Genomic DNA, 54,520 nt, shown 5'->3' with positions numbered 1-54,520 from the left:
AATCCGGTGACCATCGACCAGCTGCTCGCCCGGCTCGAAGGGCTGGAGCCCGCCCTGCGCGCCTCGCCCGAAGAGCCCAGCCTGCAACGCTTGCGGCGCGAGCTGTCCAACCTGTTCGTCATCCGCCGCCAGACCGCGCCTTCGCCCCAGCCGAAACGCAGGCTCGAACGCGCGCGCATGTTCCTCGAGACCGGGCGCTACGAAAACGCGATTCAGGAAGTGCAGAACACGCCGGGCGCCGACGCGGCCGGGCAATGGGTGGCCGACGTGCGCCGCTATGCCGCCGCCCAGCGCGCGCTCGACCTGATCGAGACCGCGGCGATCCTCGAGCCGCGTCGGCTGCGCGATGGTTCCGGAGAGCGGGTGGAGCAGCCGAGCCCGGTCGTCTCGCCCACGCCCGAAGGCTAGGGCAGGCGTTCGGGCGCCACCGGCTTGCCCGGGTGACGGGGCCTAAGGTCAGACTTTTCTCAGCCCTGCATCAGCTTCGGCACGTCTCCGCTCACGCCGCGCGCCTCGTCCATGAACCAGCGCTTCAACGGCTCGATCCGCTGGACGCCGGCCATGCCGAAGCGGCGCAGCGCGGAGGCGCCGGGGCCGGAGACGCCGAACAGCCGGGTCAGCCCGTCGGTCGCGAGCGAGACCATGAAGGCATCGAGCCCGCGCCAGCTTTCGTAACGCTTGAGAAGCTCCGCATCGCCGGGATCGAGTCCGAGCCGCTTGCCTTCCGCGATCACCTCCACCAGCGCGCCCGCATCGCGCAGGCCGAGGTTGAGGCCCTGCCCCGCGATCGGGTGGATTCCGTGCGCCGCATCGCCGACCAGCGCCAGCCGATGCTCGACGATCTTGGCGGTGTGGTGGAAGCCCAGCGGGTAGGAACTGCGCGGGCCGTTGGCTTCGAGGTCGCCGAACATGCGGCCCATCCGCTTTTCCACCTCGGCGATGAAGGCGCGGTCGCCCAGCGCCTGCACCGCATCGCCATCCCGCTCGTCCACCGTCCACACCAGCGCGCTGCGGCGGCGGCCCTGCTCGTCGTCGAGCATGGGCAGCAGCGCGAAGGGGCCTTCGGGGTAGAAGATTTCCCACGCGACATTGTCGTGCGGCTTGGAGTGGATCAGCCCCGCGATGATTGCGCGGTGATCGTACTGCCAGTTGGCGATCTTGACCCCTGCCTCCTCGCGCGTGGGCGAGCGGCGGCCCTCGGCGGCGACCATCAACCGCCCTTCGAGCACGGTGCCATCGGCGAGCGTGGCGGACACCGAATGATTGCCGCGCTCCCGCTTCACCACATCGACGCCCGCGTGCCATGCGATCAGCGGTTCGGCCTTGGCGGCTTCGAACAGGGCGAGACGCAGGCGGCGGTTGGCGAACATGCGGCCGAGCGACCCGTCGCCCCCGGTAGTTTCGGTGTCGGGCTGGAAGTCGATCCGGCCCGGCTTCAACTGGTCGGTCACCGCGATCTTGGCAATGGGGCAGCCATGCTCCTCCAGCGCGCCCGCCAGCCCGATATTGGTGAACAGGTTCCAGCTGGCGGTGGAGATGGCGGAGGCGCGTCCGTCGAAGCCTTCGGCCGTCAGGCTTGCGGGATCGGCGCGGTCCACCACATGGCTGGCAATGCCTTTCCTTGCGGCGGCCAGCGCGAGCGTCATGCCCACAAGCCCGCCCCCCAGGATCAGGAGATCGCGCGTGTCGGACGGTTTGGGCTTGGTGGGCATGGAAGAGGGCGCTCGCTCGCTTGTTTCGGCTTGCCGACAGCACTAGGCCGCTGGCGATGATGCGCGCAACCCTCCCTTCGGTCCGGCAGGTCCTGTCGCTACTGCTCGCGCTGCTGGTGGCGGCCTTGCTGCCGGGGGTGGCGGCGGCGCAGGACGCCAACATGCCCGCGCGGCTGCTGGTCGAAGGGCCGGTGAAGCCGGGCGGCGAGACGCGCATCGCGATCCGCTTCAGCCCGGTGTCGGAGGAATGGCACGGCTACTGGTCCAACCCCGGCGATGCGGGGCTGGGCATGGAGGTGGCGTGGGATCTGCCCCAAGGAGTGTCGATCGGGGAATTTCGCTACCCCGCGCCGCAACGGCTGCTGATCGGCGATCTGATGAACCACATCTTCGAAGGCGAATATGCGGTCGTCGCGCCGCTGCGTGTGGCCGAAGATACGGCGGTGGACGGGCCCTTCGAATTGCGCGGCACCGCGAACTACCTCGCCTGTACCGACACGATCTGCGTCCCCCAGCGTGCAGAGTTGCGCGCCGTGGTGAGCGTGGGCGAAGCCGGAAACGGGGGTGGCACCGATCCGCGCTTCGCGCAGTACCAGAGCGCGCTCGCCGCCCCGCTCGACAGTCCGGCGCGTGTCGCGTTCGGTGGCGACCGGCTACGGCTCGCGATCCCGCTGCCTGCCAGCCTCGAAGTGGGCAGCCCGCACGTCTTCATCGAGAACCGCGAGCTGGTCGACTACGCGGCCCCGCAAGCCTTCTTCCGCAACGGCGACACGCTGGTGGCCGAGGTGCCGCTGCAGGGCGAGGGCGCGCGGCCCGGGGAGATCACCGGCATCGTGCGGCTGGGCGATGGCACCGGCCTCTCCTTCACCGCCCGCGCAGGGGATGTGCCGACCGGCGGCGAGGCGCTGCGGACCGGGGGCAGCCTGCCGCCATGGTGGGCGCTGCTCGGCGCAGCGCTGCTCGGCGGGCTGATCCTCAACATCATGCCCTGCGTCTTCCCGATCCTCTCGCTCAAGGCGCTGTCGCTCGCCAGGGTGGGTGGGGCGGAACGCGCGGCCCGCAAGGATGCGCTCGCCTATACCGCAGGCGTGGTGCTCGCCTGCCTCGCGCTCGGCGGGCTGTTGCTGATACTGCGTGCGAGCGGCGAGGCGGTCGGCTGGGCGTTCCAGCTACAGGAGCCGGGCGTAGTGGTCGCGCTGTTCCTGTTGGCCGTGGCGCTGACCGCCAACTTCCTCGGCGCGTTCGAGATTCCGGGCATGGCGATTACCGGCGGCGGGGCGAGCGGGCGCGGCACGTTCGCCACCGGTCTGCTCGCGGCCTTCGTCGCCACGCCGTGCACGGGACCGTTCATGGCGGCGGCGATGGGCGCGGCGCTCGTGCTGCCGTGGCCGCTGGCGCTCGGCCTGTTCGGCGCACTGGGCCTCGGCATTGCATTGCCGTTCCTGCTCGTCGGCTTCGTGCCCGCGCTCCGCCGCCGCCTGCCAAGGCCGGGCAGGTGGATGGAGACCTTCCGCCGCTGGATGGCGCTCCCGATGGGGCTGACCGCGCTGGCGCTGGCGTGGCTGGTGTGGCGCATTGGTGGAGACGTTTTTGCCGCAGGCGTGCTTTCCCTCGCCGTGCTGGTGATCCTTGCGCTGCTCTATACTGGGCGACAGCAAGCGAGCGGAAACGGCACCCACTTCCTCTGGCCGGTGCTCGCCCCCCTCGTGCTCGTGATGGTCTTCTTCGTCTTGCCGGGCCACGTGTCGCAAGATGGCGGCGGCCCGGCGGCCGACATGCTCGACAGCCAGCCCTTCAGCGAGGCTGCGCTCGCCGAGGCGCGGGCCGAAAACCGCCCGATATTCCTCTACTTCACCGCCGACTGGTGCCTGACCTGCAAGGTCAACGAGAGCGTGGCGCTGGAGCGCGAGGCAACCGCCGACGCGCTCGAAGCTGCCGATGCGCTCGTCCTGCGCGGCGACTGGACCCGCCGTGATCCCGAGATCACCGCCTTCCTGACGGAGGAGGGCGTGGCGGGTGTGCCGCTCTACCTGTGGTATGCGCCGGGCGCCGCGCAGCCGGAGCGGCTGCCGCAGGTGCTCAGCCCGGGGTCGGTCGAACGGTTGGCGTCTGCTTCCGGACCGCAAGGCGACACGTCTCGATAAGGTCGCGCGGCGCATCGCTCGCGTTGAGGGCCAGCGTTCCTGCGCCGGGGATCGTCAGCTGCACGCCGCGCCTGCCGGTCAGCACGTCGAGCTTCTCCGAATCGAGCGGGATCGTCCCCTCCCACAGGAAGGCGCGGCCATTATCGGTCGCATCGACCGGGAAGCGTTCCTTGTGCCCGTTGCCGATGATCGCCATCAGCGCCTGCGCGCCCTCGTCCGCGCGGGCGAAACGGGTGACGCGCACCTGCGGCTGGAGTTCGCTGTCCTCGTCGGGCAATTCGCACGCGAGCGCGGCGAAGGGCTGCTGGCCGGGAATGCCGTAGAGCAGGCGCAGCGGCGTGGTGCTGGGCGCCCAGACCGCGCCCTCCGCATCGGGCGAAGGCTGCGGTTCGCTCGCGTAGCTCGCGGTATCGGGCGGGTCGGTGCGCCCTTCGTAGCGATCGGCGGCGGGCGGCTGGCAGGCGGTCGCCGCGAGGGCCAGCGGTGCGGCAAGCAGGGCGAGGCGCGTCATGGGCTCAGCGATTGCGGATGAAGGCGCGGATGTCGGCGGAGAGCTTCGCCCGGTCCTCGTCGCGAATATACATCATGTGGCCCGCGTCGTAGTAATGGAACTCGACCCGGTGCTGCGGGATGCCCACGCGGTTGAGCGAATATTCCGCACCAAAAAAGGGCGTGGCGAAATCGTACCAGCCCTGGCCCACGAAGGTGCGCAGCTGCGAGTTCTGGCGCATCGCATCGCCGATGAAGGGCGCGACGTTGAGGTACGCACCGCGGCCCCTGCCCGAGAGGCTCCAATCCCAGCTGCGCCCCGGATCGCTGCCGATCGCCTGGTACTCGCGATCCGTCTCGAAGCCCAGCGTGCCGCGCGCCCAGCTGTTGATCGCGGCGGTATAGCCCGCGTCGATGCCGTAGAAGCTGGGGTCGTTGTCCGGGTATTCGCCCGCATTGTCGTAATCCGTGCCGGTATAGCGGCTGTCGAGCCGACCGATCGTCAACCCCCGGTCGCGCAGCAGCTCCTTGTAGAAGCGCTGGTCGGTCACCCGAAGCTCGGCCTGGTCGAGGAAGGTTTCGGACAGGCCGGTGAGGCGCGAAAGCTCGGCGCGCACGCTCGCACGCTCGGCGGCGGGCAGGTTCTGCCCCTTCATCAGCGCGGTGGCATAAGGGCCGATGGCGAACTGGCGGGCTTCCTCGGCGATCGCCGCGACCGAAGGAGCCTCGGCCTTGCCGTGGTAATACGCAGCGGTCGCCATGTTGGGTAGCGCCATGACATAGGCCATTTCGTTGCCCGGCGTCGGCTCGCGTGCGGCGAAATCGAGGATGGTCGAGATCAGGATCAGCCCGTTGAGGCCGACATCGTTGTAGGTCGCCCCCTCCAGCTCGCGCACGACCATCGCGGTGCGGGTGGTGCCGTAGCTTTCGCCGCCGAGATATTTGGGGCTGTTCCAGCGGTCATTATCGTTGATCCAGCGTCGGATCACCGTGGCGACCGCGCGCGCGTCCTGCTCGAGCCCGTAATATTTCTTCGGGTCGGTGCCTTGCGTCAAATAGCTGAAGCCCGTGCCCGGCGGGTCGATGAAGACCAGGTCGGCGACGTCGAGCAGCGAGTCCGGATTGTCGAGGATCGGGTAGGGCGGCGCGCCGTCGTCGCGCGCGTCGCTGGGGATCGCGACCCGCTTCGGCCCGAAGGCCCCCATCTGCAACCAGACCGATCCCGAGCCCGGCCCGCCATTGTAGATGAAGAACACGGGGCGCGAGGTATCGCGCGGGCTCTTCACATAGCTGGTGGTGACGATCACCGCCTCGGGCGTACCATCGTCATTCGACAGCACGTGTTCCGCGATGGTCGCGGTGTAGGGCACGCGCTGCCCGCCGAAGGTACCGCCGAGGTCGCGGGTGCGGACCTGCGGATCGATGCTTTGCGTTTCGGACTTGGCGGCGTCCGCCTTGTCTTGCGCGATGGCGATGGTGGGAAGTGCGGCTGCCAGCGCGACTGCGGCGGCAAGATTGCTGAACGTGCGAAGGATCATGGCGGCGCTATGCCAGCCCTTCACGCACGCGTAAATCCACCTGCGGCCGGCGTATGGCCGCTATGCGCAGGCTTCGATCCGGTGCAGCCGCATCGCGAAATCGCCATCGATCCCGTCGGCAATGATCAGGCCGACGCTGTGCGCTTCCTGCGTGGCGAAAGCGGGCGCATCGACCTGCTGCCCGAACAGCGATGTTTCCAGCCGCGCTAGGTCGATCACCGCGACGGACCATTCGCCCTCACTTGCCTCGGGCGTCAAACTCGCGCGGTAAGCAACACGCCGCCCTCGCTCCCTCGCATCTGAGCGAAGCGTCACCTCATAGCTGCGCGCATCGCCCGAATAGATGATCCGCAGCGTCCGCGCACCCGCCATCGCGCCTTCGGCCAGCTCGCGCCGCAGAGAGGTAAACCCGCCGCCATCGGTGTTGATGGTACCGGTAAAGGAAAGCGCGTCACCGACCTGCTCGATATGGCCCTTGGAAAGCCCACCCATCACGCCGTCATTGACGACCTCCCACCGCGCGAACTCGTCCGGGTCGCGGAAGTCGACCAGCGTGCGGCAGGTGCCGGGGGTGATGGCGGAAAGGCTCATGGTGAGGGCGGCGGAGAGTATCAGGCTGCGCGCGGCGTGATGCGGTCGAGCGCTTCGCCATTCGTGCGCCGCTCTTCCTCCAGATCGTAGTCGATCTGCAGACCGAGGAAGAAGCCTTCGCTGACACCGAAATATCGCGCGAGCCGCAGATCGGCCTCCGCGTCGACCGGCTCGCTCTCGCCAAGCAATGCCTCGATCCGCTCTTTCGACAGCCCGGTGCCAAGCGCGGCTTCGCCTACGGAAATCTCGCTGTCGATCAGGAAATCCTCGCGCAGGATCGCGCCCGGATGGACATTGTCCAACAGGTCGTCATCCCTTGTGGTAGTCCTCGATGCGGACATCGTGCGCGTCTCCTTCGGACCAGCGGAAGGTCACCCGCCACTGGTCGTTGATCCGCACACTATATCGCGAAGGTGTGAAGCCTTTCAACTTCTCGAAGCGATTGCCGCCCGGAATCCGCATGTCGTCGAGCTTCGCCGCGCGATTGAGCTGGCGCAGCTTGCGGCGGGCGGTGTTCTGAATGTCGGGCGGCAGCTTGCGGCTTCGCGATCCGCGAAAGACGCTTTCGGTTTCTGGATCGGCGAAGGACTGGATCATGGCTGCACGCTCCGAATGGCAGCCATTCAGTTGAATCACAGTTTTTCCGAAAGCAATAGTTATTTCGCGGTGGACCGTGAATCACGGAAAAGGCCAAATTAACCTGTCTGCATCGTCTGCGTGTAAAGAGTGATTTGTACGGTACACCGAACCCGTCACCCCGGACTTGATCCGGGGTCCAGCATTCTCTTGGGAAGATGGGATCGGTGGAGGGCCTGATGCTGAAACGAGTTCAGCATGACGGGGAAGGGGGGGGTGGTTACTTCTTCCCGCCGATCTGGATGCCCGCATAGGCAAATCCGCCAGCCAACGCGACGATGGCAATAATCAGTGATACGATTTCGAAGGGCGTCATGGCTGCCTCGTTTTGAATGCAGCCAATCATCAATATCCAGCATCTTGCCAAAGCAAGAAACACTATTCTGTGGCAACTAATTTGCGGTTGCTAATCAATGGCTTGAGAAAAGCGAGTGCAGTGACTTTCCACAGTTATCACTTCCCCCACTTCTTCTGCGTCCGCCCATACCGCGTCTTCCGTGTCCCCGGCTTGCCCTCGTTACTCCGCCCAACCCTCGGCGCCTTCTGCTCACCCTCGGGCAACCCAAGCTCGTCGGCTTCGAGCGCGCGTATCTCGTCACGCAAACGCCCGGCTTCTTCGAACTCCAGGTTCGCGGCGGCTTCGCGCATCTTCTTTTCGAGGTCTTCAATATAGGCGCGCAGGTTGTGGCCGACCAGGGGCGTGCCCTCGTCTTCGGCGGGGCCGTCTTCTTCCTTGGTCGCGTGGGCGGTGATGTCGGCGATGGCGCGGCGGATGGTTTGCGGGGTGATCCCGTGTTCTTCGTTATATTCGCGCTGCTTCTCGCGCCGACGGTCGGTCTCGGCCATGGCGCGTTCCATCGATCCGGTGATCCGGTCGGCATACAAAATCACGCGGCCATCGACGTTGCGCGCCGCGCGGCCGATGGTCTGGATCAGCGAGGTTTCGGAGCGCAGGAAGCCTTCCTTGTCCGCGTCCAGAATGCACACCAGCCCGCATTCGGGAATATCGAGCCCTTCGCGCAGCAGGTTGATGCCCACCAGCACGTCGTACACGCCCAGCCGCAGGTCGCGGATCAGCTCGATACGTTCGAGCGTCTCGACATCGGAGTGCATGTAGCGGACTTTGACTCCCGCCTCGTGCATGAACTCGGTCAGGTCTTCGGCCATCCGCTTGGTCAGCGTGGTGACGAGCGTGCGGTATCCCTTGGCGGCGGTCGCCTTGCACTCCTCGATACAGTCCTGGACCTGATCCTCGACCGGGCGGATTTCCACCGGCGGATCGATGAGCCCGGTGGGGCGGATGACCTGTTCGGCGAAGACGCCGCCGGTCTGCTCCAGCTCCCACCCGCCGGGCGTGGCGGACACGGCGAAGGTCTGCGGGCGCATCGCGTCCCATTCGTTGAAGCGAAGCGGGCGGTTATCGATGCAGCTGGGCAGGCGGAAGCCGTATTCGGCCAGCGTGATCTTGCGGCGATGGTCCCCGCGCGCCATCGCGCCGATCTGCGGCACGGTCTGGTGGCTTTCATCGACGAACAGCAATGCGTTTTCGGGCAGGTATTCGAACAAAGTCGGCGGTGGCTCGCCCGGCAGGCGACCGGTGAGGAAGCGCGAATAGTTCTCGATCCCGTTGCAGCTGCCTGTCGCGGCGATCATTTCGAGGTCGAAATTGGTGCGTTGCTCCAGCCGCTGGTGTTCGAGCAGCTTGCCTTCCGCCTCCAGCTCCTTGAGCCGTTCGGCCAGCTCGAACTTGATCGCCTCGGCGGCCTGTTTCATCGTCGGCCCGGGCGTGACGTAGTGCGAATTGGCGTAGACGCGCACCTTGTCCAGCTTGGTGCCGGGCTTGCCGGTCAGCGGATCGAACTCGACGATCTCCTCGATATCGTCGCCGAAAAACGAAATCCGCCAGGCGGTGTCTTCGAGGTGGCTGGGGAAGAGTTCGAGGTTGTCGCCGCGCACGCGGAAATTGCCGCGCGCGAAGGCGACATCATTGCGCTTGTACTGCAGCGCGACCAGCTTGCGGATCAACTCGCGCTGATCGACGCTCTCGCCCTGCTTGATGTCGAAGATCATGGCCGAATAGGTCTCGACCGAGCCGATGCCGTAGAGGCACGAAACCGAGGCGACGATGATGACATCGTCGCGCTCAAGCAGAGCGCGCGTGGCCGAGTGGCGCATCCGGTCGATCGCCTCGTTCACGCTCGACTCTTTCTCGATATAGGTGTCGGAGCGCGGCACGTAGGCTTCGGGCTGGTAGTAGTCGTAATAGCTGACGAAATACTCGACCGCGTTGTTGGGGAAGAAGCTCTTGAACTCGCCATAGAGCTGCGCGGCGAGGATCTTGTTCGGCGCAAGGATCAGCGCGGGTCGCTGCAATTCCTCGATCACCTTGGCCATGGTGAAGGTCTTGCCCGAGCCGGTCACGCCGAGGAGCACCTGCGTTTTCTCGCCGCCCTCCGCCTCGCGCACCAGTTCCTCGATCGCGGTCGGCTGGTCGCCTGCCGGTTCGTATTCGGACACGAGTTCGAACCGCTTGCCCGGCATGCTCTTCTCGGGGCGTGCGGGCTTGTGGGGTACGAATTCGCCGGTGGTGTCCGGCTCGTCGAGCCCGCGTCTGATGATGAGTTCGGCCATGTCGTCCATATTGGCGTGGGGGCCGCTCGCCGCAATGGCGGTTGTGGGGTCGGGGTGCGAGAGTTAGGCTTCGTCCCGATCCCGTGCCTCCTATGCGAAAGGACCTTCCATGCGCACCATCATCGCCGCCTCGGCCTGTCTCGCCCTGCTCTCCGCATGTTCCGACGGGGGAGCCGATAGCAATGGCGACGGCGAGATCACCGGCGAGGAAACGGCCGCCGAAGCCGCCTCGGGCGGCGAGATGAAGATGCGCGCGGGCCAGTGGGAAAACACCATCGAATTCACCGAGCTCGACATGCCCGGGGTTCCCGCCAGTGTGAAGGAGATGATCGCCGGCCAGATGGGCCAGTCGATTACCACCACCTCGTGTATCACGCAGGAGGAAGCGGACCAGCCCGACGCCGGCTTCTTCGGCGGCGACAAGAAGGACAACTGCACCTACGACGAGTTCGACCGCTCGGGCGACAGCCTGACCCTGCGGATGACCTGCGCCGGCGACAATGGCGGCACGGCGAAGATCGCGATGGACGGCGCGTTCGATGAGGACAATTTCACGCTGACCATGGACAGCACGATCACCGGAACCGAGACGGGCGAGGTGACGATGAAGGGCAAGGTTACCGGCACGCGCATCGGCGATTGCCCGGGCTGACGACAGTCGCTAGCCCGCGTACCCTGCGGCCCACTTCCAAGGCGAGACAACTCCATAATGCGACTTCTTGTGCTGGGCGGCTTCGCCCTTCTCCTGTCGGCCTGCGACGGATCGCCCTTCGCCACGCAAGAGGATCGCGCGCCCGTGCCGGAAGGAGACGTGCGGCTCGAGGCCGGGCTCTACCGCACGCAGGTCTCGCTCGCCGGGGGGGCGGACGGCGCGTCCTCATCCCAGTTCGCCGACGACAACCAGTGCCTGACCGAAGAAGACGTGCAGGGCGGCTATCGCGAGATGCTGCTCGCGATGCAGGGCGCCGGGGCGTGCCGCTTCGACAGCTACCAGCTGGACGGAGAGCGGCTCGAGGCGGTGATGGTGTGCGAAGGCGACCGGTTCCAGCCCGAGACCGAGGCCCGGATTTCGGGCACGGTTACCACGACCTCCACCGACCTCGAAATGACTGTCGCCGGGTTCGACGGGGGCCAAGGCGGGGTCGCCATGCGGGTCGTCAGCGAGAAGATCGGCGCGTGCGAGGGCGGGACCGAATAGGTCGGGTCGCGTCGATCACGGTCGACGCACGGCACGCCACCGGGAAACTTCGGGCTCTCTCCCGCATTGGAGAGATGTGCGAGCCATTACCAGGACATTCGGCCAGACAGCCCCCCAACCCGCCCTGCCGCTGGGCGTGCCCGGCTTCACTGCGCTGGCAGACAGCGAGTGGGCGCGGCGGTTGGAGCTTGCGCGCGAGCCCGATCCCGATGGCTCGGGCGGCCCGCGCCTGTGGTATCTGATTGCCGAGCTTGGCTACTTGCTGGAGCCCGTCCGCCGGCTTTATCGCTCTCTCTTTAAGCCGTTCAAGCTTGCCAAGGCGCGCCATCCGCGGATGGTCATGGTGCTTCCCGGCTTCGGGACCAATCCGATCAAGATGCGCTATTTCGCGCGGCGACTGGAAGATGCGGGCCACACCGTCAAGCGCTGGGGCTGCGGCTATAACTGGGGTTTCAGCGACGATCTGTTCGGCCAGCTGGAAGAGCGCCTGCTGGACCTGCACAAGCGTGCGGGAGAGCCTGTGGTGCTGGTCGGCTGGAGCCTCGGCGGCCTGTATGCACGCGAGCTCGCCAAGCGTCAGCCCGATGCGGTGGCCAAGGTCATTTCGATGGGCTCGCCGTTTTCGGGCTCGCTTCGTGCCAACAACGTCTGGCGCATTTACCAGGCGATCGCCGGCCACCGGATTGCCGATGTGAAGATTGCGGGCCAGCTTTCGCGCAAGCCCCCGGTCGAGACGGTGGCGCTGTGGAGCCCGCGCGATGGTGCGATCAGCCCGCGTTCCGCCGCAGGCTATCCTGAAGAGCGGGACCGGGCGGTGGCGCTTCGGTGCAGCCACATGGGTTTCTCCTTCGCGCCCGAAGCGATCCGCACAGTGGCGCAGGAACTCGACCGCCCCGCCAGCGCCTGATCGCGAAAGATCATCGGCAGAAGCTGCCATCGCCCACTTCGAGGTGGAAGTGATCTGCATGCGCTGCGTTGTAATCGGGGCTCAGCACGGTGCCGAACCGCTTGCATGCGCTCTTGCGCACGACGCGCAGAAATTCGCGTTCGGCCGCGCTTCCCCCGTTCCAGTCCCCTTGCACTGAAACACGCCGTCCGTCTTCCAGCACGAACGCCGCGATATCGATCGCTTCCGCCCGGGCGTGCGCGGAGCGCTTCCTGCTGCCCGCGACATTGCGGCACGAGTAGCTGCCCATGGTCTCGATCCGGGCCAGCGGGCTGCCGAGATAGGCACGCGCAGCCCGGTCCACGCCGAAGCGGACCCATCCGGCGAAGGCTTCGGCGGTCGCGCATGTCACCGGGCCAAGATTGGCAATCGCGAAACGGCTCGCATCGCCTTGGAGATCGGTGAGTGAAACGGTGTCGATCCGCGTGCATCCGGGGGCGTCGAAGACATTCGGCAGCGGAGAGAAGCTGGCCCCCGTCGCGCCAAGCTGCGCGAGACATTGCCGGCCCGCCCGGCTGGGGGAGGGCCCGCCGCTGCGGTCGATCGGCGGCGGCGTGCGCGACGCGGGCGCGCGTCCGTCGCGATCCGGCAGCAGCTGGCAGGCGGACAATGTCGCCAGCGCCAGCCCTGCGCAAAGAAACTGTGAAACCTTCATCTCGAAGATCCTTATCGCGCCGGGCTCCTGAACGCTTCCCTAAAGGCGGTGCCACGCGCCGGAAACATCGCCGCCCCGGCTGGTTGGTTCGGCATAGTCAAGTCACACCGACACCCGAAAGACCCGCCATGCAACGTTTCACAAATCGCACCGTCATCGTCACCGGCTCCTCCTCCGGCATCGGAGAGGCGATCGCTCGCCGGTTCGCCGACGAAGGGGCCAATCTGGTCCTCAACAGCCGCAGCCGCGACGACCTTGAGAAGGTCGCCGCCGATCTGGATGAGCAACGCACGCTGATCGTCGAGGGCGACGTGTCGAGCGCCGATTTCGCGAAGGAGATCGTCTTGAAGACGGTCGACCGGTTCGGCGGGCTGGACTGCCTCGTCAACAATGCCGGCACCGCGGCGGCGGGCCCGCTGGCCGAGGCGAGCGACGAGGATATCGACAAGGTGATCGATATCAACGTGAAAGGCGTGCTGTACCTGTGCCGCGCCGCGATCCCACACCTCGCCAAGAGCGACGCGCCCGGTGGCGGCAGCATCGTCAACACCTCCAGCGTCTCGGGCACCGGGGGCGACTGGACCATGCCGATCTACAACGCCAGCAAGGGCGCGGTGACCAACCTGACGCGCGGCCTCGCGCTGCAGCTGGGCGAACAGGGCATTCGCGTGAATGCGGTGTGCCCGTCGCTCACGCGAACCGAGATGAGTGACGGGATTCGCAATGACGACCAGCTGCTCGACGCTTTCCTGCGGCGCATCCCGCTCGGCCGACCGGGTGAGCCGGAGGATGTCGCGGCCGTGGTCGCCTTCCTTGCTTCGCAGGACGCACGTTTCGTCACTGGCGCGAACCTGCCCGTCGATGGCGGGGTGAGCGCGTCCAACGGCCAGCCCAATTTCCAGGCCTATAAATAAGGCCACGCCGGATGGGGGAGGGGATCGCGGTCTGGCCGACCTTCGCCATGGCGCTCGCCTTCTGCGCCGTGCACCTGCTGGTCGGCCGCCTGCGCTTTCTCGAGGTCACGCCGCGCAGCCGCTGGCTCAGCTTCGCGGGCGGGGTCGCGGTCGGTTACGTCTTCTTGCACGTCCTGCCCGAACTCGCCGCGCATGCTGCCACCTTCGAACGTGCGACCGGGCTCGGCGCGGCGGCGGCGGAGGGGGCGATCTACGCGCTCTCGCTTCTCGGGCTGGCCCTGTACTACGGGGTCGAGCGCACGATCATCGGTAGCCGCAACGCACGCCGTACCCACGATAGGCCGGGTAGCGGCGTTTTCTGGCTGCATATCGGTGCCACTTCGGTGCTTGTCGCGATCATCGCCTACCTGCTCAACCACCGCGAGGATGCCTCGGCAATCGGCTTGGCGCTCTATTTCGGGGCGATGGTGCTGCATTTTGTCACCGCCGATTTCGGCATGCGCAGCCACCATCCCGAAATCTACGACGCGCGCGGACGATGGGTGCTCTCCGGCGCGACCCTGATCGGATGGGCGACGGGCCTGCTGGTCGCGGTGTCCGAACTCGTCATCGGCGGCCTGTTCGCCTTCGTCGGCGGTGGCGTTATCCTGCTGGTCCTGAAGGAAGAGCTGCCGGAAGAGCGGCGGAGCCGGTTCGTGCCCTTCGCGGCGGGTGCGGGCGTTTATGCCCTGCTGGTGCTGGCAGAGCGGATTCTCGTCTGACGCGTGCCGGGGCGCGCACGCGCTCCGTCCGAAGTGCGAGGATTTGCACTGCTTGACATCATCCATTTCGGATTTTAGCTAAATAGCTATGAACAAGGTTTTCGATGCCCTGTCGCATCCGATACGTCGCGAAGTGCTCGAACTGCTGAAGGGGGGCGGGATGACTGCGGGCGACCTTGCCGATCGCTTCCCCGTGTCCAAGCCGACCATGTCCGGCCATTTCGCCAAGCTGAAGGAAGCCGGACTGATCCACGGCGAGAACCGCAGGGGATCGGTCATCTACACGATCAACATGTCGACGCTGGAAGAGGCGCTGCACGGTTTCATGGACCGGGTCGGTATCGGCGCCGGCACACAAACCGCGCACGCAGACGGAAGCGATCCGCTGCAAGGAAAGGAAAGCTCATGAAGGTGAAGTCGCTTCTGCTGGGAAACCTGCTGGTCGTCTTGCTGATGGTCGCGTTCGCGTTCTGGGCTGCAGGGATTGCGCCTGAGGGGATGGAGTTGCCGACCCACTGGAACGCTGCCGGAGAGGTCGACCAGACCATGCCCGCGTTGCGCGCGCTGCTGATGCCTGCCGGGGTCTCCCTGTTCGTGGCGCTGGTGTTCGCGGTCACCCCGATGCTCGAGCCGATGCAGGACAAGCTGACCAAGTCCGCCCCGCTGCTGCGCGCGGTCTGGATCGGCATGATGGCGCTGTTCGTCGCCCTTCAGGGCATCGTGGCAGGTCCGATCTTCGGCTATTCCCCCGGTACAGGGGCGATCATGGTGCTGGTCGGCCTGCTGTTCGTGGTGATCGGCAACATGCTGCCCAAGTCGCGCCCCGGCTTCTTCGTCGGCATCCGCACGCCGTGGACCATTACCGATGAAGACAATTGGGTCGCGACCCACCGGTTGGGCGGCAAGCTGTTCATGCTGGCGGGCGCCGCGCTCGTGCTGGTGGGGCTCCTCGACGTAGCGCCTGCATTGCGGGTGACAGCGATGATCGGCGGGACGCTTCTCGCCGCGCTGGTCCCGGCCGTTTACAGCTGGTGGTTCTGGCGCACCCGCGGCCATGCCGGGAAGGAGGCGTAGCATGCGCAAGCTCGTCACCCTCGCGAGTGCCCTGGCGCTCTCGGCAACTGCCGCTCCGCTGGCCGCGCAGGAGCCGATCACCGCCACCCATCCCGGCCTGCAGGGCGATCTCGCCGGAACGGTGGAAGGCAGGCTGGCCAAGGGCACGCCCTCGGTCCTGATCGTGCCCGGCTCCGGCCCGACCGACCGCGATGGGAACAGTCCTCTGGGCATCGCGGCGCAGACCTACAAACTGCTCGCCGAGGCGCTGGCGCAGCGTGGTATCGCCTCGGTCCGGATCGACAAGCGCGGCATGTTTGCCAGCGCGGGCGCGGTGCCCGATCCCAATGATGTGACTGTGGCCGACTATGTCGCGGATATCGAAAGCTGGGTCGACACGATCTCGCAGGCGAGCGACGGGCAATGCGTCTGGCTGCTCGGCCACAGCGAGGGCGGGCTGATGACGATGGCGGCGGCGGCGAAGGACCCGTCGCGCTATTGCGGGATGCTGCTGGTGGCGAGCGTTGGCGTGAACGCAGCCGACGTTATCCGCACACAGCTGGCCGCCAACCCTGCCAACGCGCCGATCCTGCCGCAGGTCGACACGATCATCGCGAAGCTGAAGGCGGGCGAGAGCGTGCCGCTCGACGAAATGCACCCCGGCCTCATCCCGCTGTTCGGCCCGGAAGTGCAGGGCTTCGTCGGGAGCATGTTCCGGCAGGAGCCGACCGAGCTGATCGCCGCGCACGACCTGCCGGTGCTGATCCTCAACGGCCGCGCCGATCTCCAGACGCCCGCTTCCGATGCGCAGGCGCTGGCCTCCGCGCGGCCCGATGCGAGGCTGGTCCTGCTCGATGGCGTGAACCACGTGCTCAAGCCGGTGCCCGGCGACAGCCGGGCGGCCAATATTGCGGCTTATTCAGACCCTGACCTGCCGCTCGCGCCCGGAGTGGTGGACGCGATCGCGCAGTTCGTGATCGAGAGCGAGGCGCGCTAGGCGGCTTCGCCCTCGACCGCGTAATGGCCCAGATCCTCGCCCTTGGTGGCGAGGCTGACGAGCACGATCGCGATCGTTGCGGCGATGAAGCCGGGGATGATCTCGTACACGCCGGGGCCGCCCATGAACTCGGCGTTCCAGCCCTGTGCGATCCAGAAGCCGACCGTACCCGCACCCACAACCAGCCCGGCGAGCGCGCCGGTGCCCGTCATTCGCGGCCAGGTCAGCGCCAGCAGGATCAGCGGGCCGAAGGCGGCGCCGAAGCCCGCCCAGGCGTTCGCGACGAGACCCAGCACTTCGCTTTCCGGATCGCTCGCGACCCAGATCGCGGCGAGCGCCACCAGCAGGACCGAGACGCGGCCCACGTTCACCGCCTCACGCTCGCTTGCGTTGCGGCGCAGGAACAGGCGGTAGAAATCCTCGGTCAGCGAGCTGGAGCTGACCAGCAGCTGCGAGGAGATCGTGCTCATGATCGCGGCCAGCAATGCCGCCAGCAGGAAGCCGGTCACCAGCGGGTGGAACAGCAGGTCGGCCAGCACCACGAAGATCGTCTCCGGATCGTCGACCACGATCCCGTTGCGGTCCGCATAGGCGCGGCCCGCCAGCCCGATGCCGAGCGAGCCGAGCAGGCAGATGAACATCCACGCCAGACCGATATTGCGCGCGGTCGCCACTTCGGGGACCGAGCGGATCGCCATGAAGCGCACGATGATGTGCGGCTGGCCGAAATAGCCCAGGCCCCATGTCACCGCACTCAGGAAGCCGATCGTCGTCAGCCCCTCTGTCAGGCTGAGGAAGCCGGGCTGGATGTCGGTCAGGCTATCGCCCGCGCTTCCGCCGGGGCCGAACATCACGACTAGAGGCATGACGACCAGCGCCAGCAGCATGATCACACCCTGCACGAAGTCGGTCAGGCTGACCGCGAGGAACCCGCCCACCATCGTATAGGCCAGCACCACGCCCGCGGTGATCCAGATGCCGAGCATGTAGTCGGTCATCCCGATATCGGGCAGCAGCGCGGGGAAGGCGGTCTCGAACAGCTTGCCGCCGCCGACCAGCCCGGCGGCCGAGTACACCATGAAGAACACCACGATCACGATCGCGGAGACCACGCGCAGCGCGGTCGCCTGGCTGGGGAAGCGGTTGGCCATGAACTCGGGGATGGTCAGCGCATTGCCCATCCGCTCGGTCTGTTCGCGCAGGCGGGGCGCGACGATGGTCCAGTTGGCCACCGCACCCACGAACAGGCCGATCCCGATCCACGCCTCGACCAGCCCTGCGGCATACAGCGCGCCCGGCAGGCCCAGTAGCAGCCAGCCCGACATGTCCGACGCGCCCGCAGAGAGCGCCGCCACCCCGGGCGACAATCCGCGCCCGGCCAGCAGATACCCTTCCGAGGTATCGGTCGATTTCTTCCAAGCAAAGAGCCCGATCGCCAACATGAGGACGAAGTAGGCCGCGAGTGAGATGAGTACGCCTGTCTGCATGGCGGCGCTGGTTAACGGAAGCTGGCCGCTTTGACCACAGTGAGCCGGGAAGTGTCCCGCAAGGGGCGGGCGGAGGGCGGGCGCGACGGCCTGACACACCTGACACACAGTACAAGGGTTCAAATCGGATCGATCAGTGGGGCGGGTTTGATCGATCAAGTCGATTGGCGGTGCGGACGATTTGAAAGAGCGGCCCTGACTATACCGCTGCGCAGCCGCGTAGGAAAATCGGCCGGCCAGATCGGCCTCTCGCGCGACGTGCCCTGCCAGCGCGTGCCGGCCGAATGAGCGTCTAGAGTGCGGGATCGCTATTTATTCGATCCCGCGAGATTTTCGGGAACCATGCACCAAACCAACAAATGTGTTGTTTTGTGGCAACAATTCGGACGGAAGGCGCAAATAGCGGTTTTGGGAACATCGCGACAGGGAACGGAGGCGGGGTGCGCGCGATTTGCCGCATCACCCCCAACCTGAAAAACGAGAGTTTCCGGAATATGCGTAGCACCCCCCTCATCGCCCTCGCGGCCGCGACAATGCTCGCCACGCCTGCCTTCGCGCAGGACGCGTCGCCCGAGTACTTCGACGGCTTATACGTCGGCGGCACCTTCGGCCTCGACGCGCCCGAGGACAGCACCACCGACGGCATCATCTTCGATACCAATGGCGACGGCGTCTATGGCGATACCGTTGCGACCACCGCCGGCGCGGACGCGTTCTCGCCCGGTTTCTGCAATGGCGCTGCGCGTGGCCGGACCCCGGCCGAGGGCTGCATCGATGACGATGCCGACTTCGGCTATTCGGTGCGTGCGGGTTACGACAAGCGGATCAACGGCGGCCCGATCGTGGTCGGCGTCCTGCTCGAAGGCGCGCGTTCGGAAGCGAGCGAGTACTCCAACGGCTTCAGCACCACCCCCGCCAGCTACACGGTCGCCCGCCAGATGGACTGGTCCGTCGCCGCGCGCGGCCGGGTCGGCGTTTCGCCCGGAGATGGCCGCGGCCTGTTCTACGTGACCGGCGGTGTCGGCTACGCGAAGATCGACCACGATTTCATCACCACCAACGGTGCCAACGCCTTCACCCAGCAGAACGACGACGACTGGCAGTTCGGCGGCCAGGTCGGTGGCGGTGCCGAGCTGATGCTCAGCCGCAATGTCGGGATCGGTTTCGAATACCTGTATCAGGAATTCAACGACGACGACTACAGCGTCCTCGTCACGCAGGGCACCGCGCCCGCGACCAACCCGTTCCTGATCGACAGCGGCCAGACCAACATCGCGCCGACCGACCGCAACCTTAACCTGCACTCGTTCCGCACGACGCTGAGCTTCCACTTCTGATCGAAGCGTCGCAGGCAAAAGAAAAGGGCCGCTCCGGTATCCGGGGCGGCCCTTTTTTTCGTACGCGTCGCGGCGGCGTGTCAGCTATCCATCTTGCGCTTGTGGCGCTTGCGCTCGTGCGGGTCGAGGTGGCGCTTGCGCAGGCGGATATTCTGGGGGGTGACTTCGACCATTTCGTCGTCGTCGATATAGGCGATCGCCTGTTCCAGCGTCATCACGCGCGGGGGCGTGAGGCGGATCGAATCGTCCTTGCCGGTCGACCGGAAGTTGGTCAGCTGCTTGGACTTCATCGGGTTGACTTCGAGATCGTCGGGCTTGGCGTTCTCGCCGATGATCATGCCTTCGTAGATCTTCGCGCCGCCGCCGATGAACAGCTCGCCGCGGTCCTCCAGCGCGTTCAGCGCATAGGGCACGGCCTCGCCCGGCACCATCGAGATCAGCACGCCGTTCTGGCGGCCTTCGATCGGGCCCTTGTAGACATCGTACTTCTCGAACAGCCGGTTCATGATCCCCGTGCCGCGCGTGTCGGACAGGAACTCGCCGTGGTAGCCGATCAGGCCGCGGCTGGGGGCGGAGAAGGTCACGCGGGTCTTGCCCTGGCCCGACGGGCGCATCTCGGTCAGCTCGGCCTTGCGGCGCTGCATCTTCTCCACGACCGTGCCGGAGAATTCGTCGTCCACGTCGATCACGACGGTTTCGTACGGCTCCATGCGCTGGCCGTTCTCTTCCTTGAACAGCACGCGCGGGCGCGAAATGCCGAGTTCGAAGCCTTCGCGGCGCATCGTCTCGATCAGCACGCCCAGCTGCAGTTCGCCGCGGCCCGCGACTTCGAAGCTGTCCTTGTCCTCGGCCTCGGTCACGCGGATGGCGACGTTGGTTTCCGCTTCGCGCATCAGGCGATCGCGGATCATGCGGCTGGTGACCTTGTCGCCCTCGCGGCCCGCGAGCGGGCTGTCGTTGACGGCAAAGCGCATCGCGAGCGTGGGCGGGTCGATCGGCTGCGAGGCGATCGGTTCCTTCACCGCCGGATCGGCGATGGTGTTGGCGACGGTCGCCTTTTCGAGGCCGGCCATCGCGATGATGTCACCCGCCTGCGCGCTTTCGACCGGCACGCGGTCGAGCCCGTCGAAGCTCATCAGCTTGGTCGCGCGGCCGACTTCGATCACGTTGCCGTCACGGTCGAGCGCGTGGATCGGGTCGTTGACCTTGATCTTGCCCTGCTGGACGCGGCCGGTGAGCACGCGCCCCATGAAGTTGTCACGGTCGAGCAGCGTGGCGAGGAAGGCGAAGGGGCCTTCGGTGTCGAGGCCGGGGGCGGGTACGTGATCGACGATCAGCTTGAACAGCGGCTGGAGATCGCCCGAGCGCGCGGTTTCGTCGTCGCTGGCATAGCCGTCGCGGCCCGAGGCCCACAGGCTGGGGAATTCGAGCTGCTCGTCATTCGCATCGAGATTGGCGAACAGGTCGAACACTTCGTCGAGCACTTCCTGCGGGCGCGCATCGGGACGGTCGATCTTGTTGACCACCACGATCGGGCGCAGGCCCAGCGCGAGCGCCTTGCCGAGCACGAACTTGGTCTGCGGCATCGGGCCCTCGGCCGAATCGACCAGCAGGATGACGCCGTCGACCATCGAGAGGATGCGTTCCACCTCGCCGCCGAAGTCGGCGTGGCCGGGGGTGTCGACAATGTTGATCCGGGTGGTCTCGCCATCATGCTCCCATTCCACGCTGGTGCACTTGGCGAGGATGGTAATCCCGCGTTCCTTTTCCAGATCGCCCGAATCCATCGCGCGTTCGTCGACGCGCTGGTTCTCGCGGAAGGTGCCGGACTGGCGGAAGAGCTGGTCGACGAGGGTGGTCTTGCCGTGGTCGACGTGGGCGATGATCGCGATATTGCGTAAGGACACGGTGGAGTATTCGCTTTCGGGGAGAGGATTGGGTGCCCGACAAACCTAAAGTCGAGAACCTTGCGCGTGTCCCCTTAGCCGCGCACCTGCTGCACCGCAACACATCAGGACAAGACAGGCGGGCTGTTTCATTACGCTACGGCATCCATGGAAATGTGCCGTTTGGGTCACAGTCGGCCCGGACTCCTGCGATTTTCGCTGTTTTCGCAGTTGAGCGGGTGGGGCCTGCCGTTTAATGAACGACTGTTAAGCCTGAACAACAGCGCTACAAAAATACTTGAGAGGAAAACCTGATGGCCCGTTCGATTCCCGGCAATGCCGGTTTCTCACGCTACGCCCTGTTCGCAGGTGTCGCGACGCTCGCCCTCCCAGCCGCCGCCTACGCGCAGGACAATACGCCGGGCACATCGGTGGATGGCGAACAGGTCGAGACCGAGGAAGATCTGGAACGCGCGCTCGGCGGCAACAACACCATCGTCGTCACCGCGACCAAGCGCGAACAGACGCTGCAGGAAACGCCGGTATCGGTCAGCGTCACCACCGGCGACACGCTCGAACGCGCCGAAATCCGCGACCTGATCGACGTGCAGACGGTTACCCCGTCGCTCCGGGTCAGCCAGCTGCAGAACTCTGCCAGCACCACCTTCATCATCCGCGGCTTCGGCAACGGCGACAACAATTTCGGGATCGAACCTTCGGTCGGCGTCTTCATCGACGGCGTGTTCCGGTCGCGCTCGGCCGGTGCGATCGGCGACCTTGCCAACGTCAATCGGATCGAGGTGCTGCGCGGGCCGCAGTCGACGCTGTTCGGCAAGAATGCGTCCGCGGGCGTGATCTCGGTCCTGACGCGCGAGCCGCAGTTCGACTTCGGCGGTTCGGTCAGCGCGACCTACGGCAACTTCAACCAGGTTGTCCTCAAAGGCGACATTACCGGCCCGATCACCGAGAGCATCGCCTTCGCGATCGACGGCGGCTACAACAGCCGCGACGGTTACGCGACCGAACTCAACACCGGCGAAGACATCAACAACCGCAACCGCTGGAACGCGCGCGGCCAGCTCCTGTTCGACAATGGCGGCCCGCTGCGGATCCGCGCGATCGGCGACTATTCGGAAATCGACGAGCTGTGCTGCCAGGTGAACAACCTCGTCGCCGGGCCGACCACCCCGCTGGTGATCGCCGCGGGCGGCGACATCGTGACCGGCGATTTCTTCGGCGACACGACCTACCTGAACTTCCTGCCCGTCAACAAGGTGAAGAGCTACGGCGGTTCGGTCCAGGCGGACTTCGACTTCGGCCCGATCGGCCTGACCTCGATCACCGCCTACCGCGAACTGCAGAACTTCCAGGACCAGGACGTCGACTTCACCGGGCTCGACTTCATCCGTGAGGTCCGCGACCAGGACGTCCAGACCTTCACCCAGGAATTCCGCCTCTCGTCCGATTTCGACGGGCCGCTGAACTTCCTGCTCGGCGGGTTCTACTTCAACGAAGACATCACGCAGAACAGCGGCATCTTCAACGGCCAGAACTCGCGCGCCTTCTTCGATCTGCTGGCGGGCGGCGGCACGCCGGGCACGCTGTCGGGCGTCGAGGCGCAGCTGGGCCTGCCCGACGGATCGATCTTCGCGCCCGGCCAGAGCACGATCGAGAACTTCGCGCTCAGCAATGAAAGCTGGTCGATCTTCGGCACCGTCGACTTCACGCTGTTCGACGATCGCCTGACGCTGACCGGCGGGTTCAACTATACCGACGACAAGAAGGACTTCGCGCTTTCTCAGCAGTCGACCGACCCGCTCGCCAACATCAACCTCGCCGACGCGTTCATCGTCGGCGCGCTGGCGAACCCGGCCTTCGGCGGCATCGACGCGACCGATCCGGCGCAGTTCAACGCCTTCATCGGCACGCCGCAGGGCCAGGCCGTGTTCGGCCAGGTCGCGCAGCTGGCAGTGACGCCGTGCCCCACGGGCGTAAGCAACCCCGCGGTCTGCAACCCGCTGCTGGGCCTTGCCGCGCTGCAGTTCCTGCCGCCCTTCCTCGATATCCCCAACGCGGTGGAAGACGGCAAGACGCGCGACGACGATTTCAGCTACACGCTGCGTGCCGCGTTCGAGGTCACGCCCGAGCTGAACACGTATTTCACCTACGCGACCGGCTTCAAGGCCAGCTCGGTCAACCTCTCGCGCGACAGCCGCCCGCTGTTCGGTGACTTCGTGCCCGCGACGCTTCCCGCAGGCGTTCCGGCAGTGGTCGGTGGCAGCCAGTTCCTCGCCCCGTCCTCGCCGATCCGCGATGCGGGCCTGCCGATCACCAACCTGACCACGGGTTCGCGCTTCGCCGGCCCCGAGGATGCGGAGGTCTACGAGATCGGCCTGAAGGGCAACTACCCCGGCTTCTCGTTCAACCTCGCGCTGTTCGATCAGACGATCCAGGGCTTCCAGTCGTTCCTGTTCACCGGCACCGGCTTTGCGCTGGCGAACGCGGGCGAGCAGTCGACCCGGGGCTTCGAGCTCGACACCGTGATCACTCCGGCAGACCCGCTGGCGATCACCTTCGCGCTGACCTACCTCGATTCGACCTATGACGACTTCCCGAATTCGCAGATCGGCGATCTGACCGGCGCCCGCCCCGGCGGCATCCCGGAATTCTCGATCGCGACGTCCGCCACCTACACGCATGATTTCGGCGCGTCGGGCAACCAGCTGATCGGCCGGATCGACTACAACCACGAGAGCAACGTTTTCATCAATAACGGCCTGCAGACGATCCGGGACAACAACTTCCGGCGCGAGGTCAACCTGGTGAACGGCTCGCTCACACTGGCGCTGGCCAACGGGATCGAGGTCGCTGGCTACGTCCGCAACCTGCTCAACGAACGCTATATTCTCACCGTTTTCCCCGGTGTGGCGCAGCAGGGCACCATTTCCGGTTATCCCAGCGCGCCGCGCACCTATGGCGGCACGGTGCGCTTCAAGTTCTGATCTTTCCAGATCATCGCACACCAGGAGAAGGGGGCCCGCCGGGCCCCCTTTTTTTGTCCCGCTACGGCGTTTTTGTGTTGCGGCAGCCGGCCGGTTTCTGCTCAGGCCGCGCATTCAGGAAGGGGCCAATCCACACCGGATGCCGCAGGATGATGGGACACGACATGCAGTGGATGATTTTGCCGTTTAAGCGGTACTTCGACTTTCAGGGCCGCTCGCGCCGTCTCGAATACTGGATGTTCGCGCTGCTGAATGCGATCGTCCTGATCGTGCTGTTTGGTATTGCGTTTGCGTCACGCGGCGATCCGGCTGCTTTCGCAGGAGCGGATGCGGCTGACCCCTTCGCGGGATATCGCTTCCTCACAGGGGGGGTGGTCATCGCGGCTGTAATCTGGGGGCTGGCCGCCTTCATTCCCAGCATCGCGGTGACGGTGCGTCGCCTGCACGACCGTGACATGAGCGGTTGGTGGTATCTGGGCTTTGCCCTGCTGGGCGTTATTCCGGTCGTCGGGTTCCTCGCCAGCGTCGCCTTCTTCGTTCTGCTGGTGCTTCCCGGCACGCCGGGGCCGAACAGGTTCGGGCCGAGCCCCAAGAACGAGGTGACCGCCGAAACCTTCGAGTAGACGCCGCGCGGCCCTAGATCTGGCTGAGCGTCCCGCCCGATACGTCCCACACCGCCGCCTGAGGCAGGATGGGATCGAAGGGCGTACGCTCGGTCCCGGTCATCCACACCTGCTCGCCATTGGCGGCGAGCCGCGCGAACAGCGCCGCGCGCCGGTCCGGGTCGAGATGGGCGGCGACCTCGTCCAGCAGCAGCACGCCCGCGCGCCCGCGTGCGGCAATGGTCCCATGAGCAAGGACGATGGCGATCAGCATCGCCTTCTGCTCGCCAGTCGACGCGCTGGCCGCAGGCACGCCCTTGTCGGCCAGCGTCACTGCCAGCTCCACGCGATGCGGGCCGATCAGCGTGCGGCCCGCCCGCCGCTCCGCCCGGCGATTGTCGCGCAGCGCCCGGGCCAACGCCTCGCGCTCCTCCGGCCCCACGGGCTCCAGGGCGAGGGCGGGGCGCGGGAAGGGCGTGTCGGTCTCCGCCCGCAGCGCGTCCTCCAGCTGCGCGACCAGCTCCCGGCGATTGGCGGCGATCGCGGCGCCGTGCTCGGCCAGCTGCGCCTCCAGCGCATCGAGCCATCGCGGATCGGGCACCGCTTCGTCCGACAGCAGCCGGTTGCGGTTGCGCAGCGCGGTCTCGTAGCGGTTGGAAAGCGTGGCATGGCCGGGCGCGATCGCCAGCACCATCCGGTCGAGGAAGCGCCGCCGTGCGCCTGCGCTGTCGGTAAACAGGCCGTCCATCGCCGGGACCAGCCAGCGGACCGAGAGCCATTCGGCGAGACGCAGCGCGCTCGCCTCCGCACCGTTCACGCGCACGCGGCGGCGCGTAGGGGCGGCGGGATCGACCGACGTACCGATCCGGACCGGCTCTTCGCCATCGGTCGGCTGGACGCGCGCGCCGATGGCGAAGCCGCCCGAGCCTGCGTGCCGCGCCATCTCGGGTAGCTTCGCGCGGCGCAGGCCCCTGCCGGGGGCGAGCAGCGAGAGCGCTTCGAGGACGTTGGTCTTGCCCGCCCCGTTCGCGCCCACGAGCAGGTTGAAGCGCGCCGTCCCCTCCAGTGTGGTCTCGGCGTGGTTGCGAAAATCGAGGAGGGAAATGCGGTCGAGCGCCATGCGGGTAGGGGCCTTTGTCAGAGCCCTAGCGCGGCGCGCGGAGGCAAGCCAGCCCGGCACGCGTGCGCGATGCCGAAGGGGCGTTTCCAACACTTGGGAAAAATTACCAAGCTTTCGGATGGCTGAACAATTGCTTCACCAGTGATGGATACGGAAACCCCGGAAATCTCCCATTTCTGCAAACTGGCACACCTCCTGCAATGTAGTTGGCATCCGGAGGGATCGTCCCCCGGACCCAATAAGGAGACTACAAAATGACCAATGCTTCCGATCTTCGCACCCGCCTGTTCGCCGCCATCTTCGCGGTCGGCGTCTCGGCCGTGTTCTTCGCCACCGCGATCGTTCCTGCCAGCCCCAACGGCCTGATGCTCGCCTGATCGCGTAGCCGCACACCTTCCACCGCAATCACATCAACAGGGATCAAATCACCATGTCTTCACTCGTCCGCAACCTGATCGCCGGTACCGGAGCGCTCGCTTTCACCGGTCTCGCCTTCGCTTTCGCCATCGCCCCCGTCATGGCCGACACCGCCGGGATGGTCGCATGAGCCAGTTCGAAACCGATCGCCACGCCCCCCACTCCGGAAACGCGCGTCGCTTCCATCTCGACAAGCAGCGCGGCTCGATCGCAGGGGTTTGCTCGGGGCTCGCCAATTACCTGGACTGCGATGTCACCATGGTCCGCCTGGCCTTCGTGCTGACGACCATCTTCCTGACGGGGGCCGCACTGATCGCCTATCTCGTCCTGTGGGCCATCGCAGACTGACCCGGCCGGAGGCCCCCTCCGGCCACACACCCCCGGTCGGGGGCGACAGGATCGCCCCCGCACCAAATTACCTACACTCAGACCTGATTACATCGCCGAGATACCGCCATCGAGCTTCAGCTCCGCCGCAGTCATAAAGCTGCTCTCGTCACTGGCGAGGAACAGCACGCCATTGGCGATTTCCTGCGGCTTGCCCACCCGCCCGAGCGGGATCTGGCGTGCCAGCTTGCCCATCACGACCTCCTTGTCCATCCCCGCATTCTTCCCGATCCCGTCGAGGATCGGCGTGTCGACGAACGTCGGGTGGACCGAGTTGCAGCGGATGTTCCAGCCCATCTTCGAACAGTGCAGCGCGACCGACTTGGTCAGCATCCACACCGCCGCCTTGCTGGCATTGTAACCGGGCATCGTATCGCTCGCGATTAACCCCGCGATCGAGCTGATGTTCACGATCGAGCCGGGCTGGTTGTCCTTGAGCAGGCGCAGCGCCTTCTGGCAGCCGAGGAACGGGCCATCGACATTGATCGCGAAGCCCGCGCGCCAGTCTTCCAGCGTGCAGGTCTCGATATTGCCGCGCACGCCGACGCCGGCATTGTTGACCAGCACGCTCAGCCCGCCAAGCTTTTCTTCCGCCATGTCGATGGCAGCGTCCCACTGATCCGGCTGCGTCACATCATGCGCCATGCCGTAGGCGGTGCCGGCGCCGCATTCCTCATTGATCGACGCCGCGGTCGCCTGCGCGCCCTCGCCGTTGATGTCGGTACACAGCACCCGCGCGCCCTCGCGCGCCAGCGTGATCGCTGCCTGGGCCCCAAGACCCTGCGCCGCGCCCGTAATGAGTGCGAGTTTGCCCGCTACCCGTCCAGCCATCCGTTCTCTCCAATCTTTTGTGTCATCAGCAGCATGGCGAGGCGCACGTCTACTGCAACCCCTGCCGCGCGCTTACCCTCCACGAAGGTGCCCAGTTCGCTCAGCTTCACGCGGTGGACGGTGATGTCCTCGCTTTCGGTGCCACCGCCTTCGCCGACTTTCGTCAGGCCTTCGGCGCGCAGCAGCGAGAAGCCTTCGGAGACCATGCCGGGGCTGGAGAAGAACTCGCCCAGATCGGCGATCTTTGCAGCCCTGTAGCCGGTTTCTTCCTCAAGCTCGCGGTGGGCCGCGGTGATCGCGCTCTCGTCGCTCGCGCCATCGTCGTCACCGACCAGTCCGGCCGGGATTTCGAGGCAGCGGCGGCTCAGCGGCACGCGGTACTGCTCTACCAGCAGGACATGCGCGCCATCGTCGGCCGCGTCGATGGCGATGATCGCGGCGGCCCGCATGCCGCGCGCGCGGCCCGCATATTCCCACCGGCCACGCTGCTTGGCGAGGATCCAGTCGCCTTGCCAACGGATTTCTTCGGGCGCGTCGTGGTCGGGCGGTTTTCTTTCGGTCATGGACCCGCGCTTACAGCGCGATGAGCCGATCGGGCAACTCGTTCTGGTCATCGTCGGCACGCGGGAAATGGGGGGCGAGGATTTCGCCCACGTCGCGCACGCCCGCGGCAATGCCCGCGCCCAGCTGGCCCGCCTTGATCTCGCGCAGCATGTCGACCATCGCTTCGCCCCAGACCTCCGGATCGACCTTCTCGGCGATGGCGGAATCGGCGACGATCTGCGCGCGGTGTTCCGCCAGCGAGACGAAGATCAGCACACCGGTGCGGCCGTGGGTTCGGCGTTCCGCGCCGACTTTGAAATGTCTGATCGCGGCGTCTTCCACCCGCAGGGTCTTCACCCGGCCGGGCAGGATGGCGAAGCGCACCGCCGGGATCAGCGTGAGCGCGAAAGTGGCGAGGAACAGCGCGATGCCGATGCCGCTGGCGAGGCCCAGCAGGCCCGAGGGCGTCCACTCGGTGTTCCACCCGCCTGCAAGCGAGTCGAACAGGCTCAGCACCGGATCGGGAAAGAAGGCGAGCAGCACCAGCCCGGTGAAGGCGACGAAGGCCGACAGGGCAAGCGCGACATCGGTATAGCCGTCGGACTCGCGCGCGACGACCGTGACGATCTCGCCCGAGGTGGTGAGCTCGGCCGCTGCGACCGCTTCGGTCACCGCCGTGTGATCTGCTTGGGTTATCTGCATCACCAGCCTCCACTCGCCCCGCCGCCGCCGGACATGCCGCCACCGAAGCCGCCGAAACCACCGCCGCCTCCGCCACCGCCGAAGCCGCCGCCACCACCGTGGTCGCCCGAGTTGAGAGCGGAGTTGATCGCGGTCCACAGCAGGACATCGCCCACCGCGCTACCCGCGCCGTAGCGCCGCCGCCGCCGGCCCTTTTTTCCGCGGCCGAAGATGGCGATGAAGGCGAAGATCAGGATCAGCCACACGAACGCGCCGCCGATGGTCGCTCCGGTCACCTCGTCGCCCTCCTGCGCCCGCGCGGCGGCCTCCGCTTCCTCGATCGCCTTGGCGGTCGCCGGGTCCATGTCGAGCGCCTCGATCATCTGGCCGACACCCGCCACGATCCCGCCGGTGAAATCGCCCTGCTTGAAGGCAGGGGTTATGGTGTTGCGGATGATCCGCCCGGACATTGCGTCGGTCAGCGTGGGCGTGGAGCCGTAGCCGACCTCGATCCGCATCTTGCGATCGTCGCGAGCGACCAGCAACAGCGCGCCCTCGTCGGTCTCTTCACCGCCGATGCCCCACGTTTCATAAAGATCGACCGCATATCCCTCGACCGTTTCGCCATCGAGACTGGGCACGGTCGCGACGATCACCGCGCGGCCCGTCTGCTCGTTATAGGCGCGCAGCTGCGCGTCGAGCTGGGCTTCGGCGGCATCGTCGATCATGTTCGCGCCGTCGTATACCGGCCCGTCGGGGCGCGGCGGCAGATCCTGCGCGGCTGCCGGCAGTGCCAGCAGCACGAAGGCGAACAGGAACAAGGTTCGAAGCATCGTCACGACGGGGCACCTTTACGGCATTGCGGGGGGTGGGGGGCGGCACGCTTCAGCTCGTCGATCCCGGCGCGGGTTCCCCCGGCAAGGTCGCCGGCCCGATAGAGAGGGATCATCGCATTCTCGATAATGCGCTTGGCCAGAACGTCGGTGACATCGTTTTCGAGCCCCGGACCGACTTCGATCCGCACGCTCTGCTCTTCGGGTGCGACGAGGACGAGGAGGCTGCACTCGGTATCCCGGTCGCCGATGCCCCATGCCTCGAACGTCTCATACGCAACGTGTTCGATGGACTCCCCGTCGAGCGAGGCATCGGTAACGACGAGCAGCGCGACTCCCGATTCGCGCCCGTATTCGGTCAGCTCGCGTTCGAGCGCCTTTCGGGCATCGGGCGCGAAAATATCGGCCTCGTCGATTACCACCCCATCGAGGCGCTGTGCCACGTGTGCAGGTGCGTCTGGAAGCGAGCAGGCGGCCAGCAGCAGTGGCAGGAAAGGAGCGAAACGGTGCAGCATGATCGGCCCTTGGCGTCCGATCAGTTCTCGTCCCCGCCCATATCGTCGAAGTTCACTTCGGGGGCGTTCTCGCTACCTGCCTGCGCCTGGAAGCCTTCCATCGGTTCCGCCCCGTAGATCACGTTGGCGGCGATCGTCGCGGGGAAGGTGCGGATCGTGGTGTTATAGTTCTGCACCGCCTCGTTGTAGCGGTTGCGCGCCACTTCGATCCGGTTTTCCGATCCTTCGAGCTGGGTCATCAGGTCCGCGAAGCGCGCCTGGCTCTGCAGTTCGGGATATTTCTCTACCGTGACGAGCAGGCGCGAAAGTGCACCGCCGACCTGGCTCTGTGCGGCATCGAAGCGCTGGATCGCGGCCGGATCGTTCAGGTCATCGGTCGACAGCTGCACTTCGCTGGCGCTGGCGCGGGCCTCGATCACCTGCGTCAGGATATCTTCTTCGGACGATGCTGCGGCGCGTACCGTGCTGACAAGGTTGGGGATCAGGTCCGCGCGGCGCTGATACGCGCTCTGCACGTCGGCCCAGCGGGCATTGGCCTCTTCCTCTGCCGTGGGGACCGAGTTGATGCCGCAACCGCTCAGGGCGACAAGGCCGAGCGCAAGCAGGATCGAGCGAACGAAAGTGCGGAACGCCATCGAATTATCTCTCCGGAAAAATGGTGTATTGCCAGTATACGACACATGCGCACGCGCGCAAGGCCAGGTGCAACGTTCGTGCGACAGATTGTCTGGTCCGCGGCGCTATGCCAATGGTTTTGCGATAACCGGCAGAAAAGGGGGCGCCTCGCGCATGTTCAAGGAGTTCAAGAAGTTCATCGCGCGCGGCAACGTGATCGATCTGGCGGTGGGCGTGGTGATCGGCGCGGCGTTCAGCGGGATCGTGAAGCAGCTGACCGACGCGGTGCTGATGCCGATCATCGGCTGGCTGTTCGGCGATATCGACTTTTCCAACTGGTTCCTGATGCTGGGCGAGGTGCCGGAGGGCTATGAAGGCTCGCTGGAAAACTATGAGCAGCTGAAAGAGGCGGGCGTGGCGATGATCGGTTACGGCGCGCTGCTCACCGCGATCATCAACTTCCTGATCGTCGCCTTCGCGTTGTTCCTGCTGGTGCGTGGGGTGAACCGCGTGACCGAGGAAATGCAGCGCAAACAGGCCGAGGTGGAGGACAGCTCCAAGAGCGACGACGTGCCGACCGACCCGCAACTGGACGTGCTGAAGAAGATTTTGGCGGAGCTGAAGGCGGAGCGGGGATAGACCACCCCTTCGTCATTTCCGCGCAGGCGGGAACCCATCACCCTAGGCATGTGCGATTAAGGCGGCAGGAGCTGGGCCCCCGCGTGCGCGGGGGGCGACGAGGTTGGGAAAATCCCGGTCCCCATCCACTTCACATTAAGCTGCAAACGCCTATATAGGTCCGTGCCGGTTTCGGCCGGCTATGGTGATAAACTGCGGTGTATAATAGACGCAATGGACCCGGGGGCAGTACCCGGCGGCTCCACCAAAAGGCCCGGCCTCACGCGAGAGGGGCGGGCTTCCTGATGGGGCCGAACCAGGATCGACATGCGTTGAAAGGCATCGTTTTTGCCCGGAATGAGCACTCCGTAAAAAGCTTATTTCACAAGTGCCAACGATAACGAAGCACTCGCTCTCGCTGCGTAATTTGATGGCCTAACGGCCTGAATTTACAAAGCTAAAGCGCGGTTGGACCGACCGGGCAACAGAACGGATACCGGGGGCTCGGGGCGGGCCTAGCAACAGAACCGCCCCACTTTCGCTAGCTTGAGAGAACCGTGCCATCCGATGGCGCATCGGTCCTCGCCCCGACCACAAAGTCTCGGGAGCCTAGCAACAGAACCGCCCCACCTTCGCCAGCCTCCGATTTTCGCGGCCCGCCGCCGCAACCGCGAGTGGCAGCGCTATCGCGCGAGCGGAAGCGGCTAGTCTTCTGGGCCGCCCACCTTCTGCGCCCGTTCGTGTTTCAGACAGTCGAGTATCTTCGCGCCCGCCATGAACACCGCGCCGGTGGTGGCGAGGAACAACAGCTTGCCGCCCCAGCCGGGATAGTGCTGCAGATAGCTTGCGCCGCGCGCGGTGGAGCCCAGCGCCAGCGCGTAGATGATCAGGAAGGCCTCGAACCGGGTCTTGATCACGAACAGGCGGGCAATCTTGCGGAGCATCCATCATCCTTAACGCTTGCGAGCCGATAGCCTCGCAAGCCGCGTGCCAGATCAGGATCTTTGCGGCTTGCGCTGGTTAATGAAAATCCCAGTGTAAGCCTGTCCGACAGCGCTGCCAGCGCGTTAAAGTACCTGTGCCAGATCGAGCGCGTCGAGCAGTTCGGCCCGCGCGGCCTGGACCCGATCCGCCAGCGTATCGGTTCCCAGCTCCTCGGGCGCGATGTTTTCGGGCCATGCCCGGGCGATGACCGCTTCGATCCGGTCGGCCTTGGCCTCGTCCAGCAGGAAGCGCGGATCGACCGTGGCCGGGTCAGCCACTACGCGCAGGCGCAGACAGGCGGGCCCGCCGCCATTGGCCATCGACTGGCGCACGTCGACCGGAATGACCTGCCGAATCGGACCGTTGCCCGACGTCATTTTCTCGCAGAAGCGCCACACGCTCTCGCTCTCGCGGCACTCGCTCGGCACGATCAGCGCCATCGTCGAATCGGGCAGGGTGACGAGCTGCGCGTTGAACAGGTAGGTGCGGATCGCCTCTTCCAGACTCACTGCGCTCTCGGGCACCTCGACCAGTTCCAGTGCGGGGAAGGCCTCGCGGATCGCGCCATAGGCCGCCTGCGGATCGGCGAAGGCGCGGGCATGGGTGAACAGCACGCGCTCGTTCGCCACCGCGACGACGTCGTTGTGGAATGCCCCCGCCTCGATCGCCTCGGGATTCTGTTCGATGAAGACTGTGCGCGAGGGATCGAGCCCGTGCATCCGCGCGACCACGCGGCTCGCCTGCTCGTGCTGGCGCGCGGGGAATTTGCCGCCGGGGCGGCCATAGACGAACACCTCGACGCCTGCCTCGCCGTGGCTGTCGCACAGGCGCATGTGGTTCGCCGCGCCCTCGTCGCCAAAGGTCGGTGGCACCGCATCGTGGACCGCGAAGTGCTTTGCGTCACCGAAGGCAATGTCGAGCTGGGCCTTCGTGTCCTGCCATTCCTGCGTGCGGTGGAGCATGGTGATGAGGTTGGCGGGCGTCAGGTGGCAGCGTCCGTCGCGCGTGTCGGGTGCAGGCGAGACCGTGGCCGCATTCGCGGTCCACATGGCCGAGGCCGACCATGGCGCGGCGCGCAGGGCAGGATCTTCGCTGCCGTCGAGCGCGAGCGAGGCGGTCAGAGCGGGATTGGGCCGCGGCAGCGGCAGGAGGAAGCCCTGCGGCAGGCCGCGTTGCATGTTGCCGCGCATCTTGGCGAGACCCTGCAACGCCGCCTCGCGCGGGTGGCTGGTCTGCCCGCGATGGCTTGCGCTGGCGATATTGCCGAGGCTCAGCCCCGCATAATTGTGCGAGGGGCCGATGATCCCGTCGAAATTGATCTCTTTGAGAGGCATTCCAGACTCCGCTCGCCCCGAGCTTCTCGAAGGGCTGTTTTTGACATTTGGACCCGCGCTCGAAGAAAGAGCAGGGCTTCGAAAGGCTCAGCCCGAACGGGTATGGTTGGGGCGCGCTACTTCGCCACGCTCCACACCGTATCGCCTTCGCCGACCTGCAGGACATTCGCACCCGCGGCGTCGATTGCCATGCTGTCGTCAGCGAGCTGTCGCGATCCGTAGCAACAGCGGAAATCGGTCAGCTTGCCGGTTGCGAGCAGCGCGCGCTCGCCGCCATCCAGCCCGGTCTTGCCGAGCGTGCGCGGCGCGGCATCCGCCACGCTCACCACATCGTCGGTACGCGCGAGCATCGTGGGCCCACCATCGAAAATGTCGACATAGCCTTCGAAGCGAAGGCCTTCCTTCTCCAGCATCCGCATCGCCGCGCGGCCCGTGGGGTGGGGCAGGCCGATCACCTCCCGCGCATCGTCGTCCAGCATCGCGACATAAACGGGGTACTTGGGCATCAGGTCGGCGATGAACTGGTTGCCGTTGATCGCGTTGAAATAGTCGGCTTCCTGGAAGGTCATCCCGAAGAAACGCCCGGCGACCCCGTCCCAGAAGGGCGAGCCGCCGCGATCGTCGATGATCCCGCGCAGCTCCGCCAGCACGCGTTCGGCGAAGCGCTGGCGGTGCATCGCGATGAACAGGTAGCGGCTGCGCGCGAGCAGCAGGCCGAGCCCGCCCGCACGCTCGTTCGGGTGGAGGAACAGCCCGCCCACTTCGCTGCACCCTTCCAGATCGGTAACGAGATGCAGCATCTCGGCGCGCACCGTGCGGTCGAGTTCCTGGCTGTACTGGGTCAGCGTGTTGAGACGGTAGGAATAGAAGGGCCACTGCTGGCCGACCTTCGTCATCAGCTGGCAGGTGCCGCGCACCGCGCCGGTTTCGGTATTTTCGAGCACCAGCAGGAAGGTCTCGTCCGTGAGCTCATCGCCGGTGTTTTCGAAGGCCTGAGCCGACCTTTCGAGCTTGCCGGTCAGCGCATCGCGGTCGGCGGGCAGATTGGTGAACCCGCCGCCGGTCAGCTTGGCCATTTCGTAGAGGTGTTCGAGGTCGCTCGTGCGCGACGGGCGGATAACAAAGCTCACAAGACGTTCTCCGTCGCCAGTTCGTGCAGGACCATCGCCGCCAGCGCCGCGCGTTCCTTGAGCGACGGCGCGATCATGAATTCGTCCGGCGAGTGGATCTTGCCACCGCGCACGCCCATCGTATCGACCACCGGCACGCCGGTCGCGGCGATATTATTGCCGTCGCACACGCCGCCGGTCGATTTCCAGTCGATATCCTGCCCCAGCTCCGCGCCGCATTCGCGCACGAGGTCGAACAATGCCTGCGCCTTCCGGTCGACCGGCTTGGGTGGGCGCGAGATGCCGCCGTGGATCGCGATATCGACTTCCTGCGCTTGCTTAACCTCGCCGATCAGCGCGTGCATTTCCGCCTCGAAGCGCTCCGCTGCCGCGGGCTCCTTGGGGCGGATGTTGAAGCGCAGCACGGCATGGTCGGGGACGACATTGTTCGCCGCGCCGCCATCGATCTTGGCCGGGTTCACGCTGATATCCTCGCGCTGCAACTCTTTCAGCCGCACCGCGAGCGTGGAGGCCGCGACGATCGCATTGCGGCCGTCCTGCGGGTTGCGCCCCGCGTGGGCGGACTTGCCGGTGACGGTCAGGCTGTAATTGCCGCTGCCGCCGCGCGCATGGGCGAGCGTGCCCTCGGGCGTCGCTGCAGGTTCGAAAGTCAGCGCGGCGTATTTGCCCTCAGCCAACCGCTCGATCAGCGGCGACGACGAGAGCGATCCGGTTTCCTCGTCGGCATTGATAATCACGTCGTAGCCGACGGCCTGCCATGCCTCGACGCCTTCGAGCGCGCTCAGGCTGGCGAGAATGATCGCAAGGCCGCCCTTCATGTCGGCAGTGCCGGGGCCGTTGAGCACCTCGTCGTCGAGCCAGGTCAGTTCCTGGAACGGGTGATCGGCGGGAAAGACGGTGTCCATGTGCCCGGTCAGGATGAAGCGGCGTTCGGCTTCGGGCCTGACCCGCAGCACGAAATGCTTGCCGTTCTGGACTGCGGTTTCCTTGCCGCTCGCGTCGACCGCAGTGACGGGCGCAGGCTCTTCGAGCGTGATCGTGCCCGGCAGGGCGGAGAACGCTTCGCTCAGTTCTTCCGCCATCCGGGCGAGGCCATCCAGATTGGCGGTGCCCGAATTGATGCGTGCCCAGCGTTCGACATTCGCCAGCATGGTCGCGCCGTCGATGGTGTCGATCGCCTGCTGGAGGGGTCCGGTAAGTCTGCTCATGGCGGGGGCCTAGCCTGCGCGGCGCGGCTGGCCAAGCCCGGTCAGGCGGAGAGGGCGCGCGCGAGGGCCACGAATTCCCCGACGTCTAGCGTTTCGGCACGCCGCTGCGGGTCGATGCCCAGCGTCTCCAGCGAATTGAGCGCGCCGGGCACGCCCTTCAGGCTCTGGCGCAGCATCTTGCGCCGCTGGCCGAACGCGGCGGCGGTGATCGCCTCCAGCTTCGCGGCCGCGACGCCTTGGGGCATTGCGGCAGGTTCAACATGGACGATGGCGCTCATCACCTTGGGCGGCGGGGTGAAGGCGCTGCGGTGGACCTTCATCGCCAGCTTCGCGCTGCCGCGCCACTGGGCGAGGACCGCGAGGCGTCCGTAGGCGCTGCCCCCCGCCTGGGCGACGATCCTTTGCGCGACCTCCTGCTGGAACATCAGCGTCAGGCTGGTCCAGTTGGGCGGCCAGGCCTCGCCCCCCATCCAGCGCGTGAACAGCGCGGTGCCGACATTGTAGGGCAGGTTGGAGAGGATCGCGTAGGGTGCCCCGTCGAACAGCGCGTCATGATCGATCTTGAGCGCGTCGCCCTGGATCACGGTCAGCTGGCCGGGGAACGCCTCGCCCAGTTCGATCAGCGCGGGCAGGCAGCGGCGGTCCATCTCGATTGCGGTGACCTTCGCGCCCGCGCGCAGGAGCGCACGCGTGAGCCCGCCGGGGCCGGGGCCGACTTCGAGCACGTTCCTGCCCGACAGGTCGCCGGGCACCGCCGCGATGCGCGCCAGCAATTGCTCGTCGAACAGGAAGTTCTGGCCCAGCGATTTTGATGCGCTGAGCCCGTGCTGTGCGATCACTTCGCGAAGAGGGGGGAGGTCGGTCATTGGCCCACCCCCAACCCCTCCCGCAAGCGGGAGGGGAGCGAGACTTGCTGCGCCGCAGGCGCGGCTAGTCGCAGCGGGGTGGGCTGTCGGGTCACGACAAGCCCCGCCGCGCGGCAATCTCGCCCGCCATGCGGATCGCGGCGATCATCGCGTCGGGGCGGGCGATCCCTTGCCCCGCGATATCGAAGGCAGTGCCATGATCGGGCGAGGTGCGCACGATCGGCAGGCCGAGCGTGACATTGACGCCGTCGTCGAAATCGAGCGCCTTGATCGGGACCAGCGCCTGATCGTGATACATCGCGATCGCGACGTCGTAGCTGGCGCGTTTGTGGGGGGCGAACAGCGTGTCGGCGGGGTGCGGGCCGGTCGCGTCGATGCCGTCGGCGCGCAGCGTGGCGATGGCGGGGGCGATGATGTCGATCTCTTCGCGCCCCATCCGCCCGTCCTCGCCGGCGTGGGGGTTGAGCCCCGCGATGGCGATGCGCGGCCGATCGACGCCGTAATCGCTGCGCAGCGCGTCGGCCACGATCCGGCTGCGCTGCACGATCAGGTCATGCGAGAGGCGGCCGGGCACATCGGCCAGCGCGCAATGCACGGTCATCGGCACGGTCTTGAGCGATGGCCCGGCGAGCATCATGACCGCATCCTCGCGCACCATGCCGCAGGCATCGGCGAGGAATTCGGTCTGCCCGACGAAAGATGGCTCGATCTGCGCGATCTGCGACTTGGCCACAGGTCCCGTCACCAGCCCGCTGCACTCGCCCGCACGTACCATTGCGACCGCCTGCTCTAGGGCATCGAGCGCACAGGTGGCGGAGTTGCGATCCGGTTTTCCGGCGCGCGAAGAGCTCTCGATTTCTCCCACCACGACGAAGCGGGGCAGGCCCAGCTCGCTTGCGCGGCTGACAATCTGCGCGATGATCTCCGGCCCGACCCCCGCCGGATCGCCTATCGTTACGGCCAGCGGGAGCGGCTGGGTCACCGGATCAGTTATATTCGATGATCGCGTCGTTGCGCAGGTCGCGCAGGTAGCGCTGGGCGCGCTTGCTGATCCGCTCCTGCTCGATCCCGTCCATGATCTGGTCGAAATCGGGCTCGTTCACGCTTTCGGGATCGTCGCGGCCGCACAGCAGCAGGACGCGCACGCCGTCTTCCATCGATCCGAAGGGCGCGGTCGCCTGCCCGACCTGCAATTGCAGGAGCGAGGACTGCAGCTGCTCGGGCAGGTCGCGCACGGTGATCGAGTTGTTGTCGACCACGCTTGCATTGACCGACTGCGCCACCCGCGCGGCATCGCCGCAGCCGCGGATCGTGCCGATCGCATCGGAGAATTCCTGCACGCGCGCGGTCGCGGCCTGCTGGCTCATGCCTTCGGGGAAGCTGATCGCGATCTGCTTGAGGCTGAGCTTGGCGTCGCGCGGATCGGCGGTCAGCACCTGCCGTTTGTCGAGCAGGAGCATGATGACATAGCCGCCGGGGATGGTGACCGGGCCGACGACCTGGCCGGGCTGCAGTTCGCGCGCGACCTCCGACATCTCGTCCGGAAGCGTGGCGAGGCTGACGTAGCCGAGGTCGCCGCCGACCGCAGCGGTGGTCGATTCGGAAAACTGGCGGGCATAGGCCTGGAAGCTGCCGCCTTCGCGGATCTGCTGGAGGATGCGCGCGGCATTCTGCTCCACCGCAGCGGCGGTTTCGGGCGTGGCCGAAAGGTAGATTTCGGCGAGCCGGTATTCATCCTGCCCGCGCGACATCTTCAACCGCTCCATCGTGTCGTTCACCTCTTCGGAGGAGACGTTGATGAAGGGCGCGATATTGCGGCGCAGCAGGTTGTTCCAGGCGATTTCGCCCTGGATCTGGCGCTTGAGGGTCGCAGGCGAGGAGCCATTGGCGATCAGCCATTCATCCATCTTGCCCGGATCCTGCGGAAAGTTCTGCCCGGCGAGCGACGTGTAGCGTTCGTCCACCTCGGCGCCGCTGATGACCATTTCCTGCGCGGCCGCGGCCTGGATCTGCAGTGTTTCGTCGATCAGGTTGCGCAGCACCTGCATGCGCAGCGCCTGCATTTCTTCGGCCGACAGTTCCGAGCGCTCCGATGCGGCGAGCACGAGGGCGACGCGGTGATCGATATCGGTCCCGGTAATGACCGCGCCATTGACCCGCGCCGTCGCGGTGCGCACGTTCGGGTCCTGCTGTTCGAACATGACTACTTCTTCGGGAATGCCGAAGGGGTTGGCGGCGGTCGGGCCCTGCTGCTGCTCGGCCTCTTGCGCTTCCGCCTGCTGCGCCTCTTGCGCCTGCGCGGCGACCGGCAGGGTGGCCATGGCAATTGCCGCCACGGTGCCCAGGGCACTGCCTGCAACGGAAGAGAACTTGCTGAAAATGCTGTCGGTCACGAAGTAAACCTGCTGTTGGCTAATGGTCAGGGGCGGGGTCAGGCGCCACCCTGCCCCCATCGGGCCGGGATGCTGAACCTTGGCTGAGTCCGCTGGGCCGCCTCTAGCGCGTCCGCCCTCGCGTGCCAATGCGGCTGGCGCACTATCCGCCGAAGCCGATATTGAGGAGGCGGAAGGTCAGCTCGATCGTGTTGCCGCGCAGCGCATCGCCCTGGCTCACGAAATCGCGCCGCCAGGTGAGCCCGAGGTCGATGCATTCGTCCTGGTAGGCGATCCCCAGACGGGTGCGGATCGGCTCGAAACCGTCGGCCTGCAGCGTCGGGTCTTCGTCGCGATTGGTCATGTTGACCACCGCCGATCCGAAGACCGACCAGTAATCGGCGAAGGCGATGCGGCCCGCCGCGCGCAGCTCTTCGCGGTCGCCGAGTTCCTCGTTGGTCAGCGGAATGTCCCGGTCGAGCCGCAGGTATCCGATTTCGGCATAGGTCCGGCGGCTGCCGATGGCTGCGTCGATCTCGGTGCGGCGGGGGGTGAGATCGTCCTTGTCGAGCCGGAAGCGGTACGTGAAGGAGACGAAATCCTTGTAGCGTACCCGCGTGCGCCCCACGATGTCGGAGAACTGGTCGGACAGGCCGGTCCCGTCCGGGAAAATGGTCTGCTTGTCGTCGAGGCGGTAGGACTGGCCGATATTGGCGGATACGCGCCAGTTGGCCCGGGTCAGTTCCCAGTCGACGCCATAGGTGATGCGCGCGCCATCCTCGAACCGGTCGTCGCCGGGAAAGCGGTTGAGCGAGAACAGGTTCACATCCTCGAGGTCGATCGCGCGCGAATCCTCGTTGGGCACGGCGGCGTTGCGCACCGGCGGCGTGGCGACCACCTGCACGCGCGGGGTCAGCACCTGCGTGCCGCCGAAGACCGGCCCCGCCAGCGGCCACGACACATCGAGCGCCGCCAGCGCGATCGTGCGGCCCTGCCAGCCTTCCTCGCCCCGGTAGCTGGCGATTGCGGTGCTCGCGGTATTGCCGGTGTGATACACATCGCCGCGCGCCAGCGCGGTCAGTTCGACCACCTGGCCCATGCCGGTGACCCGGCGCAGGTCCCACTTGGCAGAGGCCAGCGCGCGCTGCGTATCCTGCCCGTCCTCGCGCGTGATGGCGAGCGTGTTGCCGCGCAGGGTAAAGGTCCCGCCCAGCACCGGATCGTCGATCCGGCGGCGGTAATCGATCATCGGCAGCGCGACCGGCACTTCGCCCTGGCGCTGGTCGAGCCGGAGCGTCTGGGTGGCGAACCCGGCGACCACGAAGTAGCTGTCGGCGTCGATCCGCTCCAGTTCGGCTACCGTGCGCAGGCGGTCGTCGCGGCTGATGTCGTAACGGCGCAGGAAGGTGCGGTCGCTCGCGATCCGGGTCGAGCCGGTGAACTGCCAGTTCTCGTCCAGCTGGAAGCGGCCGTTGGCCGCGATATAACCGCGAAAGTCCTGTTCGCCCGCCGCGGTGCCGGTGAACCGGTTGATCTTGCGGCTGCGGGTGACGTAGCCGGTCGCCTGGAAGGCCCCGTTGTCGGACAGTTCGCGATAGGTCGCGCGCGCCATCGGCAGCGCGTCGGTGAACACGTGCGCACCCAGCTGCAGGTCGCGGTTCTCGCCCAGCCGCCAGTAATAGCTGCCGCTGACCTCGCCCCCGTTGGAGCCCGAAATGCGCAGCGAAGGCACGAGGAAGCCCGAACTGGCCCCGCCATCGGTGCGCAGCTCCAGCGTCGGCAGCGGCACGATGCGCTGGCCGAAGAGCGAGAAGAAGCCGTTTTCGAACCGCACGCGGTTGGCATCCGGGTCGTAGACCACCCGCTCTGCGGTGATCTTCCAGCTCGGGTCCTTGGGGCAGCCTTCGGAGGTGGCTACCGGGCAGGCCGAATAGGCGCCGCGGACCAGCGAGATGCGCCCGTCGTCCGCACGCTCGCCGCGCTCTGCGGCCAGCCGTCCACCCTCGCGCAGGACCAGCAGCAGGTCTTCGAGCGCGCCGGTTTCGAACGTGTCGGTCAGCTCGAGCGTGCTGGCGTAGAGCTGGTTGCCGTCGGCATCGACGTAGCGCACGTTGCCGCTGGCATCGATCCGACCGGCCGCGCGATCCCAGCGGACCTCGTCGGCCCGCACGGAGCGGTCGCCTTCACGCAGCAGCACGTTGCCGCGCGCGAGCACCACATCATTGCCCGATTCGTATTCCAGCGCATCCGCCTCGAAGGCGATCTGCCGCTCCACCCCGGGGGGCGGGGCTTCGCCCTCGATATAGTCGTTGACCGCCTCTTCGACGCCGTCCTCTTCGGCCGCGGGTTGCTCGACAGGGGGCGTGTCCTGCGCAGCCGCCGGAGCCGGCAAGGCGAAGGCGAAGCCCGCCAGGGCCGCGCCGCCCAGCAGGTTCGCACGAGTCGCAGCTGATGGAGAGGGGGAACGGTTCGGCCGGTGCATCGCTTGCCTATTGCACCGAGGCTCCTTAATCGCAATCGCGCTTGCGGAGCCTCGCGAACGCGGCCGCTCGTGTGACGCCCGCGCCACGCAGCGCAGGCGGCCACGGTGGCTGCGCTTCCCCGCTTATGACATCTTCTTTCCGGTAAGGATTACCCCATCATGCAATTCACCTTCGCCGACAGCCTTCCCGCCGACGCCACCCTGATCGCGAGCATCGCCAACAAGGGCAGCCTGCCCGACCGGCTGGAACCGGCTCTTGCCGAAGGCGCGAAGCGCGGGCGCTTCAAGGGCACGCCCGGGCAGGTCCTCGAAGGCTTCGTAGAGCGTGATGGAAAGGTCGTGCGCGTCGCGCTGGCCGGGGCGGGCGAAGCGGGCGCGAAGGATCGCCGCGCCAACCTCGAAAAGGCGGGTGGCGCGCTCGCCGCGAAGTTCCTGACCTCGGGCGAGAGCACGCTAACGCTCGACCTGACGGGCAGCGACCTCTCGGCGGACCAGGCGGCGGCAGTGCTGCTCGGCCTGCGGCTGCGCGCATGGCGCTGGGATATCTATCGCACTACGCAAAAGGATGCGGACAAGGTTTCGCTCAAGAGCGTGACCGTCGTCGGCGCGCCCGACGGAACCGATGCCGCGTGGGAACGCGAGGGCGCCCTGGCTGAAGGCGTCGAGTTCACCAAGGAACTGATCACGCAGCCCGCCAATGTGCTCTATCCCGAGAGTTTCGTGGAACGGTGCCGCGAGGCGCTGGAAGGCACCGGGATCGAGATCACCGTGCTGGGCGACGAGGAAATGGAGAAGCTCGGCATGGGCGCGCTGCTCGGCGTCGGGCAGGGCTCCACGCGCCCCTCGCGCATTCTCGCGATGCGCTGGAACGGCGGCAATGCGGGAGACAAGCCGACGCTGTTCGTCGGCAAGGGCGTCACCTTCGACAGCGGCGGCATCTCGATCAAGCCGGGTGCCGGCATGGAAGACATGAAGTGGGACATGGGCGGCGCGGGGGCCGTCGCGGGAGCGATGGTGGCGCTTGCCAAGCGTAAGGCCAAGGCCAACGTGATCGGCGTGTGCGGTCTGGTGGAGAACATGCCCGACGGCAATGCGCAGCGTCCCGGCGACGTGGTCACCACGATGAGCGGGCAGACGGTCGAGGTCATTAACACCGATGCCGAAGGGCGGCTGGTGCTCGCCGATGCGCTGCACTGGGCGCAGGAGGAATACGATCCGGCCGCAGTGGTCGATCTCGCCACGCTGACCGGCGCGATGCTGATCGCGCTCGGCCACGAACAGGCGGGCTTGTTCTCCAACGACGATACGCTGGCCGAACGGCTGACGGCTGCTGGCAAGACCAGCGGCGACAAGCTGTGGCGCATGCCGATCGGCCCGGCCTACGACAAGCTGATCGATTCGCCGATCGCGGACATGAAGAACGTCGGTCCGCGCGAGGCGGGGTCGATCACCGCCGCGCAGTTCCTCCAGCGCTTCATCAAGAAGGGCACACCGTGGGCGCACCTCGACATCGCCGGGATGGCATGGTCGAACAAGCCGGGCGCGACGTGGGACAAGGGCGCGACCGGATACGGCGTGCGCCTGCTCGACCAGTATGTCCGCGACGTAATCGAGGGCTGATCGCGATCCTGGTCCCATGAACAAGATGCGCAAGAAGTGGGCGCGGGACTGGGATGAAGTGAAGTACTGCTCCGAACGCTGCCGCCGGTCTGCCAAGGGGGCCGGCAAGGCAGCCTCGGGCAGCGAAGAGGCAGGCGGGCAGAACGCATGAAGGTCGACTTCTGGCTCCTCTCTCGCGACCCGGCCGAGCGCGTGGTGGCGATGATCGCCGAGCGCGTGCTGGCCGAAGATGGGCGCGTGCTGGTCGTGTGCGAGAACGCAGGCCAGCGCGAGACCGTCGGCAAGACGCTGTGGGACGCGAAGGCCGAGGCCTTTCTCGCCAATGGCGAGGCGGGCGGCACGCATGATGCGCAGCAGCCGATCCTGCTCTCCGCCGCCTGCGAGCCCGCCAACGGGGCGGGTGCCTGCATCCTCGCCGACGGGCGCTGGCGACCCGAAACGCTCGACGGTGAGCGGTTCGACCGCGTCTTCCTGCTGTTCGACGACGAAGGGCGCGATGCGGCGCGCAGCGCTTGGCGCGAAGTTTCGGCGCGCGCAGGGCTCGAACGCAGCTTTTACGAACAGCGCGACGGGCGTTGGGCCAAGGTCGCGTAACACCCTTCGCATCTTGCCGTCTTCGCTCAAGCTGCTAGGGGCGCGCGCGAAGAAATTCTCCCCCTACAATTCGCAAGGAACACTATCATGGCGGCTACCCGCACCTTTTCGATCATCAAGCCCGACGCCACCCGCCGCAACCTGACCGGCGCGGTCACCAAGATGCTGGAAGAAGCCGGCCTGCGCGTCGTTGCTTCCAAGCGCATCCAGATGACCGAAGACCAGGCGAAGAAGTTCTACGAAGTCCACGCAGAACGTCCCTTCTACGGTGAACTGGTCGACTTCATGACGAGCGGCCCGGTGGTCGTGCAGGTTCTCGAAGGCGAAGACGCCGTGAAGCGCAACCGCGACGTGATGGGCGCGACCAACCCGGCCGACGCCGCCGAGGGCACGATCCGCAAGGCCTATGCCGAATCGATCGAAGCGAACTCGGTGCACGGTTCGGACAGCGACGAAAACGCCGCGACCGAAATCGCGTTCTTCTTCAACGACGATGAGATCGTCGGCTAAGCTTTCGCTCAGCAATTAATCAGAGAGGGCTCCGGAGCGATCCGGGGCCCTTTTTGATGGTGATTGGCGCCCGTTTCGCTTTGGTGGGGGCGATCACGCTCAGGAGCGGTCGGGGGCGAAATCGGGTCGAATGATACCGGCGAGCAGCGCGAGGGCGCCGAAGGCGATGATCGCAGCTGGAACGCCAGAGCCGCCCATCATCAGGCCAAAGACGGGCGCGCCGGCGGTTTGCCCGATGGCAAGCGTCAGGAAACCGATCGTCAGGCCGGTAGCGGGCCGGTCCGGCAGGGCGCGGACGCCCCAGACGAGATAGACGCCGGTCAGCATCAGGTAAGCGGCGCCGAAAAGCACTCCGCCCGCCAGAATGCCCACCGCGTTCGCCACGCCGGTTCCGACCACGCCGATGGTGGCGGCAAGGATGCTGCAGAACAGCAGATGGACGCGCCTCAGGCCAAAGCGCGAGACGAGGGTGCCTGCCCAGGCCCCGGCAATTCCGCCTGCGCCGATGCACGTCCACAGAATCGCGGTTCCTTCGGGGCCCCAACCCAGGCTTCGCGACACGAGCTGCCCGCCGAACGACCATATCGCGGTGCTCGCCATGCCGGCAAGGAAGGTGGCGGCGATCAGGCGCCCGAGCGGCCGCGTGATCTGCGGGAGGCCAGCCGGTGAATGGCTGCCGCGCGACGGTGGCAAGGCCAGCGCGGCGCAGATCGCGAGAACGACGGCCATTGCCGCAAAGACCGCGAATGTGGTTCGCCATTGACCGCTTACGACCAAGGCGATCGGGCCGGACAGGGCGACACCTGCGCTCGTCCCGGCATTGATAATCGTGTTCGTGGAATCCTGACGGTCGGCGCGCACAGCGGCGGCCACCGCCGCTGCCATCGGCGGCGAGGCTAGTCCTGTACTTGATCCGGCAACGATAACGGCGGCGGCCAGAAGCGCGGGTGAGGGTGCCAGCGCGATCCCCGCCATGCCGATCGCCGCCACGCCCGCCGCCGCCACCGCGAGGGCGCGTGCGCCGAACCGCTCGGTCAGGGCGGCCGCAGCGATGATCGCAAAACAATAGCCTGCGAAAGAGCCTCCCGAGATGACACCGCTGAGGGACGGGCCGAGCTGCAGTTCGGCATCGATCTGCGGCAGGAACAGGCCGAAGGCGAATCGCGCAAAGCCGTAGCACAGCGCAATCAGGCCGAAGCCGGTCGCCCCGATCCGGAGCGCCGGGCTCATCGTCGTGCTGCGCCCAGCAAAACGCCTGCGGCAGAGCGGGCCGCCGATACGGCGGCGACCCCGCGATACACCGCCGCGTGCGTCGCGCCCTCGGCCAGGACCAGGATCTGTTCGGCGAGAAGCGGATCCTCGTGACCAAGGTCCGCGGCGACGACCTCATGGATGCGTTGGCGGAAGGTCTCTTTGTGGGTGGTGACGGCGGCGGCGATCTCCGGCGTCTCGCCGCCCGTCTCGGCGAGCGAGCGCAGGAACAGGCAGCCCCGCGCGCCCTCCGTCTCGACCCATGCCTCGAGTGCGCAGAACAGTGCATCGACGCTTTGCCGGTCCATGCTCTTCATGAAACGTCGGTCGCGCGCTGCGAGGACCTGGCCCATGAGCGCCGCCTTGCTGCCGACATGCTTGTAGAGCGTCCGGCTGGACATACCGGCAGCCTGCGTCAGCCTGTCCATCCCGGTCGCGGTATAACCATCGGTGTCGAAAAGCCGCTCGGCAGCGATGGTGATTTGGTCGATCTTGTCCATCGGCGATGGTCTAAACGACGCTCGCACGAAAGTAAAACGATCGCTTTACCCAGCAGATCGATCAGTCCGCCAACCGCTCTCCAGCCGACTAAAACTCGTCCGCGGCGTCCGCCAGCTTGGTCAGCCGCTTGGGCGCAACGCTGCGCCATGAACGCTCCAGCCAGTGCTGCACCTGGTCCCAGTCGCAGTCCGCGCGGTTGAGCGCGATGCCGACCCAGCCGCTTGCGTGGTAATAGGCGGGGCGGAAGAACACTTCCGGATCGCGTTCGACCAGATCGGCAAGCTCGTCCTGCCCGCTGGTCTTGGCGAGCAGGGCGATCTGGTGCGCACCGTGGTGGCGGTCCGCGAAGTGGGCGAAGAACTTGCCGCTCTTGCCCGCGATCTTGAATCCGGGCGAGCCGTGGCTGGTCGCGGCTTCGGCCTCGGGCAGGGCCAGCGCCATCTCGCGCACGCGGCCCAGCAGCCACTCGGGGTCGTGGGGGCGCGAGACGTAGTCGGCGAGGATGCGCGGGTAGAGCTGGTGCTCGGCGACCTTGACCCGCAGCGCGAGTGTCTCGGGCGTGTCGCCCCCCATCACCGCGACTTCGGCCCGGCCCAGCACCTCGCCGCCGTCGAGCTCGGTATTGACGAGATGGACCGAGGTGCCCGCGACTTCGTCCCCCGCCGCGAGCGCGCGGGCATGGGTGTCGAGGCCCTTGTACTTGGGCAACAGCGAGGGATGGATGTTGAGCATCCGGCCCTCCCATCCCTGCACGAAATCATCGCCGAGGACGCGCATGTAGCCCGCCAGCGCGACGAACTGTGCGCCCGATTCGCGGATCGAAGCATCCATCGCGGCATCGTGCGCCGTGCGCTCCATCCCCTTGTGGGAAAGGGCGAAGGTCGGCACGCCCTCCGCCTCGGCCAGCGACAGCCCGCCCGCGTGCGGATCGTTGCTGGCGACCAGCACGATCTCGAACGGCGCGCCGAGCTTGCTGGCATAGAGCAGCGCGGCCATGTTGGTCCCGCTGCCCGAGATGAGCACCGCGACCCTTGCGCGCTGTTCTTCGGTGGGCATGGATCTTAGTGGTCGTGCCGGGCGACCCAGTCGCCCTGCGCGGCCCACAGGCCGGCGGTACCGTCGACATCGCAGCCGCGCGTGCCTTCGACGACTTCGCCGATCGTGAACACGCTCTCGCCCGCCTCTTCGAGCCGCGCGGTGACCGCTTCTGCGTGTTCATCGGCGACCATCAGCACCATGCCGATGCCACAGTTGAAGGTGCGCGCCAGTTCCTCGGGCTCGATATTCCCCTGCGCCTGCAGGAAGGCCATCAGGCGCGGCAGCGGCCAGCGCGAAGCGTGGACCTTCGCGCGGCTGCCATCGGGCAGGGCGCGCGGAATATTCTCGAGCAGGCCGCCGCCGGTGATGTGGGCCAGCCCGTCGATCAGCCCATCGCGAATCAGCGGCAGCAGGCTCGCCACGTAGATCCGCGTCGGCTCCATCAGGTGGTCGACAAGCAGCTTGTCCTGATCGAACAGCGCGGGGCGGTCCATCTTCCAGCCCTTGTCCCCGGCGAGCCTGCGCACGAGCGAGAAGCCGTTGGAATGCACCCCCGAACTGGCGAGGCCGAGCAGGAGGTGGCCGGGCGCGATTCGCTCTCCGGTCAACTGCTCGCCGCGCTCCACCGCGCCGACGCAGAAGCCTGCAAGGTCGTAGTCGCCCGCTGCATACATGCCCGGCATTTCCGCGGTTTCGCCGCCGATCAGTGCGCAGCCGGCCAGTTTGCAGCCCTCGGCAATGCCCGCGATCACGCGTTCCGCAACGCCGCTTTCGAGCGCGCCTGTGGCGAAATAGTCGAGGAAGAACAGCGGCTCGGCGCCCTGGACGATCAGGTCGTTGACGCACATTGCGACCAGATCGATGCCTACCTGATCGTGCCGATCGTGGTCGATCGCAAGCTTCAGCTTGGTGCCGACGCCATCGTTCGCGGCCACCAGCAGCGGGTCTTTGAAACCCGCCGCCTTCGGATCGAAGAAGGCGCCGAAGCCGCCCAGCTCGGCATCTGCGCCGGGCCGCGCGGTCGCGCGCACCAGCGGGCCGATCGCCTTGACGAGCGCATTGCCCGCCGCGATCGACACGCCTGCGCCTTCGTAAGTGTAGCTCTCGGGGCTCTCGGAGTTCTCGGGATTGCTCATGAGCGCGACGTCTTACGCTTTCGCGCTTGGAAATCCATCGCCACTTGGGCAAAAGGCGCCTGACTTTCCCCGATGACCCTTCCCGCAACCCCTTTCGCGCGTGTCGCAATCGCCCTGCTGGCCGTATTCGGCTTGTTGGCTGCGCTGTATGCGGGCGGCGTGTTCGCGCAGGTGGAGGGGGATCGCGGCATCGCGCCGCTGATGGCCAGCACCGATATCAATGTCGGTGGGATCGAGGTGAACGTCACCGGCGACGATCCCGAGGATGCGCGGCAGAAGGGCTGGCGCGAGGCGCAGCGCAAGGCGTGGGAAAAGCTGGACGGTCCCGACCTGTCCGACAGCCAGCTGCAGGGCCTCGTCTCGGCCATCGTTATCCAGCACGAGGAAACCGGGCCCCGGCGCTACGTCGCCACTCTGGGCGTCACCTTCGACCGCCAGCGCACGGCGGGCTATCTCGGCAGTTCGGGTGCAACCCGGCGGTCCGCGCCGATGCTGCTGCTGCCGGTGACGATCAGCGGCGGGACCGAACTGATGTACCAGCAGGTCAATCCGTGGCAGCGCGCCTGGGCCGAATACCAGCCGGGTGCCAGCCGGATCGACTATGTCCGCCCCGCAGGCGCCGGCGGCGAATCGCTGCTGCTGACCTATGGCCAGACCGGGCGGCGCAGCCGCAACTGGTGGGCGACGATCATCGATCAGTTCGGCGCCGCCGACGTGCTCGTGCCCATCGCGCAGCTCGATTACAGCTATCCCGGCGGACCGGTGGAGGGGCGTTTCGTGGCGCGCTACGGGCCGGACAGCAAGTATCTCGGCCGCTTCACCATGCGCGCCGAATCGCCGCGCCAGCTGCCCGCCATGCTCGAACGTGCGGTCGCCCGGTTCGACGAGATGTTCGTCGAGGCGCTGGCCGAGGGTACGATTCGGCCCGATCCCACGCTCGACCGCGGGACCGGCACGGTCGACGCCAATGTCGCGCGCCTGATCGCGCAGAGCCGCGCGATCCTGGCCCGGGCCGAAGCCGCGCGCCGGACCTCCCGCGTCGAGGAAGAGAGCGTCGCCGATGCCAATGCCGCGCAGGCTGGCGCTGCCGGTGGCGGCGAGACCGCGAGCGTGGTGAACCTCTTCATCAACGTTCCCACGCCCGATGCCGCCGCCTTCGACGCCGCACTGGCGACCGTGCGCGGCACGCCGGGCGTACGCGGCGCGTCCGTGGCAAGCACCGCGATCGGCGGGACCTCGGTGCTCAGCGTGACCTATGCCGGCACGATCGACGATCTGATCGGGGCGATCGCCCAGGGTGGCTACAACGTCCAGCGCGCGGGCAACAACCTGACCATCAGTCGCTAGGCGGGAGGCTGTTCGTGGGCCGTCCCGCTTCGCAAATCGCGCTCCCGCTGCCCCCTGCGCGCGAGGGCGATCCCGACAGCATCGTGATCGGCAATGCGAACCTCGCGGTGGTCGAGGCGCTGCGCGAGCCGCAGCGCTGGCCGTTCCGCACCGCGATCCTGCGCGGGGCCCCGCGCTCGGGCAAGTCGCTGCTGGGCCGCTGGTTCGACCACGCAGGGCTGGGCGAAACGATCGATGCGGCGGATGCAATGGACGAAACCGCGCTGTTCCACCGCTGGAACCGCGCTCAGGAGGAAGGCACGCCGCTGCTTCTGATTTCCGATGCCGCCCCGTGGAACATCGCGTTGCCCGACCTGCGCTCGCGGCTGGGCGCGGCGCTGGCGCTCGAAATCGGTGCGCCCGACGACGAGATGATGCGCGACCTGATCGCCAGCCATGCAGAGCGGCGGGGGCTGGTACTGGGCGAGGATGCGCTCACCTACGTCGTACCGCGGATGACCCGCAGCTTCGCGGCAGCAGAACGATTCGTCGCGGCGGTAGACCGCCTCGCGCTGGAACGCCAATCCCGCCCGACACGCAATCTTTGCCGTGACGCTCTGGAATCCCTAGATGGGCCGGAACAAGGCCGCTTGCTTTAGGCAAGGAAGGGTGAAACACTCATGAGACGATGTTCGTGGGTCTGATCGACTATCTCGACTCCGTGAAAAAGCGGGACCCCGCGCCACGATCGCGGTGGGAAGTGCTGCTCTATCCGGGCGTGCTCGCGCTGGGCCTGCACCGTGTCGCGCGCTGGCTGTTCGAGGCGCGGCTGTTCTTCCTTGCCCGGCTGGTCAACCACTTCTCGCGCTTCCTGACCGCGATCGACATCCATCCCGGCGCCAAGATCGGCAAGTACTTCTTCATCGACCACGGCTTCACCGTGATCGGCGAGACGGCGGAGATCGGCGACTGGGTTACGATCTACCAGTGCGTCACGCTGGGCGGCACCAATCCGACCAACGGGGAGGCGGGCAAGCGCCACCCCACCATCGGCGATTATGCCATCATCGGTTCGGGCGCGCAGGTCATCGGGCCGATCACCGTGGGTGAGCGGGCGCGAATCGGCGCGAATGCCGTCGTCACCGACGACGTGCCCGAAGGGGCGACGATGATCGGGATGAAGGCCCGTTCGACCCTCGTGCCCGCCGAGGAATGGCTGCGCGAATTCATCCCCTACGGCACGCCGTGCGACGAGCCGTGCGAGGACCAATCCTCGGTCGGCAAGCGGCGGGCGGACGTGATGGAGGCCGAGCTTGCGGCGCTGCGCGCCGAGATCGAGGCACTGAAGGCGGACCGCGGAGAGGCCGGTCAGGCCCGGGGCGACCCTGTGCGCCGCAGCGGATCGAGTAGCTGATGGCGGCCGGTCCCGGCGGTACAGTGCTGGCTTTTCCGGGCGCGAAGCCGACCCAGGTGGGCTTCTCGCGCCAGGAACTGACCCGCATCCTCGACCTCTACGGCCGGATGGTCGCGGCGGGCGAGTGGCGCGACTACGCGATGGATTTCGGCCGCGATGCCGCCAGCTTCGCCGCTTTCCGCCGCGCCGCCGAACGTCCGCAGGCGCGGGTCGAGAAACGCCCGGCTCTGCGCAACAAGCAGGGCATGTGGACGCTGTTCGGCGAGCACGGCCAGGTGCTCAAACGCGGGCATGAGCTGGCAGGCGTGCTCGCCCCGTTGGAGCGGCGGCTGGTCAAGGCGATCGACTAGGCCCGTTATCTTCTCCCCTTTGCAGGGAGTTTTTCGCCTAAGCCACCACCAGATCGCGCTCGCTGCTCGGCAGGGCATAGCGCCACTCCTCGGGCAGCGGGCTCACCAGAGCGCGGCGGATGGGAGCCCAGAAGGCGGACAGCGTCAGCAGCGCCGATCCGATGACCAGCGCGGTCAGCGCCACGGTTAGCTCGACCGCACCGAAACGGTCGAACAGGAAGGCGAGGGCTACCAGCACGTACACCAGTGCGGAGACGAGCAGCGCACGCCGGTCCACGATCAGCGCGACGATCCCGAAGGCGATGTAGATCGCCAGCACCGCGATCGCCTTGGCGATCCCGATTTCCGATCCGCCCATCACGCCCAGCGTGGCGAAGATCGGGTGCGCGATCATTGGCGCGGCAAGCAGGTGGAGCCAGAAGGCGACATCGCTGCGCCGCGTGGTGCGGGCCGGATCCTTGAGGTCCCACCACATGGCGAAGGCGAACACGGCGAGGCCGGCGACGAAAACCAGCCACAGGGCCACATCGCCGAGGTCCGCATTCCTCGGCCCGAGAGCGGACAGCACCAACCCGATGACCGTCGCGGACAGCGCGGCCGCGCCTGCGGCAACCGTGATCGGTACCTTGAAACGCGCCCAGTGAAGCCACGCGGCAAAGGCGCCGATCACGCCTGCGCCTGCGATGAAATAGCCCGCGAGGCTGTTGCTCCGATCGGGTCCGGCAAGAGAAATTCCCAATGCGGTCGAGCCGACGAACACGCCGCCGACGAAGCCGAGCAGCAGGATGATGCTGGGCAGCGCCATGCGCCGCTTGCGGGTGAAGAATTCGGCAAGTGGCCAGGATGCCAGCGCGATCAGCGCGGCTGCGATCGCGATCGACACTGCGGTGCTGAGGCTGCTTTGCTGCCGGTATGCCTCCCACGCGGCTTCGGAGGCCTCGACGCTCCAGTCCCAGCTCTGCACCGGCACGATCATCTTGCCGAGCTGCTGGCCGATCGCCCCGGCGGCGAACAGCATGATCGCGATGCCGATGGCGACGAAGATGTCGTTGAAGGAATTGAGGAGCCTGAAGTTCTCCTCGTCGCCGCGCGTGATGCCGCGCACCTGCGTCATGTGGGCGCGGAAGGAAGCGGCCGCCTCCTCGCTCAGCGCGCCCGCCTCGATGGCGGAATTGATGTCTTCTTCCGAATACACCGGCCAAGCCTCCCCTGCCTGTTCGCGAAGGGAAGTTACGACCGGTGTATTAGGGTGTCAATACGGTCTGACGCAGCGGCTGTGTCGCTGGTCGGGTGCAGCTATGCGGACGGAGCTAGTCGAACACGTGGTCGACGTGGAGCGCGGTGTCCTGCGCGTGGGTGATCTGGCGGATAATCCGGTGCAGCATCACCGCACATGCGATCAGCAGCACACTCGATACCGCGCCCATGCCATTGGCGACCACCATGTTGCTGCCATCGCCATAGCCTTCCATCCGCATGCTGATATTGGAGAGGATGCTGCCGATGATCCAGCAGGCCCACCACGCATTGATGAGGCCCGGCGCAGGCTCGCCGTAGCTGTCTCTTTCCAGATGGCTCTCGTTCCACAGGTCGCGCATGTTCTGGAATGGCTTGATCAGGTTGGCGAAGGGGATGAAGTACCAGCCCACCGCCATCCCGGGCGAGGATTCGGTCTCGATCCCGCGCTCCTTGAGATTGGCGTGCGCGCGGTAGATCCACATGCTCACCAGCACGACCGAGACGAGGAAGATCACCAGATAGGCGATCGCGGCGAAGCCGAAGGTGACCGCCAGCGTTTCCGGTACCATCGCATAAAGATCGATCTGCCCCGTCAGCGCGAGCACTTCGGATACCAGCATCACCGCAGAAATGCCGACATAGGCGATAAGTGCGTAGCCAGCATTGCGGGCGCGCGCTTTCAAGCGGGCGAAGCCGCTATCCGAAGCCCGCGCACGAGTGCCGACTGCGGCAAATTCCATGGTTTCCATAAATCAAAGCCCCCGAGGGGCGGAGCGAGGCCTGTTGCCCGCTCCCCCGACCCCCGGGGGCAGGATTATCGTGCCCTGTCGCGCCGCACTAGTGAAAACCGCGGCGGTTATCGGACGCTTGCCGGGTATGCGGCGGGCTTTAGCCGCGCGCGCTGCCAGGTCCGGTACCGGTGACCTTCTGCATCGCGGTCAGGATCGCGCCCGACTGCTCCTGGCCCGACTGCGGAGCCTTGAGGTTGCTCTGCTCGCTGATCTTTTCCCAGTTCTCGGCAAACCCTTCGACCGTGCGCTCACCCTCGGGCAGCCACACCGCGTCGTTCATCACCACCCATGCCGAGTGGAAGCCGCCTGCGCCCGCGCCAACGATGGCGTTGGTCGGCGCGTCTTCGCTGACGAGGTAGAGCGCGGCGGGGACCACGTTTTCAGGTGCGAACAGCTCGAAGGCTTCCTTGGGGAACAGGTCCTCGGTCATCCGCGTGCCCGCGACCGGGGCCAGCGTGTTGACCTTGATGTTGTACTTCGCGCCTTCGATCTGGAGCGTCTTGGTGAGGCCAGCGAGGCCCAGCTTGGCCGCGCCGTAGTTGGCCTGGCCGAAATTGCCGAACAGCCCGGTGGAGCTGGCGGTCATCAGGATGCGGCCATAGGCCTGTTCGCGCATGGTTTCCCACACGGCCTTGGTCGCGTTGGCCGATCCGTTGAGGTGCACGTCGACCACGAATTCGAAGTCGGCCGGCTCCATCTTGGCGAAGCTCTTGTCGCGCAGGACGCCCGCATTGTTGATCAGACAGTGGACGCCGCCGAACTTCTGCTTGGCGTCGGCGACCATCTTTTCCATCTGCTCGTATTCGGTGACCGATGCGCCGTTGGCCATCGCTTCGCCGCCGGCTTTCTCGATCTCTTCGACGACCTGCGCCGCCGCGTCGGACGATCCGGTGCCGTCGCGCGATCCGCCGAGATCGTTGACCACGACCTTCGCGCCGCGCCGCCCGAGCTCGAGTGCGTAGGCGCGGCCGAGGCCACCGCCTGCACCGGTGACGATGGCGACTTTGTCTTTGAACGAGATGCTCATGAGTGTCTCTCCGCTAGGGTTCTACAACGTGAAAATTGGCTGCGGAGTGGCAGGTTCCAGCCATTCTGGCAACACTGCGCAGGATGGGCCGCCATGCCGTAGGGGCAGGCTGCGGGAGGAAGGTGAGGCAATGAACTCCTCCCCCTTGAGGGGGGAGGCAGGATAGGGTGTACGGCGCTGGCAGAACGGGCCGGGGGGGGGGGGGGGG

Annotated in this window: 56 protein-coding genes and 1 other RNA gene (1 of these 57 cut by a window edge); 25 read left to right on the top strand and 32 right to left on the bottom strand. The window is 66.5% G+C overall.

Annotation, left to right across the window (positions count from 1 at the left end; genetic code table 11):
- A protein-coding gene (locus ACYQ0L_RS14265; RefSeq protein ID WP_459790021.1) for a hypothetical protein crosses the window boundary here: on the top strand, positions 1–408 show its 3' portion. The gene continues 552 nt to the left of window position 1, outside the view; 408 of the gene's 960 nt are visible here — the last part of the coding sequence; its start codon lies off the left edge, out of view; the stop codon is at positions 406–408.
- A 59-nt stretch (positions 409–467) separates the two neighbouring features.
- Here ACYQ0L_RS14265 and ACYQ0L_RS14260 read toward each other — a convergent pair whose 3' ends face one another.
- Positions 468–1,712: an FAD-dependent monooxygenase gene (locus ACYQ0L_RS14260; RefSeq protein ID WP_459790020.1), complete on the bottom strand. Its 1,245-nt coding sequence runs from the start codon at positions 1,710–1,712 to the stop codon at positions 468–470.
- 56 nt (positions 1,713–1,768) lie between these two features.
- On the opposite strand from ACYQ0L_RS14260, the gene ACYQ0L_RS14255 reads away from it, so the two are divergent.
- Positions 1,769–3,856 (top strand): protein-disulfide reductase DsbD family protein, encoded by a 2,088-nt coding sequence (locus ACYQ0L_RS14255; protein ID WP_459790074.1) that lies wholly within the window; start codon positions 1,769–1,771, stop codon positions 3,854–3,856.
- On the opposite strand, the gene ACYQ0L_RS14250 is transcribed toward ACYQ0L_RS14255, so the two are convergent.
- From ACYQ0L_RS14250 to uvrB, 6 genes are all read right to left on the bottom strand, one after another.
- Positions 3,792–4,367 carry a hypothetical protein gene (locus tag ACYQ0L_RS14250; RefSeq protein WP_459790019.1) on the bottom strand — a complete coding sequence of 192 codons (576 nt, stop codon included), beginning with the start codon at positions 4,365–4,367 and terminating at the stop codon, positions 3,792–3,794. The genes ACYQ0L_RS14255 and ACYQ0L_RS14250 overlap by 65 nt on opposite strands.
- Before the next feature lie 4 nt (positions 4,368–4,371).
- A complete protein-coding gene (locus tag ACYQ0L_RS14245; RefSeq protein ID WP_459790018.1) occupies positions 4,372–5,883 on the bottom strand; it encodes a S10 family peptidase in 1,512 nt (503 codons plus the stop codon).
- Positions 5,884–5,943: 60 nt separating this feature from the next.
- Positions 5,944–6,474, bottom strand: a complete 531-nt coding sequence (locus ACYQ0L_RS14240; protein ID WP_459790017.1) for a CIA30 family protein — start codon at positions 6,472–6,474, stop codon at positions 5,944–5,946.
- Positions 6,475–6,494: 20 nt separating this feature from the next.
- Positions 6,495–6,776 (bottom strand): HigA family addiction module antitoxin, encoded by a 282-nt coding sequence (locus ACYQ0L_RS14235; protein ID WP_459790016.1) that lies wholly within the window; start codon positions 6,774–6,776, stop codon positions 6,495–6,497.
- A gap of 7 nt (positions 6,777–6,783) precedes the next feature.
- A complete protein-coding gene (locus ACYQ0L_RS14230; protein ID WP_459790015.1) occupies positions 6,784–7,071 on the bottom strand; it encodes a type II toxin-antitoxin system RelE/ParE family toxin in 288 nt (95 codons plus the stop codon).
- Between the two features lie 492 nt (positions 7,072–7,563).
- Positions 7,564–9,741, bottom strand: coding sequence for an excinuclease ABC subunit UvrB (gene uvrB / locus ACYQ0L_RS14225; RefSeq protein ID WP_459790014.1), 2,178 nt, complete (start codon positions 9,739–9,741; stop codon positions 7,564–7,566).
- A gap of 109 nt (positions 9,742–9,850) precedes the next feature.
- Here uvrB and ACYQ0L_RS14220 point away from each other — a divergent pair, with 109 nt between their 5' ends.
- From ACYQ0L_RS14220 to ACYQ0L_RS14210, 3 genes are all read left to right on the top strand, one after another.
- Entirely contained in the window at positions 9,851–10,393 is a 543-nt protein-coding gene (locus ACYQ0L_RS14220) for a DUF3617 domain-containing protein (RefSeq protein ID WP_459790013.1), read from the top strand.
- A 57-nt stretch (positions 10,394–10,450) separates the two neighbouring features.
- Positions 10,451–10,939 (top strand): DUF3617 domain-containing protein, encoded by a 489-nt coding sequence (locus tag ACYQ0L_RS14215; protein WP_459790012.1) that lies wholly within the window; start codon positions 10,451–10,453, stop codon positions 10,937–10,939.
- A gap of 136 nt (positions 10,940–11,075) precedes the next feature.
- Positions 11,076–11,846: an esterase/lipase family protein gene (locus ACYQ0L_RS14210; RefSeq protein ID WP_459790073.1), complete on the top strand. Its 771-nt coding sequence runs from the start codon at positions 11,076–11,078 to the stop codon at positions 11,844–11,846.
- Between the two features lie 10 nt (positions 11,847–11,856).
- On the opposite strand, the gene ACYQ0L_RS14205 is transcribed toward ACYQ0L_RS14210, so the two are convergent.
- Entirely contained in the window at positions 11,857–12,540 is a 684-nt protein-coding gene (locus ACYQ0L_RS14205) for an extensin-like domain-containing protein (protein ID WP_459790010.1), read from the bottom strand.
- A 128-nt stretch (positions 12,541–12,668) separates the two neighbouring features.
- Here ACYQ0L_RS14205 and budC point away from each other — a divergent pair, with 128 nt between their 5' ends.
- The 5 genes from budC to ACYQ0L_RS14180 all read left to right on the top strand — a co-directional run bounded on the left by budC (position 12,669) and on the right by ACYQ0L_RS14180 (position 16,265).
- Positions 12,669–13,454, top strand: a complete 786-nt coding sequence (budC, locus tag ACYQ0L_RS14200; protein ID WP_459790009.1) for a meso-2,3-butanediol dehydrogenase — start codon at positions 12,669–12,671, stop codon at positions 13,452–13,454.
- An 11-nt stretch (positions 13,455–13,465) separates the two neighbouring features.
- Complete coding sequence (locus tag ACYQ0L_RS14195; RefSeq protein WP_459790008.1) at positions 13,466–14,215, top strand: hypothetical protein; 750 nt, start codon at positions 13,466–13,468, stop codon at positions 14,213–14,215.
- An 88-nt stretch (positions 14,216–14,303) separates the two neighbouring features.
- On the top strand, positions 14,304–14,624 hold the full coding sequence (locus ACYQ0L_RS14190; protein WP_459790006.1) for a metalloregulator ArsR/SmtB family transcription factor: 321 nt from the start codon (positions 14,304–14,306) through the stop codon (positions 14,622–14,624).
- Complete coding sequence (locus tag ACYQ0L_RS14185; protein ID WP_459790005.1) at positions 14,621–15,289, top strand: SdpI family protein; 669 nt, start codon at positions 14,621–14,623, stop codon at positions 15,287–15,289. The genes ACYQ0L_RS14190 and ACYQ0L_RS14185 overlap by 4 nt, the downstream gene beginning before the upstream one ends.
- A gap of 1 nt (position 15,290) precedes the next feature.
- Entirely contained in the window at positions 15,291–16,265 is a 975-nt protein-coding gene (locus ACYQ0L_RS14180) for an alpha/beta hydrolase (RefSeq protein ID WP_459790004.1), read from the top strand.
- Here the strand turns inward: ACYQ0L_RS14180 and putP are convergent.
- Entirely contained in the window at positions 16,262–17,752 is a 1,491-nt protein-coding gene (gene putP / locus ACYQ0L_RS14175) for a sodium/proline symporter PutP (protein WP_459790003.1), read from the bottom strand. The genes ACYQ0L_RS14180 and putP overlap by 4 nt on opposite strands.
- 494 nt (positions 17,753–18,246) lie before the next feature.
- Here putP and ACYQ0L_RS14170 point away from each other — a divergent pair, with 494 nt between their 5' ends.
- The gene (locus tag ACYQ0L_RS14170; RefSeq protein ID WP_459790002.1) at positions 18,247–19,089 is read left to right on the top strand and encodes an outer membrane protein; all 843 of its coding nucleotides are present in this window, start codon (positions 18,247–18,249) and stop codon (positions 19,087–19,089) included.
- An 80-nt stretch (positions 19,090–19,169) separates the two neighbouring features.
- Here ACYQ0L_RS14170 and typA read toward each other — a convergent pair whose 3' ends face one another.
- Positions 19,170–20,996: a translational GTPase TypA gene (typA, locus tag ACYQ0L_RS14165; RefSeq protein WP_459790001.1), complete on the bottom strand. Its 1,827-nt coding sequence runs from the start codon at positions 20,994–20,996 to the stop codon at positions 19,170–19,172.
- A gap of 293 nt (positions 20,997–21,289) precedes the next feature.
- On the opposite strand from typA, the gene ACYQ0L_RS14160 reads away from it, so the two are divergent.
- Positions 21,290–23,977, top strand: coding sequence for a TonB-dependent receptor (locus ACYQ0L_RS14160; protein ID WP_459790000.1), 2,688 nt, complete (start codon positions 21,290–21,292; stop codon positions 23,975–23,977).
- Positions 23,978–24,030: 53 nt separating this feature from the next.
- Positions 24,031–24,600 (top strand): DUF805 domain-containing protein, encoded by a 570-nt coding sequence (locus ACYQ0L_RS14155; RefSeq protein ID WP_459789998.1) that lies wholly within the window; start codon positions 24,031–24,033, stop codon positions 24,598–24,600.
- 13 nt (positions 24,601–24,613) lie between these two features.
- Here ACYQ0L_RS14155 and recF read toward each other — a convergent pair whose 3' ends face one another.
- Positions 24,614–25,699 (bottom strand): DNA replication/repair protein RecF, encoded by a 1,086-nt coding sequence (gene recF / locus ACYQ0L_RS14150; RefSeq protein ID WP_459789996.1) that lies wholly within the window; start codon positions 25,697–25,699, stop codon positions 24,614–24,616.
- Positions 25,700–25,953: 254 nt separating this feature from the next.
- On the opposite strand from recF, the gene ACYQ0L_RS14145 reads away from it, so the two are divergent.
- A complete protein-coding gene (locus tag ACYQ0L_RS14145) occupies positions 25,954–26,076 on the top strand; it encodes an enoyl-CoA hydratase (protein ID WP_459789995.1) in 123 nt (40 codons plus the stop codon).
- A gap of 166 nt (positions 26,077–26,242) precedes the next feature.
- Positions 26,243–26,464: a PspC domain-containing protein gene (locus tag ACYQ0L_RS14140; RefSeq protein WP_459789993.1), complete on the top strand. Its 222-nt coding sequence runs from the start codon at positions 26,243–26,245 to the stop codon at positions 26,462–26,464.
- Positions 26,465–26,551: 87 nt separating this feature from the next.
- Here ACYQ0L_RS14140 and ACYQ0L_RS14135 read toward each other — a convergent pair whose 3' ends face one another.
- Genes ACYQ0L_RS14135 through ACYQ0L_RS14110 form a run of 6 tightly spaced genes read right to left on the bottom strand, consistent with a single transcriptional unit; the run spans position 26,552 to position 30,541 of the window.
- Entirely contained in the window at positions 26,552–27,334 is a 783-nt protein-coding gene (locus tag ACYQ0L_RS14135; RefSeq protein ID WP_459789992.1) for an SDR family oxidoreductase, read from the bottom strand.
- Positions 27,319–27,897 (bottom strand): NUDIX hydrolase, encoded by a 579-nt coding sequence (locus ACYQ0L_RS14130; protein ID WP_459789991.1) that lies wholly within the window; start codon positions 27,895–27,897, stop codon positions 27,319–27,321. Before ACYQ0L_RS14130 ends, ACYQ0L_RS14135 begins: the two co-directional genes overlap by 16 nt.
- A gap of 10 nt (positions 27,898–27,907) precedes the next feature.
- Positions 27,908–28,579: a TPM domain-containing protein gene (locus ACYQ0L_RS14125; RefSeq protein WP_459789989.1), complete on the bottom strand. Its 672-nt coding sequence runs from the start codon at positions 28,577–28,579 to the stop codon at positions 27,908–27,910.
- Positions 28,579–29,391, bottom strand: a complete 813-nt coding sequence (locus ACYQ0L_RS14120; protein ID WP_459790072.1) for a TPM domain-containing protein — start codon at positions 29,389–29,391, stop codon at positions 28,579–28,581. The genes ACYQ0L_RS14125 and ACYQ0L_RS14120 overlap by 1 nt, the downstream gene beginning before the upstream one ends.
- Positions 29,392–29,393: 2 nt before the next feature.
- Positions 29,394–29,906: a TPM domain-containing protein gene (locus ACYQ0L_RS14115; RefSeq protein ID WP_459789988.1), complete on the bottom strand. Its 513-nt coding sequence runs from the start codon at positions 29,904–29,906 to the stop codon at positions 29,394–29,396.
- Positions 29,907–29,926: 20 nt separating this feature from the next.
- Positions 29,927–30,541 (bottom strand): LemA family protein, encoded by a 615-nt coding sequence (locus tag ACYQ0L_RS14110; RefSeq protein WP_459789987.1) that lies wholly within the window; start codon positions 30,539–30,541, stop codon positions 29,927–29,929.
- Positions 30,542–30,695: 154 nt separating this feature from the next.
- Between ACYQ0L_RS14110 and mscL the strand changes: the two genes are divergently transcribed.
- On the top strand, positions 30,696–31,160 hold the full coding sequence (mscL, locus tag ACYQ0L_RS14105; RefSeq protein WP_459789986.1) for a large conductance mechanosensitive channel protein MscL: 465 nt from the start codon (positions 30,696–30,698) through the stop codon (positions 31,158–31,160).
- A gap of 125 nt (positions 31,161–31,285) precedes the next feature.
- Positions 31,286–31,638, top strand: a transfer-messenger RNA (tmRNA) gene (gene ssrA, locus ACYQ0L_RS14100).
- Positions 31,639–31,843: 205 nt separating this feature from the next.
- Here ssrA and ACYQ0L_RS14095 read toward each other — a convergent pair.
- The 8 genes from ACYQ0L_RS14095 to ACYQ0L_RS14060 all read right to left on the bottom strand — a co-directional run bounded on the left by ACYQ0L_RS14095 (position 31,844) and on the right by ACYQ0L_RS14060 (position 41,515).
- Entirely contained in the window at positions 31,844–32,083 is a 240-nt protein-coding gene (locus ACYQ0L_RS14095; RefSeq protein WP_459789984.1) for a hypothetical protein, read from the bottom strand.
- Positions 32,084–32,206: 123 nt separating this feature from the next.
- Positions 32,207–33,457, bottom strand: a complete 1,251-nt coding sequence (locus ACYQ0L_RS14090) for an N-succinylarginine dihydrolase (RefSeq protein WP_459789983.1) — start codon at positions 33,455–33,457, stop codon at positions 32,207–32,209.
- 116 nt (positions 33,458–33,573) lie between these two features.
- Positions 33,574–34,587 (bottom strand): arginine N-succinyltransferase, encoded by a 1,014-nt coding sequence (locus ACYQ0L_RS14085; RefSeq protein ID WP_459789982.1) that lies wholly within the window; start codon positions 34,585–34,587, stop codon positions 33,574–33,576.
- The gene (locus ACYQ0L_RS14080) at positions 34,584–35,795 is read right to left on the bottom strand and encodes a hydrolase (protein ID WP_459789980.1); all 1,212 of its coding nucleotides are present in this window, start codon (positions 35,793–35,795) and stop codon (positions 34,584–34,586) included. The genes ACYQ0L_RS14085 and ACYQ0L_RS14080 overlap by 4 nt, the downstream gene beginning before the upstream one ends.
- A gap of 41 nt (positions 35,796–35,836) precedes the next feature.
- Entirely contained in the window at positions 35,837–36,661 is an 825-nt protein-coding gene (gene rsmA / locus ACYQ0L_RS14075) for a 16S rRNA (adenine(1518)-N(6)/adenine(1519)-N(6))-dimethyltransferase RsmA (RefSeq protein WP_459789978.1), read from the bottom strand.
- A 91-nt stretch (positions 36,662–36,752) separates the two neighbouring features.
- Positions 36,753–37,643, bottom strand: a complete 891-nt coding sequence (pdxA, locus tag ACYQ0L_RS14070; RefSeq protein ID WP_459789977.1) for a 4-hydroxythreonine-4-phosphate dehydrogenase PdxA — start codon at positions 37,641–37,643, stop codon at positions 36,753–36,755.
- A 4-nt stretch (positions 37,644–37,647) separates the two neighbouring features.
- Positions 37,648–39,054: a peptidylprolyl isomerase gene (locus ACYQ0L_RS14065; protein ID WP_459789975.1), complete on the bottom strand. Its 1,407-nt coding sequence runs from the start codon at positions 39,052–39,054 to the stop codon at positions 37,648–37,650.
- 142 nt (positions 39,055–39,196) lie between these two features.
- The gene (locus ACYQ0L_RS14060; protein ID WP_459789973.1) at positions 39,197–41,515 is read right to left on the bottom strand and encodes an LPS-assembly protein LptD; all 2,319 of its coding nucleotides are present in this window, start codon (positions 41,513–41,515) and stop codon (positions 39,197–39,199) included.
- Positions 41,516–41,674: 159 nt separating this feature from the next.
- Between ACYQ0L_RS14060 and ACYQ0L_RS14055 the strand changes: the two genes are divergently transcribed.
- From ACYQ0L_RS14055 to ndk, 4 genes are all read left to right on the top strand, one after another.
- The gene (locus ACYQ0L_RS14055) at positions 41,675–43,135 is read left to right on the top strand and encodes a leucyl aminopeptidase (RefSeq protein ID WP_459789972.1); all 1,461 of its coding nucleotides are present in this window, start codon (positions 41,675–41,677) and stop codon (positions 43,133–43,135) included.
- Between the two features lie 16 nt (positions 43,136–43,151).
- The gene (locus ACYQ0L_RS14050; protein WP_459789971.1) at positions 43,152–43,286 is read left to right on the top strand and encodes a DUF2256 domain-containing protein; all 135 of its coding nucleotides are present in this window, start codon (positions 43,152–43,154) and stop codon (positions 43,284–43,286) included.
- A complete protein-coding gene (locus ACYQ0L_RS14045; RefSeq protein WP_459789970.1) occupies positions 43,283–43,729 on the top strand; it encodes a DNA polymerase III subunit chi in 447 nt (148 codons plus the stop codon). Before ACYQ0L_RS14050 ends, ACYQ0L_RS14045 begins: the two co-directional genes overlap by 4 nt.
- A gap of 87 nt (positions 43,730–43,816) precedes the next feature.
- A complete protein-coding gene (ndk, locus tag ACYQ0L_RS14040) occupies positions 43,817–44,239 on the top strand; it encodes a nucleoside-diphosphate kinase (RefSeq protein ID WP_459789969.1) in 423 nt (140 codons plus the stop codon).
- Positions 44,240–44,338: 99 nt separating this feature from the next.
- Here ndk and ACYQ0L_RS14035 read toward each other — a convergent pair whose 3' ends face one another.
- The 4 genes from ACYQ0L_RS14035 to purM form a co-directional block, all read right to left on the bottom strand.
- Positions 44,339–45,469: an MFS transporter gene (locus tag ACYQ0L_RS14035; RefSeq protein ID WP_459789968.1), complete on the bottom strand. Its 1,131-nt coding sequence runs from the start codon at positions 45,467–45,469 to the stop codon at positions 44,339–44,341.
- Entirely contained in the window at positions 45,466–45,990 is a 525-nt protein-coding gene (locus ACYQ0L_RS14030; RefSeq protein WP_459789967.1) for a TetR/AcrR family transcriptional regulator, read from the bottom strand. The genes ACYQ0L_RS14035 and ACYQ0L_RS14030 overlap by 4 nt, the downstream gene beginning before the upstream one ends.
- A gap of 88 nt (positions 45,991–46,078) precedes the next feature.
- Complete coding sequence (gene purN / locus ACYQ0L_RS14025; RefSeq protein WP_459789966.1) at positions 46,079–47,047, bottom strand: phosphoribosylglycinamide formyltransferase; 969 nt, start codon at positions 47,045–47,047, stop codon at positions 46,079–46,081.
- A 5-nt stretch (positions 47,048–47,052) separates the two neighbouring features.
- Positions 47,053–48,165, bottom strand: a complete 1,113-nt coding sequence (purM, locus tag ACYQ0L_RS14020) for a phosphoribosylformylglycinamidine cyclo-ligase (protein ID WP_459789965.1) — start codon at positions 48,163–48,165, stop codon at positions 47,053–47,055.
- A 72-nt stretch (positions 48,166–48,237) separates the two neighbouring features.
- Here purM and ACYQ0L_RS14015 point away from each other — a divergent pair, with 72 nt between their 5' ends.
- Genes ACYQ0L_RS14015 through ACYQ0L_RS14000 form a run of 4 tightly spaced genes read left to right on the top strand, consistent with a single transcriptional unit; the run spans position 48,238 to position 51,255 of the window.
- Positions 48,238–49,512, top strand: a complete 1,275-nt coding sequence (locus ACYQ0L_RS14015) for a heavy-metal-associated domain-containing protein (protein WP_459789964.1) — start codon at positions 48,238–48,240, stop codon at positions 49,510–49,512.
- A gap of 14 nt (positions 49,513–49,526) precedes the next feature.
- A complete protein-coding gene (locus ACYQ0L_RS14010; RefSeq protein ID WP_459789962.1) occupies positions 49,527–50,150 on the top strand; it encodes a P-loop NTPase family protein in 624 nt (207 codons plus the stop codon).
- A 29-nt stretch (positions 50,151–50,179) separates the two neighbouring features.
- Positions 50,180–50,905: a serine O-acetyltransferase EpsC gene (gene epsC / locus ACYQ0L_RS14005; RefSeq protein ID WP_459789960.1), complete on the top strand. Its 726-nt coding sequence runs from the start codon at positions 50,180–50,182 to the stop codon at positions 50,903–50,905.
- Positions 50,905–51,255, top strand: coding sequence for a DUF2794 domain-containing protein (locus tag ACYQ0L_RS14000; protein ID WP_459789959.1), 351 nt, complete (start codon positions 50,905–50,907; stop codon positions 51,253–51,255). The genes epsC and ACYQ0L_RS14000 overlap by 1 nt, the downstream gene beginning before the upstream one ends.
- Positions 51,256–51,292: 37 nt before the next feature.
- Here ACYQ0L_RS14000 and ACYQ0L_RS13995 read toward each other — a convergent pair whose 3' ends face one another.
- The 3 genes from ACYQ0L_RS13995 to ACYQ0L_RS13985 all read right to left on the bottom strand — a co-directional run bounded on the left by ACYQ0L_RS13995 (position 51,293) and on the right by ACYQ0L_RS13985 (position 54,312).
- The gene (locus ACYQ0L_RS13995; protein WP_459789958.1) at positions 51,293–52,450 is read right to left on the bottom strand and encodes a hypothetical protein; all 1,158 of its coding nucleotides are present in this window, start codon (positions 52,448–52,450) and stop codon (positions 51,293–51,295) included.
- Between the two features lie 115 nt (positions 52,451–52,565).
- A complete protein-coding gene (locus ACYQ0L_RS13990) occupies positions 52,566–53,234 on the bottom strand; it encodes a DUF4328 domain-containing protein (protein ID WP_459789957.1) in 669 nt (222 codons plus the stop codon).
- 148 nt (positions 53,235–53,382) lie between these two features.
- The gene (locus ACYQ0L_RS13985; protein WP_459789956.1) at positions 53,383–54,312 is read right to left on the bottom strand and encodes an SDR family NAD(P)-dependent oxidoreductase; all 930 of its coding nucleotides are present in this window, start codon (positions 54,310–54,312) and stop codon (positions 53,383–53,385) included.
- Positions 54,313–54,520 lie beyond the last annotated feature (208 nt).

It is taken from the genome of Alteriqipengyuania triglochinis (assembly GCF_054655655.1).
The sequence above is the reverse complement of the archived record's forward strand: the minus strand, read 5'-3'. Positions and strand labels throughout refer to the sequence as shown.

Excerpts from the sequence above, each read along its gene's own strand:
- ACYQ0L_RS14260 (WP_459790020.1), bottom strand. The coding sequence starts at position 1,712 with ATGCCCACCAAGCCCAAACCGTCCGACACGCGCGATCTCCTGATCCTG.
- ACYQ0L_RS14255 (WP_459790074.1), top strand. The coding sequence starts at position 1,769 with ATGATGCGCGCAACCCTCCCTTCGGTCCGGCAGGTCCTGTCGCTACTG.
- ACYQ0L_RS14250 (WP_459790019.1), bottom strand. The coding sequence starts at position 4,367 with ATGACGCGCCTCGCCCTGCTTGCCGCACCGCTGGCCCTCGCGGCGACC.
- ACYQ0L_RS14245 (WP_459790018.1), bottom strand. The coding sequence starts at position 5,883 with ATGATCCTTCGCACGTTCAGCAATCTTGCCGCCGCAGTCGCGCTGGCA.
- ACYQ0L_RS14240 (WP_459790017.1), bottom strand. The coding sequence starts at position 6,474 with ATGAGCCTTTCCGCCATCACCCCCGGCACCTGCCGCACGCTGGTCGAC.
- ACYQ0L_RS14230 (WP_459790015.1), bottom strand. The coding sequence starts at position 7,071 with ATGATCCAGTCCTTCGCCGATCCAGAAACCGAAAGCGTCTTTCGCGGA.
- uvrB (WP_459790014.1), bottom strand. The coding sequence starts at position 9,741 with ATGGCCGAACTCATCATCAGACGCGGGCTCGACGAGCCGGACACCACC.
- ACYQ0L_RS14220 (WP_459790013.1), top strand. The coding sequence starts at position 9,851 with ATGCGCACCATCATCGCCGCCTCGGCCTGTCTCGCCCTGCTCTCCGCA.
- ACYQ0L_RS14215 (WP_459790012.1), top strand. The coding sequence starts at position 10,451 with ATGCGACTTCTTGTGCTGGGCGGCTTCGCCCTTCTCCTGTCGGCCTGC.
- ACYQ0L_RS14205 (WP_459790010.1), bottom strand. The coding sequence starts at position 12,540 with ATGAAGGTTTCACAGTTTCTTTGCGCAGGGCTGGCGCTGGCGACATTG.
- budC (WP_459790009.1), top strand. The coding sequence starts at position 12,669 with ATGCAACGTTTCACAAATCGCACCGTCATCGTCACCGGCTCCTCCTCC.
- ACYQ0L_RS14195 (WP_459790008.1), top strand. The coding sequence starts at position 13,466 with ATGGGGGAGGGGATCGCGGTCTGGCCGACCTTCGCCATGGCGCTCGCC.
- ACYQ0L_RS14190 (WP_459790006.1), top strand. The coding sequence starts at position 14,304 with ATGAACAAGGTTTTCGATGCCCTGTCGCATCCGATACGTCGCGAAGTG.
- ACYQ0L_RS14185 (WP_459790005.1), top strand. The coding sequence starts at position 14,621 with ATGAAGGTGAAGTCGCTTCTGCTGGGAAACCTGCTGGTCGTCTTGCTG.
- ACYQ0L_RS14180 (WP_459790004.1), top strand. The coding sequence starts at position 15,291 with ATGCGCAAGCTCGTCACCCTCGCGAGTGCCCTGGCGCTCTCGGCAACT.
- putP (WP_459790003.1), bottom strand. The coding sequence starts at position 17,752 with ATGCAGACAGGCGTACTCATCTCACTCGCGGCCTACTTCGTCCTCATG.
- ACYQ0L_RS14170 (WP_459790002.1), top strand. The coding sequence starts at position 18,247 with ATGCGTAGCACCCCCCTCATCGCCCTCGCGGCCGCGACAATGCTCGCC.
- ACYQ0L_RS14160 (WP_459790000.1), top strand. The coding sequence starts at position 21,290 with ATGGCCCGTTCGATTCCCGGCAATGCCGGTTTCTCACGCTACGCCCTG.
- recF (WP_459789996.1), bottom strand. The coding sequence starts at position 25,699 with ATGGCGCTCGACCGCATTTCCCTCCTCGATTTTCGCAACCACGCCGAG.
- ACYQ0L_RS14145 (WP_459789995.1), top strand. The coding sequence starts at position 25,954 with ATGACCAATGCTTCCGATCTTCGCACCCGCCTGTTCGCCGCCATCTTC.
- ACYQ0L_RS14140 (WP_459789993.1), top strand. The coding sequence starts at position 26,243 with ATGAGCCAGTTCGAAACCGATCGCCACGCCCCCCACTCCGGAAACGCG.
- ACYQ0L_RS14135 (WP_459789992.1), bottom strand. The coding sequence starts at position 27,334 with ATGGCTGGACGGGTAGCGGGCAAACTCGCACTCATTACGGGCGCGGCG.
- ACYQ0L_RS14130 (WP_459789991.1), bottom strand. The coding sequence starts at position 27,897 with ATGACCGAAAGAAAACCGCCCGACCACGACGCGCCCGAAGAAATCCGT.
- ACYQ0L_RS14125 (WP_459789989.1), bottom strand. The coding sequence starts at position 28,579 with ATGCAGATAACCCAAGCAGATCACACGGCGGTGACCGAAGCGGTCGCA.
- ACYQ0L_RS14120 (WP_459790072.1), bottom strand. The coding sequence starts at position 29,391 with ATGCTTCGAACCTTGTTCCTGTTCGCCTTCGTGCTGCTGGCACTGCCG.
- ACYQ0L_RS14115 (WP_459789988.1), bottom strand. The coding sequence starts at position 29,906 with ATGCTGCACCGTTTCGCTCCTTTCCTGCCACTGCTGCTGGCCGCCTGC.
- ACYQ0L_RS14110 (WP_459789987.1), bottom strand. The coding sequence starts at position 30,541 with ATGGCGTTCCGCACTTTCGTTCGCTCGATCCTGCTTGCGCTCGGCCTT.
- mscL (WP_459789986.1), top strand. The coding sequence starts at position 30,696 with ATGTTCAAGGAGTTCAAGAAGTTCATCGCGCGCGGCAACGTGATCGAT.
- ACYQ0L_RS14095 (WP_459789984.1), bottom strand. The coding sequence starts at position 32,083 with ATGCTCCGCAAGATTGCCCGCCTGTTCGTGATCAAGACCCGGTTCGAG.
- ACYQ0L_RS14090 (WP_459789983.1), bottom strand. The coding sequence starts at position 33,457 with ATGCCTCTCAAAGAGATCAATTTCGACGGGATCATCGGCCCCTCGCAC.
- ACYQ0L_RS14080 (WP_459789980.1), bottom strand. The coding sequence starts at position 35,795 with ATGAGCAGACTTACCGGACCCCTCCAGCAGGCGATCGACACCATCGAC.
- rsmA (WP_459789978.1), bottom strand. The coding sequence starts at position 36,661 with ATGACCGACCTCCCCCCTCTTCGCGAAGTGATCGCACAGCACGGGCTC.
- ACYQ0L_RS14060 (WP_459789973.1), bottom strand. The coding sequence starts at position 41,515 with ATGCACCGGCCGAACCGTTCCCCCTCTCCATCAGCTGCGACTCGTGCG.
- ACYQ0L_RS14055 (WP_459789972.1), top strand. The coding sequence starts at position 41,675 with ATGCAATTCACCTTCGCCGACAGCCTTCCCGCCGACGCCACCCTGATC.
- ACYQ0L_RS14050 (WP_459789971.1), top strand. The coding sequence starts at position 43,152 with ATGAACAAGATGCGCAAGAAGTGGGCGCGGGACTGGGATGAAGTGAAG.
- ACYQ0L_RS14045 (WP_459789970.1), top strand. The coding sequence starts at position 43,283 with ATGAAGGTCGACTTCTGGCTCCTCTCTCGCGACCCGGCCGAGCGCGTG.
- ndk (WP_459789969.1), top strand. The coding sequence starts at position 43,817 with ATGGCGGCTACCCGCACCTTTTCGATCATCAAGCCCGACGCCACCCGC.
- ACYQ0L_RS14035 (WP_459789968.1), bottom strand. The coding sequence starts at position 45,469 with ATGAGCCCGGCGCTCCGGATCGGGGCGACCGGCTTCGGCCTGATTGCG.
- ACYQ0L_RS14030 (WP_459789967.1), bottom strand. The coding sequence starts at position 45,990 with ATGGACAAGATCGACCAAATCACCATCGCTGCCGAGCGGCTTTTCGAC.
- purN (WP_459789966.1), bottom strand. The coding sequence starts at position 47,047 with ATGCCCACCGAAGAACAGCGCGCAAGGGTCGCGGTGCTCATCTCGGGC.
- purM (WP_459789965.1), bottom strand. The coding sequence starts at position 48,165 with ATGAGCAATCCCGAGAACTCCGAGAGCCCCGAGAGCTACACTTACGAA.
- ACYQ0L_RS14015 (WP_459789964.1), top strand. The coding sequence starts at position 48,238 with ATGACCCTTCCCGCAACCCCTTTCGCGCGTGTCGCAATCGCCCTGCTG.
- epsC (WP_459789960.1), top strand. The coding sequence starts at position 50,180 with ATGTTCGTGGGTCTGATCGACTATCTCGACTCCGTGAAAAAGCGGGAC.
- ACYQ0L_RS14000 (WP_459789959.1), top strand. The coding sequence starts at position 50,905 with ATGGCGGCCGGTCCCGGCGGTACAGTGCTGGCTTTTCCGGGCGCGAAG.
- ACYQ0L_RS13990 (WP_459789957.1), bottom strand. The coding sequence starts at position 53,234 with ATGGAATTTGCCGCAGTCGGCACTCGTGCGCGGGCTTCGGATAGCGGC.
- ACYQ0L_RS13985 (WP_459789956.1), bottom strand. The coding sequence starts at position 54,312 with ATGAGCATCTCGTTCAAAGACAAAGTCGCCATCGTCACCGGTGCAGGC.